General features: G+C 71.7%; 49 protein-coding genes and 1 pseudogene (1 of these 50 running past the window's edge). 32 read left to right on the top strand and 18 right to left on the bottom strand.

All coding sequences use genetic code 11. The features are described 5' to 3' along the window. From GFH48_RS12355 to GFH48_RS12325, 7 genes are all read right to left on the bottom strand, one after another. Positions 1-180, bottom strand: partial view of an LAETG motif-containing sortase-dependent surface protein gene (locus GFH48_RS12355; protein WP_153288318.1) — the beginning only. 504 nt of this gene lie to the left of the window's left edge; the window shows 180 of its 684 coding nt (coding positions 1-180); it begins with the start codon at positions 178-180; the stop codon falls past the left edge of the window. 149 nt (positions 181-329) lie between these two features. Further along, complete coding sequence (locus GFH48_RS12350) at positions 330-1,445, bottom strand: LOG family protein (RefSeq protein WP_153288317.1); 1,116 nt, start codon at positions 1,443-1,445, stop codon at positions 330-332. A gap of 221 nt (positions 1,446-1,666) precedes the next feature. Further along, positions 1,667-2,074 carry a VOC family protein gene (locus GFH48_RS12345; RefSeq protein WP_153288316.1) on the bottom strand — a complete coding sequence of 136 codons (408 nt, stop codon included), beginning with the start codon at positions 2,072-2,074 and terminating at the stop codon, positions 1,667-1,669. 105 nt (positions 2,075-2,179) lie between these two features. After that, a complete protein-coding gene (locus GFH48_RS12340) occupies positions 2,180-3,475 on the bottom strand; it encodes a hypothetical protein (protein ID WP_153288315.1) in 1,296 nt (431 codons plus the stop codon). Beyond that, positions 3,457-4,194 (bottom strand): ABC transporter ATP-binding protein, encoded by a 738-nt coding sequence (locus GFH48_RS12335; protein WP_153288314.1) that lies wholly within the window; start codon positions 4,192-4,194, stop codon positions 3,457-3,459. The genes GFH48_RS12340 and GFH48_RS12335 overlap by 19 nt, the downstream gene beginning before the upstream one ends. A 186-nt stretch (positions 4,195-4,380) precedes the next feature. Beyond that, the gene (locus GFH48_RS12330; protein WP_153288313.1) at positions 4,381-5,760 is read right to left on the bottom strand and encodes an aspartate aminotransferase family protein; all 1,380 of its coding nucleotides are present in this window, start codon (positions 5,758-5,760) and stop codon (positions 4,381-4,383) included. After that, positions 5,745-6,263, bottom strand: a complete 519-nt coding sequence (locus GFH48_RS12325; protein WP_148010704.1) for an Lrp/AsnC family transcriptional regulator — start codon at positions 6,261-6,263, stop codon at positions 5,745-5,747. The genes GFH48_RS12330 and GFH48_RS12325 overlap by 16 nt, the downstream gene beginning before the upstream one ends. Positions 6,264-6,428: 165 nt before the next feature. Here GFH48_RS12325 and GFH48_RS12320 point away from each other — a divergent pair, with 165 nt between their 5' ends. From GFH48_RS12320 to sigJ, 9 genes are all read left to right on the top strand, one after another. Then, positions 6,429-7,868 carry a gamma-aminobutyraldehyde dehydrogenase gene (locus tag GFH48_RS12320; protein WP_153288312.1) on the top strand — a complete coding sequence of 480 codons (1,440 nt, stop codon included), beginning with the start codon at positions 6,429-6,431 and terminating at the stop codon, positions 7,866-7,868. A 422-nt stretch (positions 7,869-8,290) separates the two neighbouring features. Further along, the gene (locus GFH48_RS12315; protein WP_153292877.1) at positions 8,291-9,472 is read left to right on the top strand and encodes a polyamine ABC transporter substrate-binding protein; all 1,182 of its coding nucleotides are present in this window, start codon (positions 8,291-8,293) and stop codon (positions 9,470-9,472) included. A gap of 189 nt (positions 9,473-9,661) precedes the next feature. Further along, positions 9,662-10,030, top strand: a complete 369-nt coding sequence (locus GFH48_RS12310) for an LPXTG cell wall anchor domain-containing protein (protein WP_153288311.1) — start codon at positions 9,662-9,664, stop codon at positions 10,028-10,030. Beyond that, entirely contained in the window at positions 10,027-10,653 is a 627-nt protein-coding gene (locus GFH48_RS12305) for a class F sortase (protein ID WP_153288310.1), read from the top strand. Before GFH48_RS12310 ends, GFH48_RS12305 begins: the two co-directional genes overlap by 4 nt. A gap of 243 nt (positions 10,654-10,896) precedes the next feature. Beyond that, a complete protein-coding gene (locus tag GFH48_RS12300; protein WP_153288309.1) occupies positions 10,897-11,388 on the top strand; it encodes an RNA polymerase sigma factor in 492 nt (163 codons plus the stop codon). Then, positions 11,372-11,875 carry a hypothetical protein gene (locus GFH48_RS12295; protein ID WP_194280566.1) on the top strand — a complete coding sequence of 168 codons (504 nt, stop codon included), beginning with the start codon at positions 11,372-11,374 and terminating at the stop codon, positions 11,873-11,875. Before GFH48_RS12300 ends, GFH48_RS12295 begins: the two co-directional genes overlap by 17 nt. Before the next feature lie 112 nt (positions 11,876-11,987). Next, a complete protein-coding gene (locus GFH48_RS12290; protein ID WP_153288308.1) occupies positions 11,988-12,461 on the top strand; it encodes a hypothetical protein in 474 nt (157 codons plus the stop codon). 55 nt (positions 12,462-12,516) lie between these two features. After that, positions 12,517-13,281, top strand: a complete 765-nt coding sequence (locus GFH48_RS12285; protein ID WP_153288307.1) for an SDR family oxidoreductase — start codon at positions 12,517-12,519, stop codon at positions 13,279-13,281. Further along, the gene (gene sigJ / locus GFH48_RS12280; RefSeq protein ID WP_153288306.1) at positions 13,262-14,287 is read left to right on the top strand and encodes an RNA polymerase sigma factor SigJ; all 1,026 of its coding nucleotides are present in this window, start codon (positions 13,262-13,264) and stop codon (positions 14,285-14,287) included. The genes GFH48_RS12285 and sigJ overlap by 20 nt, the downstream gene beginning before the upstream one ends. Positions 14,288-14,366: 79 nt before the next feature. Here the strand turns inward: sigJ and GFH48_RS12275 are convergent, their stop codons facing one another. Both GFH48_RS12275 and GFH48_RS12270 read right to left on the bottom strand, forming a co-directional pair. Next, complete coding sequence (locus GFH48_RS12275) at positions 14,367-15,065, bottom strand: glycerophosphodiester phosphodiesterase (protein WP_153288305.1); 699 nt, start codon at positions 15,063-15,065, stop codon at positions 14,367-14,369. Between the two features lie 128 nt (positions 15,066-15,193). Then, positions 15,194-16,367, bottom strand: a pseudogene (locus GFH48_RS12270) (adenosine deaminase). A 26-nt stretch (positions 16,368-16,393) separates the two neighbouring features. On the opposite strand from GFH48_RS12270, the gene GFH48_RS39095 reads away from it, so the two are divergent. Then, complete coding sequence (locus GFH48_RS39095; RefSeq protein ID WP_228120537.1) at positions 16,394-17,443, top strand: DUF4190 domain-containing protein; 1,050 nt, start codon at positions 16,394-16,396, stop codon at positions 17,441-17,443. 232 nt (positions 17,444-17,675) lie between these two features. Here GFH48_RS39095 and GFH48_RS12260 read toward each other — a convergent pair whose 3' ends face one another. Continuing rightward, a complete protein-coding gene (locus GFH48_RS12260; RefSeq protein ID WP_194280565.1) occupies positions 17,676-18,233 on the bottom strand; it encodes an NADAR family protein in 558 nt (185 codons plus the stop codon). A gap of 208 nt (positions 18,234-18,441) precedes the next feature. Between GFH48_RS12260 and GFH48_RS12255 the strand changes: the two genes are divergently transcribed. The 8 genes from GFH48_RS12255 (at position 18,442) to GFH48_RS12220 (ending at position 28,216) form a co-directional block, all read left to right on the top strand. Beyond that, on the top strand, positions 18,442-19,962 hold the full coding sequence (locus tag GFH48_RS12255; protein ID WP_153288302.1) for a gamma-aminobutyraldehyde dehydrogenase: 1,521 nt from the start codon (positions 18,442-18,444) through the stop codon (positions 19,960-19,962). Positions 19,963-20,015: 53 nt separating this feature from the next. Next, entirely contained in the window at positions 20,016-21,263 is a 1,248-nt protein-coding gene (locus tag GFH48_RS12250; RefSeq protein ID WP_153288301.1) for an ABC transporter substrate-binding protein, read from the top strand. Further along, positions 21,260-22,423, top strand: a complete 1,164-nt coding sequence (locus GFH48_RS12245; RefSeq protein WP_153288300.1) for an ABC transporter ATP-binding protein — start codon at positions 21,260-21,262, stop codon at positions 22,421-22,423. Before GFH48_RS12250 ends, GFH48_RS12245 begins: the two co-directional genes overlap by 4 nt. After that, positions 22,423-23,346: an ABC transporter permease gene (locus tag GFH48_RS12240; protein ID WP_153288299.1), complete on the top strand. Its 924-nt coding sequence runs from the start codon at positions 22,423-22,425 to the stop codon at positions 23,344-23,346. Before GFH48_RS12245 ends, GFH48_RS12240 begins: the two co-directional genes overlap by 1 nt. Beyond that, positions 23,347-24,147, top strand: a complete 801-nt coding sequence (locus GFH48_RS12235) for an ABC transporter permease (protein WP_153288298.1) — start codon at positions 23,347-23,349, stop codon at positions 24,145-24,147. Between the two features lie 29 nt (positions 24,148-24,176). Beyond that, positions 24,177-25,595 carry an NAD(P)/FAD-dependent oxidoreductase gene (locus tag GFH48_RS12230; RefSeq protein WP_153288297.1) on the top strand — a complete coding sequence of 473 codons (1,419 nt, stop codon included), beginning with the start codon at positions 24,177-24,179 and terminating at the stop codon, positions 25,593-25,595. Between the two features lie 199 nt (positions 25,596-25,794). Next, a complete protein-coding gene (locus GFH48_RS12225) occupies positions 25,795-26,247 on the top strand; it encodes a hypothetical protein (protein ID WP_153288296.1) in 453 nt (150 codons plus the stop codon). Positions 26,248-26,386: 139 nt separating this feature from the next. Further along, positions 26,387-28,216, top strand: coding sequence for a chitinase (locus GFH48_RS12220; RefSeq protein ID WP_153288295.1), 1,830 nt, complete (start codon positions 26,387-26,389; stop codon positions 28,214-28,216). Here GFH48_RS12220 and GFH48_RS12215 read toward each other — a convergent pair. Together GFH48_RS12215 and gabT are read right to left on the bottom strand one after the other, a co-directional pair. Beyond that, the gene (locus GFH48_RS12215) at positions 28,155-29,027 is read right to left on the bottom strand and encodes a phosphatase PAP2 family protein (protein ID WP_228120536.1); all 873 of its coding nucleotides are present in this window, start codon (positions 29,025-29,027) and stop codon (positions 28,155-28,157) included. The two genes, GFH48_RS12220 and GFH48_RS12215, sit on opposite strands and share 62 nt — an antisense overlap. Before the next feature lie 200 nt (positions 29,028-29,227). Beyond that, positions 29,228-30,562, bottom strand: coding sequence for a 4-aminobutyrate--2-oxoglutarate transaminase (gene gabT, locus GFH48_RS12210; protein ID WP_153288293.1), 1,335 nt, complete (start codon positions 30,560-30,562; stop codon positions 29,228-29,230). A 415-nt stretch (positions 30,563-30,977) separates the two neighbouring features. Here gabT and GFH48_RS12205 point away from each other — a divergent pair, with 415 nt between their 5' ends. The 3 genes from GFH48_RS12205 to GFH48_RS12195 all read left to right on the top strand — a co-directional run bounded on the left by GFH48_RS12205 (position 30,978) and on the right by GFH48_RS12195 (position 36,760). After that, positions 30,978-33,104 carry an ATP-binding protein gene (locus tag GFH48_RS12205; RefSeq protein ID WP_153288292.1) on the top strand — a complete coding sequence of 709 codons (2,127 nt, stop codon included), beginning with the start codon at positions 30,978-30,980 and terminating at the stop codon, positions 33,102-33,104. A gap of 142 nt (positions 33,105-33,246) precedes the next feature. After that, positions 33,247-34,905: a PucR family transcriptional regulator gene (locus tag GFH48_RS12200; protein ID WP_153288291.1), complete on the top strand. Its 1,659-nt coding sequence runs from the start codon at positions 33,247-33,249 to the stop codon at positions 34,903-34,905. Positions 34,906-35,314: 409 nt separating this feature from the next. After that, positions 35,315-36,760 (top strand): aldehyde dehydrogenase family protein, encoded by a 1,446-nt coding sequence (locus tag GFH48_RS12195; protein WP_153288290.1) that lies wholly within the window; start codon positions 35,315-35,317, stop codon positions 36,758-36,760. Between the two features lie 79 nt (positions 36,761-36,839). Here the strand turns inward: GFH48_RS12195 and GFH48_RS12190 are convergent, their stop codons facing one another. Together GFH48_RS12190 and GFH48_RS12185 are read right to left on the bottom strand one after the other, a co-directional pair. Continuing rightward, positions 36,840-37,322: a hypothetical protein gene (locus GFH48_RS12190; protein ID WP_153288289.1), complete on the bottom strand. Its 483-nt coding sequence runs from the start codon at positions 37,320-37,322 to the stop codon at positions 36,840-36,842. Positions 37,323-37,562: 240 nt separating this feature from the next. Next, positions 37,563-38,576, bottom strand: a complete 1,014-nt coding sequence (locus GFH48_RS12185; RefSeq protein ID WP_153288288.1) for a LacI family DNA-binding transcriptional regulator — start codon at positions 38,574-38,576, stop codon at positions 37,563-37,565. A gap of 554 nt (positions 38,577-39,130) precedes the next feature. On the opposite strand from GFH48_RS12185, the gene GFH48_RS12180 reads away from it, so the two are divergent. Continuing rightward, entirely contained in the window at positions 39,131-41,071 is a 1,941-nt protein-coding gene (locus GFH48_RS12180) for an acyl-CoA dehydrogenase family protein (protein ID WP_381920067.1), read from the top strand. Between the two features lie 100 nt (positions 41,072-41,171). Here the strand turns inward: GFH48_RS12180 and GFH48_RS12175 are convergent, their stop codons facing one another. After that, positions 41,172-41,624 carry a lamin tail domain-containing protein gene (locus tag GFH48_RS12175; protein WP_153288286.1) on the bottom strand — a complete coding sequence of 151 codons (453 nt, stop codon included), beginning with the start codon at positions 41,622-41,624 and terminating at the stop codon, positions 41,172-41,174. A 191-nt stretch (positions 41,625-41,815) separates the two neighbouring features. On the opposite strand from GFH48_RS12175, the gene dxr reads away from it, so the two are divergent. The 6 genes from dxr (at position 41,816) to GFH48_RS12145 (ending at position 49,463) form a co-directional block, all read left to right on the top strand. Further along, positions 41,816-43,072, top strand: coding sequence for a 1-deoxy-D-xylulose-5-phosphate reductoisomerase (gene dxr, locus GFH48_RS12170; protein WP_153288285.1), 1,257 nt, complete (start codon positions 41,816-41,818; stop codon positions 43,070-43,072). Then, positions 43,069-44,373, top strand: a complete 1,305-nt coding sequence (locus GFH48_RS12165; protein WP_153288284.1) for a M50 family metallopeptidase — start codon at positions 43,069-43,071, stop codon at positions 44,371-44,373. Before dxr ends, GFH48_RS12165 begins: the two co-directional genes overlap by 4 nt. Positions 44,374-44,536: 163 nt before the next feature. Then, complete coding sequence (ispG, locus tag GFH48_RS12160) at positions 44,537-45,694, top strand: flavodoxin-dependent (E)-4-hydroxy-3-methylbut-2-enyl-diphosphate synthase (protein WP_153288283.1); 1,158 nt, start codon at positions 44,537-44,539, stop codon at positions 45,692-45,694. 487 nt (positions 45,695-46,181) lie between these two features. Then, the gene (locus GFH48_RS12155; RefSeq protein ID WP_153288282.1) at positions 46,182-47,030 is read left to right on the top strand and encodes a GNAT family N-acetyltransferase; all 849 of its coding nucleotides are present in this window, start codon (positions 46,182-46,184) and stop codon (positions 47,028-47,030) included. A gap of 79 nt (positions 47,031-47,109) precedes the next feature. Beyond that, complete coding sequence (locus GFH48_RS12150) at positions 47,110-47,679, top strand: GNAT family N-acetyltransferase (protein ID WP_153288281.1); 570 nt, start codon at positions 47,110-47,112, stop codon at positions 47,677-47,679. Between the two features lie 92 nt (positions 47,680-47,771). Further along, a complete protein-coding gene (locus GFH48_RS12145) occupies positions 47,772-49,463 on the top strand; it encodes a proline--tRNA ligase (RefSeq protein WP_153288280.1) in 1,692 nt (563 codons plus the stop codon). A 281-nt stretch (positions 49,464-49,744) separates the two neighbouring features. Here GFH48_RS12145 and GFH48_RS12140 read toward each other — a convergent pair whose 3' ends face one another. The 3 genes from GFH48_RS12140 to GFH48_RS12130 all read right to left on the bottom strand — a co-directional run bounded on the left by GFH48_RS12140 (position 49,745) and on the right by GFH48_RS12130 (position 51,916). Beyond that, on the bottom strand, positions 49,745-50,692 hold the full coding sequence (locus GFH48_RS12140) for an aminoglycoside phosphotransferase family protein (RefSeq protein ID WP_153288279.1): 948 nt from the start codon (positions 50,690-50,692) through the stop codon (positions 49,745-49,747). A 40-nt stretch (positions 50,693-50,732) separates the two neighbouring features. Then, the gene (locus tag GFH48_RS12135; RefSeq protein ID WP_228121317.1) at positions 50,733-51,173 is read right to left on the bottom strand and encodes a ferritin-like domain-containing protein; all 441 of its coding nucleotides are present in this window, start codon (positions 51,171-51,173) and stop codon (positions 50,733-50,735) included. A 104-nt stretch (positions 51,174-51,277) separates the two neighbouring features. Continuing rightward, positions 51,278-51,916 carry a hypothetical protein gene (locus GFH48_RS12130; RefSeq protein ID WP_153288278.1) on the bottom strand — a complete coding sequence of 213 codons (639 nt, stop codon included), beginning with the start codon at positions 51,914-51,916 and terminating at the stop codon, positions 51,278-51,280. Positions 51,917-52,158: 242 nt separating this feature from the next. Between GFH48_RS12130 and rimP the strand changes: the two genes are divergently transcribed. From rimP to infB, 4 genes are all read left to right on the top strand, one after another. Next, positions 52,159-52,692 carry a ribosome maturation factor RimP gene (gene rimP, locus GFH48_RS12125; protein WP_153288277.1) on the top strand — a complete coding sequence of 178 codons (534 nt, stop codon included), beginning with the start codon at positions 52,159-52,161 and terminating at the stop codon, positions 52,690-52,692. A gap of 2 nt (positions 52,693-52,694) precedes the next feature. Then, the gene (gene nusA / locus GFH48_RS12120; RefSeq protein WP_153288276.1) at positions 52,695-53,741 is read left to right on the top strand and encodes a transcription termination factor NusA; all 1,047 of its coding nucleotides are present in this window, start codon (positions 52,695-52,697) and stop codon (positions 53,739-53,741) included. Between the two features lie 102 nt (positions 53,742-53,843). Then, positions 53,844-54,122, top strand: coding sequence for a YlxR family protein (locus GFH48_RS12115; protein WP_153288275.1), 279 nt, complete (start codon positions 53,844-53,846; stop codon positions 54,120-54,122). 147 nt (positions 54,123-54,269) lie between these two features. Continuing rightward, on the top strand, positions 54,270-57,416 hold the full coding sequence (infB, locus tag GFH48_RS12110) for a translation initiation factor IF-2 (RefSeq protein ID WP_153288274.1): 3,147 nt from the start codon (positions 54,270-54,272) through the stop codon (positions 57,414-57,416). The last annotated feature ends 255 nt before the right edge of the window (positions 57,417-57,671 follow it).

The raw sequence follows: 57,671 nt of genomic DNA, 5'->3' as shown, positions 1-57,671 counted from the left end.
GGCGTCGGTGTCGGTCACGGTGATGATGCCCTTCCCGTTGTCGTCGCACGAGGCGACGGCCGAGAAGTCACGGATATTGCAAGCAAGTGCGTTGCCGGCGACACCGAGCGCGAGCGCGGCCGTGGCGGAGGCAACACCGAGGATGCGCACAGAACGTGCGGTACGGCGAGATATGGACACGATTGCCCTTCACAGATTGCGCAACTGCGGGGGGTTTGGGGGGTGTTCTGCTATGGCAACAGGACTCCCTTAGGCCACACAGGTTTATAAGTGCCGGGTAAGTGCTGTCAATGCATATGCCCTGCCGTGCCACCGGCTTTGCCTTGTTGTTAACCACCGAGGCGTTTGAGAGCCTCCGGAGCGTCCTCGATCCGGTCCACCAGAGTGATCCGGGACTCCATCGACCGCTCCCGCGCGAGGGATTGGAGGAGCGGCCAGGCGGGGTACCTCTCGGTCCAGTGCGCGCGGTCCACGAGGACCATCGCGGTGGGCTCCCCGCGCGACTCGTAGTAGTTCGGGGTCGCGTTGTCGAAGATCTCCTGTACGGTCCCGGCGGCGCCCGGCAGGAAGACGACGCCCGCGTTCGAACGGGCCAACAACCCGTCCTCACGGGTCGAGTTGGCGAAGTACTTGGCTATGTGCGCGGCGAACGGGTTCGGCGGCTCGTGACCGTAGAACCAGGTGGGGATGCCGACCGAGGGGCCACCGGCGGGCCAGCGCTCCCGCACGGTGAACGCGGCGCGCGCCCAGTCGGTGATGGAGGGCTCGAACGACGGTGACCCGGAGAGCAGCCGGAGCGCCTCGGCCAGCATCGCGTCGTCGAACGGGGCGGCGTACGCACCGAGGTTCGCGGCCTCCATTGCGCCCGGCCCACCGCCGGTGGCGACCATCAGTCCGGAGCGCGCCAGTTCGCGGCCCAGGAGCGCCGCACCCTCGTACGCCCGGGTGCCGCGCGCCATCGCGTGGCCGCCCATCACGCCCACCACCCTTGTGCCGACGAGGAGTTCGTCGAGGGCGTCCGACACCGCGTCGTCGTGGATCGAGCGCAGCATCGACGCGAAGATGTCGCCGTCGGTCTTGGTCTGCTGGAACCAGGTGTACGTACGGGCGTCCGGTGTCGCCTCGTACCCGGCGTCGAGGGAGGCGAAGAGCTCGTCGGGGGAGTGGAGCAGGCCCCGGTACGGGTCGAAGGGCAGTCCCGGGACGGGCGGGAAGACCAGCGCCCCCGCGGCTCTCACCCGCGCGGCCGCCCCGGCATCCATCGGGCAGCCGAGGAAGACGGCGCCCGAGGCGTCCACGGAGAGCAGTGTGTCCGTACGGTCCGTCAGATCTATGGACTGGACACGGAACCGGGCGAGCGAGCCGCGCTCGGAGACGACCTCGTCGAACTCGGCGAGGGACTCGATCTCACGGTCGTGACCGGCGCGGAGAGAAGTTGGCTGCACGCGGCCATGCTAGGGGGTGGGGCAAAAGGGGGTCCGGAGCGGGGCGTTGGCGGCCGCGGGTCCCGGACCGCCGTCGGTCCCGGCCCACGGTCTGCCCCGGGCCAAGCCGGTCCGGTGCACGTCGGTCCCGGGCCACGTCGGTCCCGGGCCGAAGCGGTCCCGGCCGCGACGGCCGCCGGCCGGTGACGGACCGGGCCGGCGGCTCCGGGCGCCCGGGACACTCAGCCCTGGACGGCCGCCGGGTCCATCCACATGACCTCCCAGGTGTGACCGTCCGGGTCGTCGAAGGCGCGGCCGTACATGTAGCCGTGGTCCTGGGCCTCCCGGGTGCCGGAGCCGCCCGCGGAGAGGGCCTTGTCGCACAGCTCGTCCACCTTCTCCCGGCTCTCGGCGCTCAGGCAGAGCAGCACCTCGCTGGTCCGGGCCGGGTCCGCGATCTCCTTCTTCGTGAAGTCCGCGTAACGCTGCTTGCTCAGCAGCATCGCGACGATCGTGTCGCTGATGACGACGCAGGCGCAGTCGTCCGTCGAGAACTGCGGGTTGATCGTGTAGCCGAGCTCGGTGAAGAACTTCTTCGAGGCGTCGACGTCGTTCACGGCGAGGTTCACGAAGATCATCTGCTGGTACATGAGCGGTCTCTCCCGGTGGAGGTGGAGTCGTGTGCCGTACGGAGAGGCAGACCGACCGTCCTCGCGGAACTCATCGGCCGTGGCGGAGGCGGTTCGTACCGTTGTTCAGCGGGCCAGCGGCATCGCCGCGAGTTCCGCGACCAGCCAGGTCAGCGGGCCGAACACGGCGAGCAGCACGCCCGCGCGCAGCAGCGCCGCGTGGCGCAGCACCGAGGCGGGCGCCCCCAGCCGCAACAGCGCCGCCGTGGTGTCGGCACGTGCCTGCTTGGTCTCCAGCGCCGCCGTGAACAGCGTCGCGACGGCGCAGCCGGCCACGAGCAGCGCGCCGAGCGTGCTGAGCGGCCCGATCGAGGGCCGCGCTCCCGCGTACACGGTCGCCATGGCGTACGCGCCCGACGCGACCGCGCACACCACTCCGAGGGGGCGCCCGATGCGCCGGGCCTCCCCCTGGAGACCGCGCCCGGCGAGCAGGCGCAGCGCGCCGGGGCGCACGGCCTGGAGCAGCCATCCGCACACATGGGTGATGGCCGGTCCGGCCAGGGCCAGCCCGATCGCGGTGAGGGCCCAGCCGCCCAGCACCCCGGCCGGGCTGCCCGCGAACCGGCTCGTCAGGTCGGAGCCGGGTGCCGCTCCGGAGCGGCTCGCGTACGACTCCACGGCCAGCCCCGCCGCGACGACGGCGGTGCCCCAGGGCAGTCCGCCGGGTGCGGGCAGGGGTGGAGGGAGCGGCAGCGGGTCCGGGGCGAGTTCCGGGTGGTCGGCGTCTGGGCCGGTTCCGGCGGTCACGGGCGTGCCGTCCCCGGGCGTGCCGGGGGCGGTGGAAACGCCCGTGGCGGTGGCGGTGGCGGTGGCGGTGGCGGTGCCCGGCCGGGCCGATCGGCCGCGGACGACGGTCCGCGGCCGCAGTGCGAGCGCGCTGGCGAGGGACGCGGCGAGCGGCACCAGGAGCAGCAGGGTCAGGGCCGCGGGCAGCGGCAGCGGCTGGTCCGCTGCGAGGAAGGCCGTCGCGGCGCCGTCGAAGGGCATGCCCGTCAGGTCGCCGCGCAGGTGCAGGAAGACCAGCAGCGCGAGCGTCGAGCCCAGGGTGGTCGACAGCGCGGTGGTGACCGCCGAGACGGCCATCAGGCGTCCGGGGCCGAGTCCGACCGCCGCGAGTCCGGGGCGGGGCCGGGTTCCCGGGTCCGTACGGGCGACGGCGACCGCGAGGTGGACGCTGGCGGCGACGGGTGCGAGGCACCACAGGAGCCGGAGCACCGAGCCGGTCGGGGCGTCGGGATGCGCCATGGCGTACCCCAGCGCGCTCAGCAGCAGGAAGCCGGTGCCCGCGGAGGCGGCGGCGACCAGCAGCCTGCGCAGCTGGACGAGGGGATGGGCCCCGCGGGCTAGACGGAGAGCGAGCACGCGGCCCGGCCTTCCGTCTCGGTGACCGGGGGCAGGTGGACGGTGTTCACACGCCGTCCGTCGAGCAGGGTGACCGTGCGGTCGGCGAGGCCGGCGGTGTCCGCGTCGTGCGTGGCGAGGACCACCGTGATGCCGTGCGAGCGGGCGGCGGTGGTCAGCGTGCGCAGCACATGGGCGCGGTCGGCGCGGTGCAGCGGGGCGGTCGGCTCATCGGCGAAGAGCACCTGGGGGGCGGGCACGAGCGCGCGGGCGATGGCGACGCGCTGCCGCTCGGCCTGGAGCAGGGCGTGCGGCCGTTTGCGGGCGCAGTCGCCGATGTCCAGGCGTTCGAGCCATTCCAGGGCGGCGGTCTTCGCGGCCCGGCGGCCGGTGCCGCGCAGCATCAGGGGCAGCGCCGCGTTCTCCCAGGAGTTCAGCTCGGGCACGAGGACGGGCACCGGGTCGATCCAGCCGAAGCGGTCGCGGCGCAGGCGTTCGCGGGCGAGCGCGCCCATGGTGTGCACGGGCACGCTGTTGAACCAGACCTCGCCCTGCTGTGGCAGGAGCTGCCCGGACAGGCACTGGAGCAGTGTGGTCTTACCGCTCCCGCGCGGGCCGCCGACGGCGAGGATCTCGCCGTCGCGGACGCCGAGCGAGACACCGCTGAGCGCGGGCGAGCCGTTGTGGTTGACGTGCAGGGCGCGTGCCCAGAGCACGTCGTTGTCCGGCGGGGCCACCATCGCGTACACCTCGTTCAGATCTGATTTGCGCTGCCAATCCCCCGGACGGGGGAACGAAGGCAGGGCCGATCGGTCACTGGGCACGCTAGGGAGTCGGGGGCGGGAGGCCGGACAGCACGCGGCCCCGGGGCACCCATTCTCACTCGAACGGGCGCCCCGGGGCCGTTGTGGATCAGCCGGACGGAATCAGAGCTTCGCCCACGCCTCCGTCAGCACCTGACGGATGATCCCCTCGATCTCGTCGAAGGTCGACTGGTCGGAGATCAGCGGCGGCGACAGCTGGATGACCGGGTCACCGCGGTCGTCGGCGCGGCAGTAGAGGCCGTACTCGAAGAGCTTCTTGGAGACGAAGCCGTAGAGCACGCGCTCCGACTCCTCGTCCGTGAAGGTCTCCTTGGTGGCCTTGTCCTTCACGAGCTCGATGCCGTAGAAGAAGCCGTTGCCGCGGACGTCGCCGACGATCGGCAGGTCGTGCAGCTTCTGGAGCGTCTGGAGGAAGTTCGCCTCGTTGTCCAGCACGTGCTGGTTGAGGCCCTCGCGCTCGAAGATGTCGAGGTTGGTGAGCGCCACGGCCGCGGAGACCGGGTGACCGCCGAAGGTGTAGCCGTGCAGGAAGGTGTTGTCGCCCTTGTAGAACGGCTCGGCGATCCGGTCCGAGATGATGGCGGCACCGATCGGGGAGTAGCCCGAGGTCATGCCCTTGGCGCAGGTGATGATGTCCGGGATGTAGTCGAACTTGTCACAGGCGAACATCGTGCCGAGGCGGCCGAAGGCGCAGATGACCTCGTCGGAGACGAGCAGCACGTCGTACTTGTCGCAGATCTCGCGCACGCGCTGGAAGTAGCCGGGCGGCGGCGGGAAGCAGCCGCCGGCGTTCTGCACCGGCTCGAGGAAGACCGCCGCGACGGTGTCGGCGCCTTCGAAGAGGATCTCCTGCTCGATCTGGTCGGCGGCCCAGCGGCCGAAGGCCTCCGGGTCGTCGCCGTGGATCGAGGCGCGGTAGATGTTCGTGTTGGGCACCTTGTGCGCGCCCGGGACGAGCGGCTCGAAGGGGGCCTTGAGGGCCGGCAGACCGGTGATGGACAGGGCGCCCTGCGGGGTGCCGTGGTAGGCGACCGCGCGCGAGATGACCTTGTACTTCGTGTGGTTGCCGGTGAGCTTGTGGTACTGCTTCGCCAGCTTCCACGCGGTCTCGACGGCCTCGCCGCCGCCGGTGGTGAAGAAGACCTTGTTCAGGTCGCCCGGCGCGTAGTGGGCGAGACGCTCGGCGAGCTCGACGGCCTTGGGGTGGGCGTAGGACCAGACCGGGAAGAAGGCCAGCTCCTGCGCCTGCTTGAACGCCGTCTCCGCGAGCTCGGTGCGGCCGTGGCCCGCCTGGACCACGAACAGCCCCGCGAGACCGTCGAGGTAGCGCTTGCCCTTGTCGTCGTAGATGTAGGTGCCCTCACCACGGACGATGGTGGGAACGGGCGCGTTCTCGTACGAGGACATGCGGGTGAAGTGCATCCACAGGTGGTCGTACGCGGTTCGGCTGAGGTCCTGGCTCACGGCTATCGGGTTCCCCACATGTAGGTCTGTTTCTTGAGCTTCAGATAGACGAAGCTCTCGGTGGAGCGCACGGCGGGCAGCGCCCGGATGCGTTTGTTGATGACGTCCAGCAGGTGGTCGTCGTCCTCGCAGACGACCTCGGCGAGGATGTCGAACGAGCCCGCGGTCATCACCACGTACTCGACCTCCGGCATGGCGGTCAGCGCTTCGGCCACCGGGTCGAGGTCGCCCTCGACGTTGACGCCGACCATCGCCTGCCGCCGGAAGCCCACGGTGAGCGGGTCCGTGACGGCGACGATCTGCATCACGCCCTGGTCGAGCAGCTTCTGCACGCGCTGGCGCACGGCCGCCTCGGACAGGCCCACGGCCTTGCCTATCGCGGCGTACGGACGGCGTCCGTCCTGCTGGAGCTGCTCGATGATGGCGAGGGACACGGAGTCCAGCTGGGGACTGCCGTTCCTGGACTCGCGGGTGGAGTCCCTGGGGTCTGCGCTTCGACTGGCCACGACCTCACTGTGCACGACGTCTCGACGGTTCCGCAAGGTTGTAGCGATGAAATTCGTTGTTTACGGGTACCCAGCGTGCGGATTTCGCAGTCGAGGGGTCGCCGGGGGTGTTGAAAACGTGGAAGCACGGATTAGTGTGGGTGTCTCAGCGATTGGACACCTGAACTTGGAGGGCCGGCAGTGAGCACCGAGCTGCGTCGTCTGCGCAATTACATCGACGGTGAGTTCCGGGACGCCGCCGACGGGCGGACCACCGAGGTCGTCAACCCCGCGACCGGCGAGGCGTACGCGACCGCGCCGCTGTCCGGTCAGGCGGATGTGGACGCCGCGATGGCGGCCGCCGCCGCGGCCTTCCCGGCGTGGCGCGACCAGACCCCCGCCGAGCGCCAGAGGGCCCTCCTGAAGATCGCGGACGCGTTCGAGGAGCGGGCCGAGGAACTCATCGCGGCCGAGGTGGAGAACACCGGCAAGCCGATCGGCCTGACCCGGTCCGAGGAAATCCCGCCCATGGTCGACCAGATCCGCTTCTTCGCGGGCGCGGCGCGGATGCTCGAAGGCCGTTCGGCCGGCGAGTACATGGAGGGCATGACCTCCATCGTCCGCCGTGAGCCGGTCGGCGTCTGCGCGCAGGTCGCGCCGTGGAACTACCCGATGATGATGGCGGTGTGGAAGTTCGCGCCGGCGCTCGCGGCGGGCAACACGGTCGTCCTCAAGCCCTCGGACACCACCCCCGCGTCCACCGTCCTGATCGCCGACATCATCGGCGGCATCCTCCCCGAGGGCGTCTTCAACGTCATCTGCGGCGACCGCGACACCGGCCGCGCGATGGTCGAGCACCCGACCCCGGCGATGGCCTCCATCACCGGCTCGGTGCGCGCGGGCATGTCGGTCGCCGAATCGGCGTCCAGGGACCTCAAGCGGGTCCACCTGGAGCTCGGCGGCAAGGCCCCGGTCGTGGTGTTCGAGGACACCGACATCGCCAAGGCCGTGGAGGACATCTCGGTCGCGGGCTTCTTCAACGCCGGGCAGGACTGTACGGCCGCCACCCGCGTCCTGGTCCAGGAGGGCATCCACGACGAGTTCGTGGCCGCGCTCGCCAAGGCCGCGGCCGAGACCAAGACCGGTCAGCCGGACGACGAGGACGTGCTCTACGGCCCGCTGAACAACCCCAACCAGCTCAAGCAGGTCACCGGGTTCATCGAGCGGCTGCCCGCCCACGCGAAGGTGGAGGCCGGTGGCCACCGGGTCGGCGAGAAGGGCTTCTTCTACGCCCCGACCGTCGTCTCGGGCCTGAAGCAGGACGACGAGATCATCCAGAACGAGGTCTTCGGACCGGTCATCACCGTCCAGTCGTTCACCGACGAGGCCCAGGCCGTCGAGTGGGCGAACGGCGTGGACTACGCCCTCGCTTCCTCCGTCTGGACGAAGGACCACGGCCGGGCGATGCGCCTGTCCAAGGCCCTCGACTTCGGCTGCGTGTGGATCAACACCCACATCCCGCTGGTCGCCGAGATGCCGCACGGCGGCTTCAAGAAGTCCGGCTACGGCAAGGATCTGTCGGGCTACGGCTTCGAGGACTACACGCGGATCAAGCACGTGATGACGTCGCTGGACGCGTGACCCCGAGCGGTGAACGCCGGGGGCAGCACCCCGGGCGGTGAACGCGCGGCCCCGGACGGGAGTGATCCGTCCGGGGCCGCGGCGTTCCTCCCGCGCCCGGGGCGGAGGGCTTACGCGGGTGTGACCGGCCGCGCGGCACACTGGTCGGTATGCGCGTGCTGGTCGTCGCGGACCACGAGGACCCCGACCGCCAGGGTCACGTGCCCGGCCGCGGCCGCCCGTCGGGCGAGCCCGCGGAGGGAGGCTCCACGGCGGACGCCAGACCTGTGCCGGACGGTGACTCGGCGGTGGGTGACGGCCGCGTACGGGGCGGTCGTCCCGTACCCGGTGATCGACAGGGTGTCGGTTCGGCGGGCGAGTGCTCGACGCAGCGTCCATTGTCCGGGCGTCGCACGGAACGGGATGCTGCCCGCGTGCCAGTGATGCGGAAGACCCCGACCCTGTCCCGCCGGTCCCTGCTGCGCGCCCTGGGCGGGGGTGCGGCGCTCGGTGCCCTGGCGGGATGCGGGGTGCCCGCCGCGTACGTGTCGCCCCGAGACCGTGCCGGAGCCGACCTCTCCGCCCGCGACAAACGGCTGACCTGGGCGAACTGGCCGCTCTACATCGACACCGACGACAAGGACCGCACGAAGCGGCCCACGCTGGACGCCTTCGAGAAGCGCACCGGGATCTCCGTCGACTACATCGAGGAGATCAACGACAACGACGAGTTCTTCGGGAAGATCAGCCCGTCCCTGATGAACCACCAGCAGACGGGCCGCGACCTGATCGTCATCAGCGACTGGATGTGCGCGCGCTTCGTGCGGCTCGGCTGGGTCCAGCGGATGGACCGGGCCGCGCAGCCGAACGTCGCCAAGTACCTTGACCCGCTGCTGAGTTCACCGTCCTTCGACCCCGGCCGCCGCTCCACCGTGCCGTGGCAGTCGGGGATCACCGGCATCGCGTACAACCGCCGCAGGGTCGGCCGAGAGATCAAGCACGTCTCCGACCTGTGGGCCGGCGACCTGAAGGGGCGGGTCACCCTCCTGTCCGGTCTGGACGAGGCGTTCGCGCTGCTCATGCAGGGCAACGGCGTCGACATCACCCGGTGGACCGCGGACGACTTCCACCGGATCTGCGACCAGGTCCAGAAGCACGTGCACAGCGGCCAGATCCGGCGCTTCACCGGCAACGACTACACCAAGGACCTGGTCAGTGGGGACGTACTGGCCTGCCAGGCGTACTCGGGCGACGTGATCCAACTCCAGGCCGACGACCCGGACATCCGCTTCGTCGTCCCCGAGGAGGGCGCCGAACTGTGGTCCGACTCGCTGATGATCCCCAACCTGGCGCGGCACAAGGCCAACGCGGAGAAGCTCGTCGACTACTACTACCAGCCGGAGGTGGCCGCGGAACTGGCCTCCTGGGTCAACTACGTGTGCCCGGTCCCCGCCGCCCAGGACGTCCTCGCCTCCTCCACGGACGAGGACACCGCCGCCCTCGCCGAGAACCCGCTGATCTTCCCCGACGCGGGCGTGCGCAAGCGGCTCGCGATCGCCCGCGACATCACGTCCACCGAGCGCACGGAGTTCGCGAAGCGCTGGAACGCGATCGCGGGGCTGTGACCCGGCGCATCCGGGACGGTGACGGCGCCCCGGGGCCCGACGGCCGGCTTCGGGACCACCCCGAGGCCGGCCGTCGGCGGCTTTGCCCGTTCTTTACAACCCCCTCCGTCGCTGTCTCGTCTCTCCGCTCGATCCACCACGCAGCCCCCCGGGTGACCGGGCGGGCGGTCCGAGGAAAGAGAGCGATTCATGCGCCGAACACTCCTGAGCGCCGTGGCCCTCGCATGCCTGGCCGTGCCGGTCGGCACGGTGTCCGCGTTCGCCGCCGGGACGAGCCCCAGCGCCCGCCCCAGCGCCAGCACCGCCCCGGCTCCCAGCGCCGAACCCAGCCGGGCGCCGGGCGTCCAAACCCGGACTCCGAGTCCCGTACCGAGCCGTTCCTCGACCCGGGGCCAGGTCGCCGTCGTTCCGAACGGCGCGCCCGACACCGGTGTGGCGCCGGCGTCCACGGGGTCCGGATCGCAGAGCACCCTGATCGGCGGGGGCGCCGCCGCGGTGCTCGTCGGCGGGGGCGCGGCGGTCCTTCTCGTACGCCGCCGCCGGGCGACCGGGGTATGACCCCACCCTCCAGGCGCGCCTTCGCCACCGCGGCGCTGGCCTCGCTGCTCGTGAGCTGCGGCGGCCACCCCGCGGACCGGACCGAGACGACCCCGGGCCGGGGAACCACGCCACCGTCCGTGCCGACGCCCGCGCGGCAGTCCGCGAACGCGGCGCGTGCCCTGCGGCGTTCGGTCCCGGTCCGGTTGCGGGTCCCGGCCATCGGGGTCGACACCCCGCTCATCCGGCTGGGGCTGACCCCGGGCGGCGGAGTGGAGGTGCCCCCGGTCACCGCACACGACCGGGCGGGCTGGTACCAGTTCTCGCCGACGCCGGGTCAGACCGGTCCGTCGGTGATCCTCGGTCATGTCACGGTCGGTGCCTACGGGGACGGGGTCTTCCGTCACCTGGCCCGGCTGCGCCGGGGCGACCGGATCGAAGCGCGCCTGGAGAACCGTACGACGGCGGTGTTCACGGTCGACTCCGTACGCACCGTCGCCAAGGCGGAGTTCCCCGCGGACGCGGTCTACGGGGACGTGGACCGGCCGGAGCTGCGGCTCATCACCTGTGGTGGCCCGCGGACCGGTGACGGATACCTCGACAACGTGATCGTCTTCGCGACGCTGAGCTCCGCGAGCCCCTGATCCGACGGCAGGCGCCTGTCGTCCGCCGCCTGTCATGTGCCCGCTGTCGTCCGTCGGGTGTCGTCCGCCGCGCGTCGTCCGTGTGTCGTCCGTCGGGTTCACCCGGCGGGCGGTACCAGCCAACGCCGTCCGCGGCACCGGGACCCCGCCGTCCCGCTCCTTCTCCACCCCCAGGATCCTGGGCCGATGGAACGTACGCCGTCGGCCCGGGATCCTTCCCCACGAGTACGACCATGGAGAACGTTGAAACGGTCCCGCGAGAAGGCCGCGTCCGAGCTGTTCGCCGCCCTCTACCCGCGCCTCGCCGGCTGGTGCCGCCGTCTGGTCGACGACGACGAGACCGCCCACGAGATCGCCTCGGAGGCGTTCACCCGGCTCTGGGCCCGCTGGACGTCCGTGGCGGAACCCCGCGGATTCCTCTACGTCACCGCGGCCAACCTCGTCCGGGACCACTGGCGCAAGCTCGAACGCGAACGCCGGGCCGTGCGCCGCGCCACCGTGGAGGCCGCGGTCCGCCCGCCGGCCGAACAGGCCGATCCCTCGGTGCGGCTGCTCGTGCAGTCGCTGCCCGAACGGCTGCGCGTCCCGATCCTGCTGCACTACTACGCTGACATGCCGATCCGGGAGGTGTCCGTGCTGACCGGGCGCAAGGAAGGAACCATCAAGGCCGATCTCCACGCGGCCCGAGAACTGCTCCGCGCCCATCTGAGGAGAAGCCTTGATCACACGCCCTGATGACGGTCCGGACCCCGAAGCCGACGACCCTCTCGCGGTCATCCTGAGGCCCTCGTCCGACTATCTGGGGCCGCCCACCGGCCGGTACGAGGCGATCCGCCGCGGCGCGGCCCGCCGCAGACTGCTGCGCGCCGCGGCCGGAGTCGGCCTGACCTGCGCCGTCGCCGCCCTCGTCGCGCTGCCCCTGCGCATGGCGGCACCCGACGCGCCCGTCTCCCCGACCGTCCCGCTCGCTCCGCCGCCCGCGAGCGGTCCGACGGCCCGGAGCACTCCGTCGCCCGCGCCGGACCCGTCGGCGTCGCCGCGATCCGTCACGCCCCGACCCCTCGATCGGAGCCGGACCCACATCCCGAGCACCCAGTCCGGCCGGGTCACCACCGGCCGCGAGCCGTCCATGACACCGCGCCCGACGCTCTCCTCGCCCTCCGCCGTGCCGACGCCCGACCCCGGCCGGACCATCGGCACGAGGCGCGGCACGCGGCCGTAGCCACCGATCGACCGCCCGTCCGTCCGCCCGATCGACCGCCGGTCCGCCCGTCCGGCTGACCGTGCTTGGTCTGCCCGCCTCACATCGGCGGGTGCTGTCTCGTCATAGGGGCATGAACACGAGAATCCGGTACGCCGGTCTCGGCCTCCTGGCCCTGACCGGGCTGTACACAGGCGGCTGGGCCTACTTCTCACCGAAGGGCTGGTACGCGAACTTCCCCGGCTTCGGCCTGAGCTGGCTGCCTCCGCTGGGCCCCTACAACGAACACCTCGCCAAGGACACCGGGGCCATGTTCCTCGCGCTGGCCGTGCTGACGGCCGTCACCCTGCGCCAGGTACGCAACGAACGGCTCGTGCGGACGACGGGCGCCGTGTGGCTGGTCTTCGACGTCCTGCACCTCGGCTACCACGTCCAGCATCTCGACATGTACGGGACGCGCGACCAGGTGCTCAACGTCGTGACCCTCGCGGCGCTGCTGCTGGTGTCGGCCCTGCTGGTGATGCCGGTCCCGCCCGTACGACGAGACGCCATACGGCCCGTACGAGGGGGCGGCGCAGGGCTCGTACGAGGGGGCGGCGCACGGTGACCCGGCGCGGCGCACGAGGACGTGGGGGACCATGGGAGCAGGCGGGAGGCACGGCATGCGCGTAGCGGTGGCGGGCGGGACGGGGCTGGTCGGACGGTACGTGGTCGAGGAACTGGCCGCGGCGGGGCAGGAGCCGCTGGTGCTGGCCAGATCGCGGGGCGTGGACCTCGTGACGGGCGCCGGACTCGACGTTGCCCTCGCGGGCGCGGAGGCGGTCGTCGACGTGAGCAATGTGACCACCATGAGCGGCAGGAAGGCCGTCGCGTTCTTCGACAGCGCGGGGCGCAACCTCCTGGAGGCCGGCGAGCGGGCCGGTGTACGGCACCACGTCGCGTTGTCGATCGTCGGCGTCGACCGGGTCGGCCTCGGCTACTACCAGGGCAAACTGCGGCAGGAGGACGTGGTGAGGAACGGGCGGACGCCGTGGACGGTGCTGCGCGCCACCCAGTTCCACGAGTTCGCGGAGCAGACCCTCGACCGCGTTCCGAAGCCGCTCGGGGTGGTGCCCCGGATGCGGACGCAGCCGGTCGCCGCCCGTGAGGTGGCCCAGCACCTGGTGCGGCTCGTCCTGGCACCGGCGCAGGGGACGGCCCCCGAGCTCGCCGGGCCGCGGGCCGAGCAACTCGTCGACATGGTGGGCCGGCTGCTGCGGGCCCGGCGCGAGCGCAGACTGCTGATGCCGGTGAGGATGCCCGGTGCCACCGGCGCCGCCATGACGGGCGACGGTCTGCTCCCGGCCGGGCCCGGACCCCGGGGCACCCAGACCTTCGACGCGTGGCTCGCCCGGTACGCCGCCCGAGATGCCGCCCAGGGAGGATGACGACGCCGTGTCCACACCACCCGGACCCGCGCGGGACCCCGACCCCACCCTCGGCTCCCTGCTGGCCGAACGCCGGCGGCTGCTCAACCTCGGCTATCGCATGCTCGGTTCCGTCCAGGACGCCGAGGACGTCGTGCAGGAGACGTACGCCCGCTGGTACGCCCAGCCCGAGGAGGCGCAGCGGGAGATCGGGACACCGCTGGCGTGGCTGACCCGGGTCGCCTCCCGGATCTGCCTCGACCATCTCGCGTCGGCGCGGGTCCGCCGTGAGCGCTACACCGGGGAGTGGCTGCCCGAGCCCCTCCGGGACGGCACCGTGTGGACGAGCGCGGGCCGCGGCGGCGAGGACGATCCGGCCGACCGGATCACCCTCGACGAATCGGTCGGCATGGGGATGCTCGTGGTCCTGGAGTCGGTCACTCCCGCGGAACGCGTCGTCTTCGTCCTGCACGACGTCTTCGGGCTGCCGTTCACCGAGATCGCCGAGACGGTGGGGCGCACCCCCGCGGCCTGCCGCCAGTTGGCGGCCTCGGCGCGCAGACGCCTCGCCCACCGGCGGTCCGGCAGCCGGCCGGCGCACGAACACCGGCGGATCGTCTCCGCGTTCCGTGAGGCGTGCGAGACCGGTGACCTCGACGCCCTCGTCGTCCTCCTCGACCCCGGGGTCGAGTCGCGCAGCGACGGAGGCGGCAAGGTGCGCGCGGCCCTGCGTCCGGTCGTCGGCCGGGACAAGGTGGCCCGCCTCTTCGTCGGGCTCATGCGGAAGGAGCCCGGGGTCGAGCTCGTCGAGGAGGACGTGAACGGCCTTCCCGGTGTGACGGTGCGCATCGGCGGCGGCACCGTCGCCGTCCTCGCCACCGACGTGCGCGACGGTCTGGTCACCGATCTGTGGCTGGTGATCAACCCGGACAAGCTCCACGCCTGGACCGATGCCGATGCCGATGGCAGTACCGGTACCGCTGCCGGTACCGCTGCCGGTACGGGTGCTGACGGGGTATCACGCTGAGTCGGTGCGCTGAGTCGGTGCGCTGAGCCGGTGCGCCGAGCCGGTGCGCCGAGCCGGTTCGGTCGCGGTCGTCGGCGGCTCAGCCCTTGCCGGCCCGGCCCTCGCGCAGCGCGCACAGGGTGTCGACGCGGTTCGTGGTGACCGAGTCGACACCGAGGTCGAGCAGCCGGCGCATGGAGCGCCGGGTGTCCGGGGTCCACACGGACAGCAGATGTCCGCCGCGGTGCACCCGGGCGGCGAGGTCCCGGTCGACCAGCGTGAAGCGGTAGTTGAGCCAGCGCGGCCGCACGGCGTCGATCAGGGCCGGGCGCGGCGGCGCGAGCGTCGTCCAGGTCAGCGCGATCTCCGCGGCGGGGTCGGCGGCGCGCACCGCCAGCATGGCCGGGGCGCCGGCGCAGTAGTACACCCGCTCCCCGGCCCCGCACGATCGGACGACGTCGACGATCCGGCGGACGGCCCCGACGCCGGGGCCGCCCGGCAGGTCGACCATGATCCGGCTGTCCCCGGTCGCCGCGAGGGCCGCTTCGAGCGTCGGTACTCCACCGCCGGTGAGGCCGCGCGCCTCGTCCGCGGAGAGCGTCCGCAGCGGCCGCTCCACCTCCCACAGCCGCTTCAGGGTCTCGTCGTGCAGCAGCACGGGGACGCCGTCGCGGGTGAGCCGTACGTCGACCTCCACCGCGTCCGCGCCCCGGCGGAGCGCGGAACGCAGTGAGTCGATCGTGTTCTCACGGACGCGATAGGGGTCGCCGCGATGAGCGACGGCGGTCACGGTGCGCATGGGCCCATTGTGCAATGAGCCCGTGACGCGGTGGGCCCGATCGCGCGGTGGGCGTCATCGTGCGACGGGTCCGGTCGTGCGACGGCTCCGGTCGTGGGGTGGGCCCGCGGCGGTCCGTGGTGCGAGGGTCAGGGCGCGAGCCACGTCGTGGCGTAGGTGTCGATCTCCTCGGCGAGCCTGGTCTTCCCGGCCGGGTCCAGGAAGGACGCCTCGACGGCGTTCTTGGCGAGCGCGGCGAGACCGAGTTCGTCGAGGTCGAGAAGGCGGGCGGCGACCGCGTACTCGTTGTTGAGGTCGGTGCCGAACATCGGCGGGTCGTCCGAGTTGATGGTGACGAGGACCCCGGCCCGGACGAACTCCTTGATCGGGTGCTCGTCGAGCGTGCGGACCGCGCGGGTGGCGATGTTGGAGGTCGGGCAGACCTCCAGGGCGATCCGGTGCTCGGCGAGGTGCGCGAGCAGCTTCGGGTCCCGCGCCGAGCTCGTGCCGTGACCGATGCGGTCGGCCCGCAGGTCGTTGAGCGCGTCCCACACGGTCTCCGGCCCGGTCGTCTCACCGGCGTGCGGAACCGACCGCAGTCCGGCGGCGATCGCCCGGTCGAAGTACGGCTTGAACTGCGGTCGCGGTACGCCGATCTCGGGGCCGCCGAGCCCGAACGAGACGAGTCCCTCGGGCCGTACCCGGTCCTCGGTCGCGAGCCGCACCGTTTCCTCGGCCGCCTCCAGGCCCGCTTCGCCGGGAATGTCGAAGCACCAGCGCAGTACGACCCCGAACTCGGCCTCGGCGGCCTTGCGGGCGTCCTCGATCGCCTCCATGAAGGCGAGTTCGTCGATGCCGCGGCGGGTGGAGGAGTAAGGGGTGATGGTCAGTTCGGCGTAGCGGACCTGCTGACGGGCCATGTCCCGCGCGACCTCGTAGGTCAGCAGGCGGACGTCCTCGGGCGTGCGGACGAGGTCGACGACGGACAGGTACACGTCGATGAAGTGCGCGAAGTCCGTGAACGTGAAGTAGTCCGCGAGCGCCTCCGGGTCGGTCGGCACCCGGGAGTCGGGGTGACGGGCGGCGAGGGCGGAGACGATGCGCGGCGAGGCGGATCCGACGTGGTGCACATGCAGTTCGGCCTTGGGCAGTCCGGCGATGAAGGCGTGCAGATCGCGGGCGTCGCGGTGATCGGTCAAGGGGTCCCTCCCCGGGAACGGCGTCCCCGGAACGCGGTCGGGGGACGCGGGTGATCGGCTGATCGATGACTCGGGGATCATCGTAGGCGGCGGCCCGCGTGGTGCGGGTCCGGGCCCGTAGCATGACGGAACGCACACAGAGGGGGACCCATGTCCGACGACGCGCAGGTGCCACAGGCCCCGCGGAACGCCGCCGGGACGCCGTGGGCGTCCCCGGACCAGGGGGCCGCGCCGTCTCGGCCGGCCGACGCGGCACCTGCCGCGGACCCTGAGGACGCGATACCCGCGGCGGGCGACGCGCCCGCCTTCCCCTCCGGGACCCCGACGCCCGCGGCGGCCTTCCCCTCCGGGACCCCGACCCCCGCGTACGACGGCACGACGGCCCCCCGCCCCGGACCCGCGGTTCCGGCCGCCCGGGTTGCGCTGGACAAACCCCCCGCCCCGGCGGACGGGTTCCCCGCGAACCCGGCCTCCGCCGCACCCGTGGAAGAGCCGAACCCCTGGGCCCCGCCCGCGGACCAGGCCCCCTCCCGCTTCGGCGGCGCTCCCGCGCACCCCGCGTCGCCCGCGCCCCACCCCGCGTCGGCCCCGGTGCACGACCAGGCGACGATGGCCTCGTTCCCCGGCGTGGGCAGCCCTTCCGGGCCCGCCTCCCCGTCCTGGGAGAACCCTTTCGCACCCCCCGCGGGCCACACGCCCCCTGCGCGGACGACCGCCGGAGAGCCGGTCCCGCCGCCGCCCATCGCTCCCGAGGGCCCCGGTCAGGTCCCGTACGGCTACGGCTACGCATACGGCTACCCGCAGTACGGCCCGCCCGGCGCCGGCCACCCGGGCGCACCGGGTTACCCCGGTGGCACCGGCTACGGCTGGCCCGCGCTGCCCCTCCCGCCCAGCAACGGCATGGGCACCGCCGGGTTGGTGCTCGGCATCATCTCGGCCGTGGTCTTCTGCCTCTGGCCGGTGGCCTTCGTGGTGGGCGTCCTGGGTGTGATCTTCGGAGCGGTGGGCCGTCGCAGGGTCCGCCGGGGCGAGGCCACGAACCCGGGGCAGGCCCTGGCCGGGATCATCTGCGGAGCGGTCGGCGTCGCCCTGAGCATCGGGATGGTCGTGGTCTTCTTCGTCCTCCCGGACGACGGCGGCGGCGACTCCCCGTTCACCGGCGACGACGGGTACTCCACCTCATTGGTCGTGCCGCGCTGAGGGGTGTCCCGCTGATCCCCGGCGGGCGCACGACGACGGTCACGGCACCTCGCCGCGTCGTCGGGGTCGCCCGGACACACCCGGTACGAGGACGACCCTCCGCCTTGCGACGCACCGCGTCCGACGCCGCCCGCTGATCCACCGGGGACACGGGACAGCCCCCAGCCGGCCGGCGCGGACAGCTTCCACCCCTTCCACCAGGCCGGCTTCCCGTCGGGCCGACGGGTGTCCGTCAGTCCTCGGCGAGCCGCTCGCGCGCCGCCATCAGGGCGAACCCCAGCAGGTTCGGGCCCCGCCACCGCCGTGGATCCGACGCCCGTTCGTCGTCCGCCGCGAGCCCGATGCCCCATACGCGGTCCACCGGACTGGCCTCGACCAGCACCCGCTCACCGGTACCCAGCAGGAACGCGCGCAGATCGGGATGCGCGGCGAACTTGTGCGCGCTGCCCTCGGCCACTATGGCGAACCGCTCCCGCTCCCACACGGAGTCGTCGAAGTCCCGTACGAGCCGGCCCGCCTTCTTGGCGAGAGCGGGGTTCGGCGCCTCCAGCGCGCGGCGTTCGGCCTCCGCGTCGCCGAACAGCCGTGCCTTGGCGGCCATCATCCAGTGCTCGGCGGTCGCGTAGGAGACACCGCCGACCACGAACGGTGAGGGCCACCACTGGCTCAGGCAGCTCGCGTCCACCCGGCCGTCCGGCCGCGGCCGGTGCCCCCAGAAGTGCAGGTACTCGACGCGCGTCCCCGAGTCGACCGTGCTGACCAGCACTTCCCAAGAATCGATCTTCCCCATGCACGCGAGTCTGGAATCCACCACTGACACTCCGTCCCCCCTTTTTCCGTGGGGACTCGACACCTGGTCGACAGATTCCGTCGCGTAACCAAAAGGCAACAACGGAATCACTTGTTGGAGTCCCTTTGCTCTGTCAGGATCGGCACTCAAATCGAGCTGGAGCTACGCCGACCTCGCGGCAACGGGGCGGACGGCGGAGGAGAGCGACATGCACAATCCGGGCCATCGCTTCCAGGCGCAGGACCGTTTCGCCGACGGCGCGCAGTACATCGCGGGCAGGCCGGCCAAGGGCACCTCGGGCCGCACCCACACGGTCGTCGACCCCGCCACCGGCGACGAGGTCTACACGTACGAGCTGGCCGGCACCGCCGACGTGGACGCGGCCGTGGCCGCCGCCCGCGCGGCGTTCCCCGGCTGGGCGGGCGCCACCCCCGGCGAGCGTTCCGACTCCCTGCACCGCTTCGCCACCGTACTGGCCGACCGTGCCGACGAGTTCGCGCGCGCGGAGTCCCTCCAGTGCGGCAAACCGCTGAAACTCACCCGGGAGTTCGACGTTCCGGGAACCATCGACAACACCGCGTTCTTCGCGGGCGCGGCCCGGCATCTGCAGGGCCAGTCGGCGGGCGAGTACTCCGGTGACCACACCTCCTACGTACGCCGTGAACCCATCGGCGTCGTGGGCTCCATCGCGCCCTGGAACTACCCCCTCCAGATGGCCGCCTGGAAGATCCTCCCGGCCGTCGCCGCCGGCAACACGATCGTCCTCAAGCCGGCCGAACTCACCCCGCTGACCTCGCTCCTGTTCGCCGAGGCGGCCACGGAGGCCGGCATCCCGGACGGCGTGATCAACATCGTCACGGGAGCCGGCCGGGACGCGGGTGAACACCTCGTCGGCCACCCCGACGTCGCCATGACCTCCTTCACCGGATCCACCGCCGTCGGCAGGCGGGTCGCCGAGATCGCCACCGCGACCGTCAAGCGGCTCCACCTCGAACTGGGCGGCAAGGCCCCCTTCGTGGTCTTCGACGACGCGGACCTGGAGGCGGCCGTGCACGGCGCGGTCGCCGGATCGCTCATCAACACCGGGCAGGACTGCACGGCCGCCACCCGCGCGTACGTGCAAAGGCCCCTCTACGAGGAGTTCGTCCGCCAGGCGGCCGACCTCATGGCGACCGTCCGCCTCGGCGACCCGTTCGCCCCCGGCACCGACCTCGGCCCGCTCATCTCGCACGCGCAGCGCGACCGGGTGGCCGGATTCGTCGACCGGGCCCGTGGTTACGCGCGCGTGGTCACCGGCGGCGAGATCCCGCGGGAGCTCAAGGCCGGCGCGTACTACCGCCCCACCCTCGTCGCCGACGCCCCCCAGGACAGCGAGATCGTGCAGTCCGAGATCTTCGGTCCCGTCCTGGTGGTGCTCCCCTTCGACAGCGACGACGAGGGGATCCGGCTCGCCAACGACACCCCGTACGGTCTCGCCGCCTCCGCGTGGAGCCGGGACGTGTACCGGGCGGGCCGCGCGACCCGCGAGATCAAGGCGGGCTGCGTCTGGGTCAACGACCACATTCCGATCATCAGCGAGATGCCGCACGGCGGGTACAAGGCATCCGGCTTCGGCAAAGACATGTCGGTGTACTCGTTCGAGGAGTACACCCAGATCAAGCACGTCATGTTCGACAACACCGCGGTGGCCAGGAAGGACTGGCACCGCACGATCTTCGGGGACCGCTAGCAGCACGGTCCGTACCGTCCGTGGCCCAGACCTCCCGAAAGGGCAGCACGCGCATGAAGCAGTACGAGCCCGACCGCCTGACACCGGCCGAAGCGGCCGCCGTGCGGCGCAGCTTCCGCAACGGACGGGCCGCCATGACCCGCCGTTCCCTGCTGCGCGCCTCCGCGGGCGGCGCGCTCGCGGTGGGGGGACTCGGGGCGCTGAGCGCCTGCGGGATCCCCGCGGCCGGCAAGACACAGGGCGGGGTGTCCGCCGACGACCACTCGGCGAAGGAGAAGGTCGTCGACTTCTCCAACTGGCCCGAATACATCGACACGGACGACAGTGGCAAGCACCGTCCGACGCTCGACGCCTTCGGCAAACGGACCGGAATCCAGGTCAAGTACACCGAGGACATCAACGACAACGACGAGTTCTTCGGCAAGATCCAGCCGCAGCTCGCCGCCGGCCAGGCCACCGGCCGGGACCTCGTCGTGCTCACCGACTGGCTCGCCGCCCGCATGATCCGGCTCGGCTACGTCCAGAAGCTGGACGCCTCCCACCTGCCGCACGCCTTCGCCAACCTGTCGGACCAGTTCCGCGCCCCCGACTGGGACCCGGGGCGCGCCTACTCGTACCCGTGGCAGGGCATCTCGACCGTCATCGCGTACAACAAGAAGGCGCTCGACGGCATCGAGGTGAAGTCGGTCTCCGACCTGCTCGACAACCCGAAGCTCAAGGGCCGGGTCGGCTTCCTGACGGAGATGCGCGACAGCGTCGGCATGACCATGCTCGACATGGGCAAGGACCCGGCGAAGTTCACGGACGACGACTACGACGCGGTGATCGCCCGCCTCCAGAAGGCCGTCGACAACGGGCAGATCCGCCGCTTCACCGGCAACGACTACACGTCCGACCTCAGCAAGGGCGACTTCGCCGCGTGCGTCGCCTGGGCGGGCGACATCGTGCAGCTCCAGGCGGACAGCCCCGACGTCGGCTACGTGATCCCCGACAGCGGATACATGACGTCGACCGACAACATGCTCATCCCGAACAAGGCGCGTCACAAGACGAACGCGGAGCGGCTCATCGACTACTACTACGAGCTGGAGCCGGCAGCCGAACTCGCCGCCTACATCAACTACGTGAGCCCGGTCGCGGGAGTGAAGCCCTATCTCGCCAAGATCGACAAGTCGGCGGCGGACAACCCGCTGATCGTTCCCGACAAGGCCATGCAGGCCAAGTCCCACGCCTTCCGCTCACTGAGCTCGAAGGAAGAGACGGCCTATCAGCAGAAGTTCGCGAAGCTCACAGGGGCGTGACGACGATGAACACCACGGACAACAGCGGCGACGTCCGCCTCTCCGGAATCAGCAAGACCTACGGCTCCTTCACCGCCGTGCAACCGCTCGACCTGACCGTGCCGCAGGGCTCGTTCTTCGCCCTGCTCGGCGCTTCCGGCTGCGGCAAGACCACCACCCTGCGCATGATCGCGGGCCTGGAGGAACCCTCCTCCGGAACCGTGTTCCTCGGCGACCAGGAGGTCACCCGTCTGCCGCCCTACAAGCGGCCGGTGAACACCGTCTTCCAGTCCTACGCCCTCTTCCCGCACCTCGACATCTTCGAGAACGTCGCCTTCGGTCTGCGCCGACGCGGCGTCAAGTCGGTGAAGAAGCAGGTCGGGGACATGCTCGACCTCGTACAGCTCGGCGAGCAGGCGCGCAAGAAGCCGCACCAGCTCTCCGGCGGCCAGCAGCAGCGCGTCGCGGTGGCCCGCGCACTGATCAACCACCCCAAGGTGCTCCTCCTCGACGAGCCCCTCGGCGCCCTCGACCTCAAGCTGCGCCGTCAGATGCAACTGGAGCTCAAGCGCATCCAGACGGAGGTCGGCATCACCTTCGTCCACGTCACGCACGACCAGGAGGAGGCCATGACCATGGCCGACACCGTCGCCGTGATGAACGCGGGCCGCGTCGAGCAACTCGGCGCCCCCGCCGACCTCTACGAGAACCCGAACACCACCTTCGTCGCGAACTTCCTCGGCACCTCGAACCTCATCGAGGCCGAGGTCGACTCCCGCGACGGCGAGGAGATCGTGCTGAAGGCGGGTGGCGGGAAGCTCGTGCTGCCGAAGGCCCGCTGCGCGGCGCCCACGACGACCGGCGGCAAGGTGCTGGTCGGCGTCCGCCCCGAGAAGATCTCGCTCACCCACGCCGACGACGCCGGCGAGATCCCGGCCGGCCGCAACCGCATCACCGGCAAGATCGCCGACTCCAGCTTCATCGGCGTCTCCACGCAGTACGTCATCGACAGCGCCGTCTGTCCCGAGTTCGAGGTCTACGCCCAGAACATCGACCGCGACCCCCGGCTCACCCCCGGCGCCGACGTCGTCCTGCACTGGAGTCCGGCCCACACCTTCGGGCTCGACGCGGCACAGGACATCGACGCGGGCGTGGAGAGCGTCGAGGAAGAGGCCGCGTGATGGCCACCGTCACCGAGGCGCCGCCCCGCGAGCCGCAGCCGGACAGCAAGCCACCCCGCAAGCGCGGCCGTCTCGTCCCGTACTGGCTGCTCCTGCCCGGCATCCTGTGGCTGCTGGTCTTCTTCGCGCTGCCGATGGTCTACCAGGCCTCCACGTCCGTGCAGACGGGCTCCCTGGAGGAGGGCTTCAAGGTCACCTGGCACTTTCAGACGTACTGGAACGCGCTGTCCGACTACTGGCCGCAGTTCCTGCGCTCGGTGCTCTACGCCGGTGCCGCCACGATCCTGTGCCTGCTGCTCGGCTACCCGCTGGCGTACCTGATCGCCTTCCGGGCCGGCCGCTGGCGCAACGTCGTGCTGATCCTGGTCATCGCGCCGTTCTTCACCAGCTTCCTGATCCGCACGCTCGCGTGGAAGACCATCCTCGCGGACGGCGGCCCGGTCGTCGGCGCCCTCAACACGCTGCACGTCCTCGACGTCACCAACTGGCTCGGCTTCACCGCGGGCGACCGGGTACTGGCCACCCCGCTCGCGGTGGTCTGCGGTCTGACGTACAACTTCCTGCCGTTCATGATCCTGCCGCTCTACACCTCGCTGGAGCGCATCGACGGCCGGCTGCACGAGGCGGCCGGCGACCTCTACGCGAAGCCGTTCACCACCTTCCGCAAGGTCACCTTCCCGCTGTCGATGCCCGGAGTCGTCTCCGGCACCCTGCTCACCTTCATCCCGGCCAGCGGCGACTACGTCAACGCGGACCTGCTCGGCTCCACGGACACCCGCATGGTCGGCAACGTCATCCAGACGCAGTTCCTGCGCATCCTCGACTATCCGACGGCCGCGGCGCTCTCCTTCATCCTCATGGCCGCGATCCTCATCATGGTCACGCTCTACATCCGCAAGTCCGGGACGGAGGATCTGGTCTAAATGGCCTTCGTACGCTGGTTCAAGAGGAATCTCGTCGTCATCGCGGGGCTGGTCACCCTCGGATATCTGCTGCTGCCGAACGTGATCGTCACGGTGTTCTCCTTCAACAAACCGAAGGGGCGCTTCAACTACGAGTGGCAGCAGTTCTCCACGGACGCCTGGCGCGATCCGTGCGGTGTCGCCGACATGTGCGGCTCGCTGTCCCTCAGCCTCCAGATCGCCGTCTGGGCGACCCTCGGGGCCACCGTCCTCGGCACGATGATCGCCTTCGCGCTGGTCCGCTACCGCTTCCGGGCACGCGGCGCGGTCAACTCGCTGATCTTCCTGCCGATGGCGATGCCCGAGGTCGTGATGGCCGCTTCGCTGCTGACGCTCTTCCTCAACCTGGGCGCCCAGCTGGGCTTCTGGACGATCCTGATCGCCCACATCATGTTCTGCCTCAGCTTCGTCGTGACCGCCGTCAAGGCGCGTGTGATGTCGATGGACCCGCGCCTGGAGCAGGCGGCCCAGGACCTGTACGCGGGTCCGGTGCAGACCTTCCTGCGGGTCACGCTGCCCATCGCCGCCCCCGGGATCGCCGCGGGCGCGCTGCTCGCCTTCGCGCTCTCCTTCGACGATTTCATCATCACCAATTTCAACGCGGGCTCGACCGTCACCTTCCCCATGTTCGTGTGGGGTTCGGCGCAGCGTGGAACACCCGTTCAGATCAACGTCATCGGGACGGCCATGTTCATCGTCGCCGTACTGTTCGTCCTGGTCGGAATGGTCATAGGAAATCGCCGCAACAGGCAAAAGGCGTAATCGAAAACAATCCGTGGGGAGTTGAAATCATGGCCCCGAGCGCCATGACCCGTTGGACCGCGTCCCTTTCCGAAGCACGGCCCGTCTCGTACTGGCTGGACGACCCCGGCAAGCCCCGCCCCGAGCCCGCCCTCACCGGCGCCGAGACCTGCGACCTGCTCGTCGTCGGCGGCGGCTACAGCGGACTGTGGACCGCGCTGCTCGCCAAGGAGCGCGACCCGCGGCGCGAGGTGGTGCTCCTGGAGGGCCGCGAGGCGGGCTGGGCCGCCTCGGGCCGCAACGGCGGATTCTGCGCCGCGTCGCTGACCCACGGCCTGGCCAACGGACTCACCCGCTGGCCGGACGAGATCGGGAAGCTGGAGGAACTGGGCGCCCGCAATCTCGACGCGATCGAGGAGGCCGTCGCCCGCTACGGTCTCGACTGCGACTTCGAGCGCACCGGCGAGATCGACGTCGCCACCGAGCCGCACCAGGCCGACGAACTCCGCGCCTGGTACGAGGAACTGCGCGGCCGGGGCCTCACGGACGACGTGGAGTTCCTGGACGCGGCGGCGGTCCGGGACCAGGTCGACTCGCCGACCTTCCTGGCCGGCCTGTACGACCGCCGCGGCGTCGCCATGCTGCACCCCGCGAAGCTCGCCTGGGGCCTGAAGCGCGCCTGCCTGCGGCTCGGGGTGCGGGTGTACGAGCACACCCCCGCGCTCGCCCTGAAGGCGCACGGCGCCGGCATGGCCGTACGGACCCCCTACGGTTCCGTCCGCGCCCGCCGGGTGGCCCTCGCCACCAACATCTTCCCGAACCTGGTCAGAAGGGTGCGGTCGTACACCGTCCCGGTCTATGACTACGCGCTGATGACCGAGCCGCTGAGCGCCGGGCAGCTGGCCTCCGTCGGCTGGAAGAATCGCCAGGGTCTCGGGGACTCGGCCAACCAGTTCCACTACTTCCGGCTCTCGTCCGACAACCGGATCCTGTGGGGCGGCTACGACGCGATCTACCCGTACGGCGGCCGGGTGCGCGCCGAGTACGACGACCGCCCGGAGACCTACGCGAAGCTCGCAGGGCACTTCTTCACCTGCTTCCCGCAGCTGGAGGGCGTCCGCTTCACCCACGCGTGGGGCGGCGCCATCGACACCTGCTCGCGGTTCTCGGCCTTCTTCGGCACCGCGCACCGGGGCCGGGTCGCGTACGCGGCTGGCTACACGGGGCTCGGGGTCGGCGCGACCCGGTTCGGCGCGGACGTGATGCTCGACCTGCTGGCGGGGGAGCGTACGGAACGCACCGAGCTGGAGATGGTCCGCAGGAAGCCGCTGCCGTTCCCGCCGGAGCCGTTCGCCTGGACGGGCATCGCGCTCACCAAGTGGTCCCTGGCGCGGGCGGACGCGCACGGCGGGCGGCGCAACCTGTGGCTCAGGGCCATGGACCGGGTGGGCCTGGGCTTCGACAGCTGAGGCCCGGACCGGCGCCCTCCGGCCTGTCGATCACCGGGGCGCTTCGGAGCGCCGTTGATCCACAGGCGTACGCCCAGCTCACCCACTGTGATCCGGTTCACCACCACCGGATGGCCGAACCCGCGTAATGCCCGGCCCGAACCTCCCTCTCCCCTCAGACGCGACCAGCGTCGACACGAGGAGAGAGGGAGGTTCCGCCATGACAGGGGCCAAGACGGCGGTCGAATGGCTGGCATCCGTGGCGCCGGATCCGGGGGCCTGCCGCTGGGAATGGGAGCGCAATCCGGCGGGGGTCGCGCTGCTGCCGGCCGGCCGGCTCTGGGACGTGCTGATCCTGCCGGGCCGGCTCGGCTACCCCACGCTCGACGTGCTCACCCGGGTGATCGACCAGCCGGGCCCGGTGCTCGTGGACTTCGGCGACGCCCGGATGGGCTTCTTCGTGCCCCCGGGCACCGCGGCGCGCTGGCTCGGCACGGGGGTGCGCACGGCGGGGCACGGCACCTGGATCGTGGTCCCGTACCCGGGACGGCTGACCGGCGGTGTCCGCTGGCTGGTCCCGCCGGACGGCACCGGAACGCTCACCGACCCGGCACTGCTGGAGCTGGCCATGCACGAGGCGGCCGCGGGTCTCGCCGGGAGCGAGGACCGGTAGCCCCGACCAGCCCCGACGGGAACGGACCCGGCCGCCCGCGGAAGCCGCACCGATCGGCAGAGGTCTTGACAACCGGATTGGTCTGGACCAGGTTGGGCGCGCTCCACCCTCCTGAATTCCCCCATGCCTGGAGGCAGTTGTGGAACGCACCGAACACAGGGGCCCCACCGGATCGCTCCCGTTCCGTCGCAGGCTGCTCGCCGTCTGCACGGCGACCGTCCTGGCTCTGCCCGGCCTCGCGGCACTCGCGCCGACCGCCCGCGCGGCCGACGCGGACCTGGTCAGGAACGGCGGCTTCGAGACGGGACTCGACGGCTGGACCTGTACGGCGGGCGCCGTCGTGAAATCACCCGTCAGGAGCGGCGGTTCGGCGCTGCAGGCGACCCCGGCCGGCAGCGACAACGCACAGTGCTCGCAGACGGTGACCGTGAAGTCCGACTCCTCGTACACCCTCGCCGGGTACGTCCGGGGCAGTTACGTCTACCTCGGAGCGAGCGGCACCGGAACCACCGACGTCTCCACCTGGACCCAGTCCGCGCCCGACTGGCAGCGCCTGACCACCACCTTCCGCACCGGCCCGGCCACCACCAGGGTCACGATCTACACCCACGGCTGGTACGGCACCGGCGCGTACTACGCCGACGACCTCTCCCTCGTCGGTCCGGCAGGCGACGCCGGGCAGCCCCCGGCCGCGCCCACCGGCCTGACGGCCGGCACCGTCTCGTCCTCGACGGTCGCCCTGTCCTGGTCCCCGGTGACCGGCGCGACGGGCTACGCCCTCTACCGGGACGGGGCCAGGGTCCAGACGGCCACCGGGACGTCGGCCACCGTGGGCGGGCTCACGCCCTCGACGGCGTACGCCTTCCAGGTCGCCGCGACGAACGACGCGGGCGAGTCCGCGAAGTCGGCCACGGTGACGGCGACGACCTCCGCGGGCTCCGGCCCTTCGACCGGTCTGCCCCCGCACGCCCTCGTCGGCTACCTCCACGCGAGCTTCGCCAACGGCTCCGGCTACACCCGCGTGGCCGACGTGCCCGACAGCTGGGACGTCATCGACCTGGCCTTCGGGGAGCCGACCTCCACCACCTCCGGCGACATCCGCTTCAACCGCTGCCCGGTCACCGAGTGCCCCACGGTCGAGAGCGACGCGGACTTCAAGGCGGCGATCAGGGCCAAGCAGGCCGCGGGCAAGAAGGTGCTGATATCGATCGGCGGCCAGAACGGCCAGGTCCAGCTGACCACCGCCGCCGCCCGCGACACCTTCGTCTCCTCGGTCTCGAAGATCATCGACACCTACGGTCTCGACGGCCTGGACGTCGACTTCGAGGGCCACTCGCTCTCGCTGGACGCGAGCGACACGAACTTCAGGAACCCGACGACGCCGGTGATCGTGAACCTGATCTCCGCGCTGAAGACCCTGAAGGCCAAGTACGGCTCCCGGTTCGTCCTCACGATGGCCCCCGAGACCTTCTTCGTGCAGCTCGGCTACCAGTACTACGGCACGGGCAAGTGGGGCGGCCAGGACCCGCGGGCCGGCGCGTACCTCCCGGTGATCCACGCCCTGCGCGACGACCTCACGCTCCTGCACGTCCAGGACTACAACTCCGGCCCGGTCATGGGCCTCGACAACCAGTACCACTCCATGGGCGGCGCCGACTTCCACATCGCGATGACCGACATGCTGCTCACCGGCTTCCCGGTCGCGGGGGACACCGGCAACGTCTTCCCGCCGCTGCGCCCCGACCAGGTCGCCATCGGCATGCCGGCCTCGGTGAACGCGGGCAACGGCTATGTGTCCCCGGCGGAGGCGGACAAGGCGCTGGACTGCCTGACGAAGCGGACGAACTGCGGCTCGTACGCGACCCACGGCACCTGGCCCGGACTGCGCGGCCTGATGACGTGGTCGGTCAACTGGGACCGGTTCGCGGGCTGGGAGTTCCAGCGGAACTTCGACGGCTACTTCGGCTGACGCCCCGGTCGAGGATCACGACCGCCACCGTGAGCGGCAGCGCGCCCAGGCACCAGCTCGCCACCACGTCCAGCGGCCAGTGGTACCCGCGGCGGACCAGGCCGAAGGCGACCGCGAGGTTCACGGCGAGGCAGAGTCCCAGCAGGCCGCGTCGGGCGCGGGCGGTACGGAGCCGGGGGAGGAGGAGCAGGGTCGCGCAACCGTAGGCGACGACGGCGGTCGCGGTGTGACCCGAGGGGTAGAAGCCCGTTCCCGGGCCCATGACCGGTGGGCCCGGGCGGGCGACCAGTTCCTTCAGCGGCACGATGACCGCCGGTACGACCGCCATCAGCACCGCCGCGACGGCCGGCGCCCGCCACCAGCCTTCCCGCCCGGCCGCGCGGGCGGACAGCGCCACGTACCCGAGGACGACGGCCAGCACCGGTACCGCGACGGGGACGCCGCCCAGGTCGGCGAGGAGCTCGGAGACGCGGTCCGGGTGGACGAGGGAGCGGCTGAGGCGTTCGTCCGCGCGGGCGAGGGGGCCGTGGGCCACGACCTGCCAGGTGATCAGCGCGAAGAGGGCGGCCGGAAGGCCGAGACACCCGAGAACTCCGAGCAGGCCGACGGGGCCGGGGAGAGAGGTCGGCCGCCCGGGAACAGGGGGGGTGGTTCCGGGGCGGCCGTCCGGACCGGATCGTCGCGCGCCCCGGGGGGTTTGGGGCGGGCGACTGTCCGATCGGTGAGGAGATCCGGAGCTGGAAGCTCCGGGTGTGTGCGCGAGGGCACGACCAGGGTGAAGCTGGGGAGGCCTCGACCCTGTGTCGCCCACAGTCCCCTGTGGGCGGGGTGTTTCTCTCATCTGGGTAGAACCTACGGCAGGGGATGCGGCACCGACAGTCGCAAACGCCTCCTGTCATCCACCTCGCACACGTTCTTCACACGCTCTGCCCCGGGCCGCACCCGCGGTGGAACGAAGCGGAATCCGCCGTCGGCGGCGCTCCGGATTCCGGTGCGGGTGCGGCGGTGGCGTCAGACGCGGGAGAAGGCCTGCTCGATGATGTCGAGGCCCTCGTTGAGGAGGTCCTCGCCGATGACCAGCGGGGGCAGGAAGCGGAGGACGTTGCCGTAGGTGCCACAGGTCAGGACCAGCAGGCCCTCCTGGTGGCAGGCCCTGGCGAGCGCGGAGGTCGCCTCCGGGTTCGGCTCCTTGGACGCGCGGTCCTTCACCAGCTCGATGGCGATCATGGCGCCGCGGCCACGGACGTCGCCGATGATGTCGAACTTCTCGGCCATGGCACCCAGCCGGGCCTTCATGACCGCCTCGATGTTCTTCGCCTTGGCGTTGAGGTCGAGCTCCTTCATGGTCTCGATCGCGCCGAGCGCGCCCGCGCAGGCCACCGGGTTGCCGCCGTAGGTGCCGCCCAGGCCGCCCGAGTGCGCGGCGTCCATGATCTCGGCGCGGCCGGTCACGGCGGCGAGCGGCAGGCCGCCGGCGATGCCCTTGGCGGTGGTGATCAGGTCGGGGACGATGCCCTCGTCCTCGCACGCGAACCACTGGCCGGTGCGGCAGAAGCCGGACTGGATCTCGTCCGCGACGAAGACGATGCCGTTGTCCTTGGCGAACTGGCTGATGGCCGGCAGGAAGCCCTTCGCGGGCTCGATGAAGCCGCCCTCGCCAAGCACCGGCTCGATGATGATCGCGGCCACGTTGTCGGCCCCGATCTGCTTGTTGATCATGTCGATGGCCTGCGCGGACGCCTCGGCGCCGGCGTTCTGCGGGCCGGTCAGCCAGCGGTAGCCGTAGGCCACCGGCACCCGGTAGACCTCGGGCGCGAACGGGCCGAAGCCGTGCTTGTAGGGCATGTTCTTGGCCGTCAGCGCCATCGTGAGGTTCGTCCGGCCGTGGTAGCCGTGGTCGAAGACGACGACCGCCTGGCGCTTGGTGTACGCGCGGGCGATCTTGACGGCGTTCTCGACCGCCTCGGCGCCCGAGTTGAACAGGGCGGACTTCTTGGCGTGGTCACCCGGGGTCAGCTCGGCGAGCGCCTCGGCGACGGCGACGTACCCCTCGTACGGCGTGACCATGAAACAGGTGTGGGTGAAGTCCTGGAGCTGCGCGGAGGCCCTGCGTACGACGGCCTCGGCGCTCGCGCCGACCGACGTCACGGCGATACCGGAGCCGAAGTCGATCAGGCGGTTGCCGTCGACGTCCTCGATGATGCCGCCGCCGGCGCGCGTGGTGAAGACCGGGAGCACCGAGCCCACGCCGGCCGCGACCGCGGCGGTACGGCGGGCCTGCAGCTCCTGCGACTTCGGGCCGGGGATGGCGGTGACGACGCGGCGCTCCTGCGGAAGTGCGGTCATGAGGGGCTCCCTGATGATCTTGCGAACCGGACGGTCCCCGGCGGACGGGGCGCCGGGCGGGTGTTTTCGGACGCTTGACTTCTTTCTTCGCAGGCTAGGGCCGGCCCCGGAGGGTGGGCATGCTCCATGTGGGCGTTGTCGGAAGGTCCGCTTGTCCGTGGTGGACATAGAGGGAGGGCAGCCGGGTGAGGACCTGTACACCGTGGACAGGGGACTCCGTGGACAGACGCACCGGCCGGACGGCCCCGCACGCGGGCCGCGCGGAGTGGCCGGTGGTCCGAGCCGCTGCGCCCCCGTGCCCGGGAACCGCGAACTCGCCCGGCGGGGGCAGCGCCGTAAACGGTGAACTCGCCCCGCGGGGGCACTAGATTGACTCGCGGACGAAGCAGGGAGCGGCTGGTCAGGGGGCAGGGCGATGGACAGCGACGGGACCCAGGACGCGCGGGGCACGCATGCCCGGCCGGTGCCGCGTCCGGCGGGACCGGCGGACGCGGCGGCTGCCCCACCACGGCCGACACGGGCACCGGGCGTACCACCGTTGCCGGACGGATCCGCCTTCCTGACCTGGCTGCGCGCGCCGCGGCCCGAGGCCGCCCCCGGGGTGTGGCGGTTCGGCTACCTGCCCCGGCCCGAGCAGGAGCCGGAACGGATCCCGGCCCGGCAGCTGCTGAGCGGCGCGGTGATCGCCTTCCTGGTGGGCTGGCTGGTCTGGTCGCTGCTGTGGAACGGCTACCTCGGCGGCTGGTGGGTCCTGCCGCTCGAACTGTTCACCCCCGACTCCTGGCGCCACAGCGACGACCCGGTCGGCAACGCGTTCCTCTGGTACGGCTACTACACCCTGATCGCCCTCGCCATCATGATCGTCGTCGGCCGCCTCGGCCGCTGGGGTGAGGTCTGGCGGCGCTACGGACTGCCCGCGTGGCACCGCGCCGCCCCCGTCCACGAGCGCCCGCCCGCGCCCGAGGAGGACCCCGCGCAGTGGAACCACCTGCGCGCCGCCGGAGCCGCCGACGCAGCCGACCGGCTCGCCGCCGAGGCGGGCCGCGGACTGATGCGCGACGTCGACCACGCCCGGATCGCCCGCGCCTGGCAGGGAGTGCGCAGCGGACGGCACAGCCTCGCCACGTTCACCGCCGCCGTGCTCGAGGACGGCGCCGCCGCCTGCCTGCACCCCTCCGGCGAGCGCGACCTGCCCGGACGCCTGGCCCGCCACGACCTGGTGACCGGACAGGTACGGCTCGGCGAGACCGCCGACGACCCGCGCAACCCCTACGCCTACCGCCGGACCGGACTGGCCCTCGGCCCCGATCTGCTGGGGACCTCCCTGCTCGCCGTCGGCCCGGCCGGGTCCGGCAAGACCGGCTCCGTCGTCTGGCCCCTCGCCGAGTCCCTGTGCCTGCACGCCCTCGCCGGGCGCGCCGCCGTCGTGGTGGTGGGCGCCGCGGGCGCGGGACTCGGCCCCGTCGACGCGTACGACGTCGTCGTCCGGATCGGCAACCCCGAGTCCGTGTACGACCTCGACCTGTACGGCGGGACCACCGACCCCGACGAGGCCGCCGCGGTGCTCGCCGAGGCACTGGCCGGTGATCTCGCCGACCCGCACCCCGGGGGCGACAGCCGCCGCTCGACCACCGTGCTCGCCCAGCTGCTCGGCCCCTACCGCGCCGTCCACGGACGCTTCCCCTCCGTGCCCGAGCTGCGACAGCTCCTCGACGGGACGCCAGGGCCGCTCGGCGCGCTGCGCAAGGCGCTGCAGGACGCCGGACAGGAGTCCCTGCTGCGGGAACTCGACGCCCGGGAGCGCCAGATGGGGCACCCCGGTGACGTCGGCAGCGTGCTCGCGGACCGTGTCGCGCTGCTCGACCGGCCCGCCTTCGCCGGGTTCTTCGACACCTCGGGACAGTCGCGGCCCTTCTCCCTGAGGGCACTCGACCACCCGGTGCGGGTACGCGTCGACCTGCCCGCGCGCGGGCACGCCGACGCCTCGCGGATCCTCGCGCGGCTCGTGCTCGCACAGTTCACGGCGAGCGTCGCGGTACGGGAGGACCGCTCGCTCTTCGCCTGCCTCGTACTGGACGACGCGACCGGGCTGATCACGCCCGAGGCCGTACGGGGCGTCCAGCGGCTGCGGTCGGGCAACGCCGGGGCCGTGCTGACGCTTCGCACCCTCGACGACGTACCGCGTCCGCTGCGCGGCCCGCTGCTCGGTTCCGTGGGATGCCGGATGGCGCTGTCCGGACTCACCCCCTGGGACGGCCAGGACTTCGCCGAGGTCTGGGGGAAGGAGTGGATCGAGGCGCGGGACGTCACCGACCGGCAGATCATCGCGGAGACCCCGGCGGGGAAGGCCGTCCACATGCTGCGGAGGGTGATCACCGGGCACGCCCCGACGGCACGGGCCGTGACCGTCCGGCAGGTCGAACGCGAGCGGTGGTCCGCCTCCGAGCTGGCGCACGGGGTACCGCCGGGGCACGCGGTGCTGTCGCTCACCAACGTGCGCGGGGAACACGCGCCGCCCCTGCTGGTGGATCTGCGCGGCTGACCGGGACGTCCGGACGTCAGGTCACCGGCCGACCGTACGGTGAGGCAGAATCGACACAGGTCGTTCATACGTTGCGGCCAAAAGATCCAAAAGATCAGACCACCCGTGGCCGTCGAAGATCCTGTGAAGACCTGAAGGTCCCATGCCCCCCACGCTCGCCTCGCTCGTCCACCACTCCGCGCTCAAGCTGACCGTGCGGGCCGGCGAGGACCGACTGGACGTGCCGGTCCGCTGGGCCCATGTCAGTGAGCTCGCCGACCCCGTGCCGTACATGGAGGGCGGGGAACTGCTGCTCATCACCGCGCTCACCCTGGACGCGGAGGACCCGGACGCCATGCGGCGCTACGTGAAGCGGCTCGCCGGGGCGGGGGTCGTGGGCCTGGGGTTCGCCGTCGGCGTCAACTACGAGGAGACCCCGAAGGCACTCGTCGACGCGGCCGTGGAAGAAGGGCTCCCGCTGCTGGAGGTGCCCCGGCGCACGCCGTTCCTGGCGATCAGCAAGGCGGTGTCGGCCGCGATCGCCGCGGACCAGTACCGGGCCGTGACCGCGGGTTTCGCCGCGCAGCGCGAACTGACCAAGCAGGCGCTGAGCGACGGCCCCCAGGGACTGCTCGCCGCGCTCGCCGGACAGGTGGACGGCTGGGCCGCGCTCTACGACGCCTCGGGCGCCGTAGTCGCCGCCGCGCCCGAGTGGGCCGGACGGCGGGCCGGACGACTCACCCCGGACGTGGAGCGGCTGCGCGAGCGGCCCGCGCCCGCGAGTTCGGTGGTGGGCGGCGAGGACCGCGTCGAACTGCACTCCCTCGGGACCGGACGCAGGCCCCGTGCCGCGCTCGCCGTCGGCACGGCCGCCGCCCTCGGCACCGCCGAGCGGTACGCCGTGCACTCGGCGATCGCCCTGCTCACCCTCACCACCGAGCGCTCGCGCCCGCTGCACGCGGCCGAGCAGCGGATCGGCGCGGCCGTACTGCGCATGCTGCTCGCCGGGCAGCCGGAGCACGCCCGGACCGTGGCGGGGGACCTGTACGGGGACCTGCTCGACGCGCCGTTCCGTCTCATCCTCGCCGAGTCGGCGTCCGCCTCGGCGGCCCGGGCGCACGCCGACGGGCACGCCCGGGTCGCCGCGGCGAAGCCGTCCAAGGCCAAGGTCGCGGTGCCCGACACGAACGGCGACCCGCTCGGGGGGCTCGCCGAGATCGTGGAGTCGGCCGCCGCCCGCTCCGGCGAGTCCGTGCTCGTCGTGCCCGACGGCGAGCGGCTGGTCGTGCTCGCCGTGGACGGAGGCGCGGCGGTGGCCGCGTGCGGGGAGTACGCCCTCGCGCTGGACGCCGCGCGGACCGTGGCCCGGGAGCAGCCGGCCGTCGAGGAGGACGAACTGGTCGTCGGCCTGTCCGCCCCCGCCGGGCCGATCGCCGCGGCCGCCGCCTACAAACAGGCCGAACAGGCGCTGTCCGTCGCCCGGCGCCGGGGGCGGTCGCTGGTCGAGCACGAGGAACTGGCCGCGGGGTCGGTCCTTCCGCTGCTCGCGGACGACGCGGTGCGGGCGTTCGCCGACGGGTTGCTGCGGGCGCTGTACGAGCACGACGCGACCGGGCGGGGGGATCTGGTGGCCTCGCTGCGGGCGTGGCTGTCCCGGCACGGGCAGTGGGACGCGGCGGCCGCGGACCTTGGTGTGCACCGGCATACGCTGCGTTACCGGATGCGGCGGGTCGGGGAGATCCTCGGGAGATCTCTCGACGATCCGGATGTGCGGATGGAACTCTGGCTGGCGCTGAAGACGACGGCTGCCGCCGTGGAATAGGGGGTTTCGCCACCCGGCCGCCCCTGCCCGAGGGCTCCGCACCCAGACCCCCGCAGGCCTTGAGTGCCTTGTCCCCAAGCGCCGGACGGGCTGAAAGACCTGGCCTGGGCCGGAGCCTTCCGGTGCGGGCCCGCACCCTCAGCCCGTCCGGCGTTCGAGGACGAGCCCTTCGGGCGACGGGGGGCCAGGGGGCGGAGCCCCTTGGCGGGGGGCTGGGGGCGGAGGCCTCAGGTACGGGATGGGCCGGGTAGGGGCGGCGGGGGCGAAACACCTCTCGGCGACCGGGACAAAGCGGCGTACCCCGCCGGGCGACTGCTACGCCCCGGACAAACGCCTCTGCGCCGCCCCGGCCCTACCGTGGACCACGAAACCCAAGGACTCCTCAACCTCGGAAGGGCCGGGACCCGACATGACCTCCACCCACGCCTTCTGGCTCGCCGGCCGCCAGGCCACCGGCGAGACCGCCTTCGACGTGACCTCGCCCTGGGACGGCCGGCTCGTCGCCCAGGTCAGCGTCCCGACCGAGGCCCAGGTCGAGGAGGCCGTGGCCGCCGCGTACGCCGTACGCGACGAGTTCGCCGCGACCCCCGCCCACGTCCGCGCCGCCGCCCTCGACCACGTGAGCCGCCGCCTCGTCGAGCGCACCGAGGAGATCGCGCAGCTCATCTCCGCCGAGAACGGCAAGCCGATCAAGTGGGCCCGCGGCGAGGTCGGCCGCGCGGTCTCCGTGTTCCGTTTCGCCGCGGAGGAGGCCCGCAGGTTCAACGGCGGTGAGGGCCAGCGCCTCGACACCGACCTCGGTGGCCAGGGCCGCCTCGCCCTCACCCGCCGCTTCCCGAAGGGCGTCGTCCTCGGCATCGCGCCGTTCAACTTCCCCCTCAACCTGTGCGCCCACAAGATCGCCCCGGCCATCGCCGCCGGCGCGCCGATCATCCTGAAGCCGGCCCCCGCGACGCCGCTGTCGGGCCTGATCATCGGTGACCTGCTCGCCGAGACGGACCTGCCCGCCGGCTCGTGGAGCATCCTGCCGGTCTCCAACGACCGCATGCCCGCCCTCGTCCAGGACGAGCGCCTGCCCGTGATCTCCTTCACCGGTTCGGAGAAGGTCGGCTACGCGATCATGGACTCGGTGCCCCGCAAGCACTGCACCCTGGAGCTGGGCGGCAACGGCGCGGCCGTCGTGCTCGCCGACTGGGCGAGCGACGAGGACCTGGACTGGGCCGCGACCCGGATCGCCACCTTCTCGAACTACCAGGGCGGCCAGTCCTGCATCTCGGTGCAGCGGGTGATCGCGGAGGCGTCCGTGTACGACCGGCTGCTGCCGCGCATCGTCGCCGCCGTCGAGGCCCAGGTGACCGGTGACCCGTCGGACGACAAGACCGACGTCGGCCCGCTGGTCAGCGAGGACGCGGCCGAGCGTGTCGAGTCGTGGGTCGACGAGGCGGTCCGGGCCGGTGCCTCGCTGCTCACCGGCGGCAAGCGCGACGGCGCGTCCTACGCGCCGACGGTCCTCGCCGACGTGCCGGACGACGTCACCGTCTCCTGCGAGGAGGTCTTCGGACCCGTCCTCACCGTACGGAAGGTGGACGGCGAGGCCGCGGCCTTCGCCGCCGTCAACGACTCCAAGTACGGCCTCCAGGCGGGCGTGTTCACCCATGACCTGCAGAGTGCCTTCCGTGCGCACCGGGCGCTGGAGGTCGGCGGTGTCGTGGTCGGCGACGTGCCGTCCTACCGCGCCGACCAGATGCCGTACGGCGGTGTGAAGCAGTCCGGCGTCGGACGCGAGGGCGTCAAGTTCGCGATGGACGACTACACCTACGAGCGCGTCCTCGTGCTGACGGGTCTCGCGCTCTGAGCGCTGCCCGCAACGATCGACGACGGCCGGAACCCACTGTGCGGGGGCTCCGGCCGTCGTCGTGTCCGGCGGCCGTACGTCACACGACCGTCCTTCGCCTGGCCCGGCGTTCGGCGTCGAGGGCGGCGGAGCCGGCCGTCGCCACGGCGGCCACCGTGAGGCAGAGGAAGGCCGGGTTGACGTACCGGGGGACGTGCCCGGTGGCGTACCGGCCGCCGTCCCCCGTCTCGCAGACGAACCGCAGGGGCAGGTAGCTCACGGTGTAGCCGGTGATGCCGGGGTCCCGCGCCCACTCCTGCCAGCCGGGCGTACGGCAGGGCCGGACCGGCGCCGAGTCGGTGCCGCCGTCCTCCGCCGCCAGGACCGCTCCCGCGACATGGAGCAGGCCCCACACGTACACGGCGACCGCGGCGGCACCCAGCAGCGCGGCCGTCCCGCGCAGGCGGCCTCCGCCGTCGGCGGGCCCCGCGCCCGGGTGACCGAGCCTGCCGAAGCCGTACCTGGCGAGGGCGACGCAGGCGACCGGTCCGCCCGGAAGCAACAGCAGGAGCAGAAGAACCATTCGCCGACTTCAGCAGGCAGGGATCGGCCCCGCTGTGGTGGAGGCCACAGTTCCGGGCAACGGAACCGTCACATGCCGTGCGTCACCACTCCACCGCGGGCGGCCGTGCCCCGTCCCGCGGGAAGGATCGACGATCGGCGGGAGCGGGAAGGCCGGGGGCGGGCGGCAAGTGGCGAGCGGCGGGCGGCAGGCGGTAAGGAGGAGGCGGCAACGAGGAGGCGACAGGCGGCGGTTGGGGTGTCAGTCGGCCGCGGGCGCCGGGCCCGTGCTCGCGCGGACCGTCAACTCGGGTGCGATGAGGGTGACTTCGCCGTCGCCACGCCCCTCCAGTTTGGCGATCACCTGCTCGACGGCGCGCCGGCCCATCTCCTGCGCGGGGATGGCGACCGAGGTCAGCCGTACCGAGGCCTGCGTGGCGACCTGGTCCGGGCAGATCGCGATCACCGACACGTCCTCGGGAACGGCAAGCCGCCGCCGGCGCAGCAGGGCCAGCAGCGGCTCGACCGCGGACTCGTTCTGCACGATGAAGCCCGTGGTGCCGGGGCGCTCGTCGAAGACCCGGGCCAGCGTCAGGGACATCGCGTCGAAGCCGCCCTCGCAGGGGCGGTGCAGTACCCGCAGCCCCAACTCGCGCGCCCGGGACCGCAGTCCGTCGAGCGTGCGCTCGGCGAAGCCCGTGTGCCGTTCGTAGACGGCGGGCGCCTCGCCGATGACCGCGACGTCCCGGTGGCCCAGCACCGCGAGGTGCTCGGCGCACAGCGCGCCCGTCGCCCCGAAATCGAGATCGACGCAGGTCAGTCCCGAGGTGTCGGCGGGCAGCCCGATCAGCACCGACGGCTGGTCCGTCCGGCGCAGCAACGGCAGCCGCTCGTCGTCGAGTTCGACGTCCATCAGGATCATCGCGTCGGCGAGGCCGCTGCCGGTGACCCGGCGCACGGCGTCGGGCCCCTCCTCGCCGGTGAGCAGCAGCACGTCGTACCCGAAGGTGCGGGCGTGGGTCGCCACCGCGATGGCGATCTCCATCATCACGGGTACGTACATGTCGGTACGGAGCGGAACCATCAGCGCGATGATGTTGGACCGGCTGCTCGCCAGGGCCCGGGCGCCCGCGTTCGGGTGGTAGCCGAGCTCCTGGATGCTCCGTTCGACCCGCTGCCGGGTGTCCGCGGAGATGGACCGCTTGCCGCTGAGGACATAGCTCACCGTGCTCGCCGAGACTCCGGCGTGCTGGGCGACCTCGGCGAGGGTGACCATCCGGCTCTCCAAGCTTCGTGAAGCGCTTCGACAGTGCGCGCGCCACGGGATAGGGGCGGGTGAGGGCGGATCGAGAGTAGTCCTGTGAAGAGCGTGTGTCCAGAGGCGTTCTCGTGGCGTCGAAGCGCTTCGACACCCGATTTTCCGGCCCGCTCTCGGCTCGTCGCGAGACGCCCGCCCCTGCCGCGGCGCCCTGCCGGAGGGGACGGGGGGCGGGCGGGGCGGAGCGGACACGGGGGGACGGAGTGGACGCGGGGGACGGGGGAACCCGGAGCGGGGGACCGGTCGACGGGTGTCACGCGGAAGGTCCCCCGAACGGCCCCCTGATGTGACGCCCGGTGCGGCGCCGCGGGCCGTGATGGAGCAATGTGGAACATGTCAGGCGACACCGGCCGGAAGGCCGCGTACGTGGTGGACGCCGGTCGATCCCCGGACGGTCCGGGGGCGGCCCGAACGCCGCGCGAGGACTGGTGGGGTCGCCCGCAATCGGGTACATACGATCGAGTAGCACCGGTCAGTAACGAAGACTCCCAGTGATCCCTATTCGCGGCGAGGTGAGCTTCTTGTCCGCAACACCCCACCGGCCCACAGTCACCGAACGTGAGGCCCGTCAGGTCGCCGAGGCGGCGCGGGAACAGGACTGGCGCAAGCCCAGCTTCGCCAAGGAACTGTTCCTCGGGCGCTTCCGGCTCGACCTGATCCACCCGCACCCCCTGCCGCCCGACGAGGCGGTCCAGCGTGGCGAGGAGTTCCTCGCCAAGTTGCGCGACTTCTGCGAGACGAAGATCGACTCCGCCCGGATCGAGCGCGAGGCGCGGATCCCCGACGAGGTCGTCGACGGGCTCAAGGAACTCGGCGCTCTCGGCATGAAGATCGACACCAAGTACGGCGGCCTCGGCCTCACCCAGGTGTACTACAACAAGGCGCTCGCGCTGGTCGGCTCCGCGAGCCCGGCGATCGGCGCGCTGCTCTCCGCGCATCAGTCGATCGGCGTACCGCAGCCGCTGAAGATCTTCGGCACCAAGGAGCAGAAGGACACCTTCCTGCCCCGCTGTGCCCGCACCGACATCTCGGCCTTCCTGCTCACCGAACCGGACGTCGGTTCCGACCCGGCGCGGCTGGCCACGAGTGCCGTGCCGGACGGCGACGACTACGTCCTCGACGGGGTGAAACTCTGGACGACCAACGGTGTCGTCGCCGATCTCCTCGTCGTCATGGCGCGGGTGCCGAAGTCCGAGGGTCACAAGGGCGGCATCACGGCGTTCGTGGTGGAGGCCGGTTCCGACGGCATCACCGTCGAGCACCGCAACGCCTTCATGGGTCTGCGCGGCCTGGAGAACGGTGTCACCCGCTTCCATCAGGTGCGCGTCCCCGCCGCGAACCGGATCGGTCCGGAGGGCGCGGGTCTGAAGATCGCGCTGACCACCCTCAACACGGGCCGGCTCTCGCTCCCCGCCATGTGCGTGGGCGCGGGGAAGTGGTGTCTGAAGATCGCCCGCGAGTGGTCCGCCGCGCGCGAGCAGTGGGGCAAGCCGGTGGCCTTCCACGAGGCGGTCGGAGCGAAGATCTCCTTCATCGCGGCGACGACGTTCGCCCTGGAGGCGGTCGTCGACCTGTCCTCGCAGATGGCCGACGAGGACCGCAACGACATCCGTATCGAGGCCGCCCTCGCCAAGCTGTACGGCTCCGAGATGGCCTGCCTGATGGCCGACGAACTGGTCCAGATCCGCGGTGGCCGCGGCTTCGAGACCGCCGCGTCGCTCAAGGCCCGCGGCGAACGGGCGGTCCCGGCCGAGCAGATCCTGCGGGACCTGCGCATCAACCGCATCTTCGAGGGCTCGACGGAGATCATGCACCTGCTGATCGCCCGCGAGGCCGTGGACGCCCACCTCTCGGTGGCCGGTGACCTCATCGACCCCGACAAGTCCCTCTCGGACAAGGCGAAGGCGGGCGCCAACGCCGGTGTCTTCTACGCCAAGTGGCTTCCGAAGCTGGTCGCGGGCCCCGGCCAGCTCCCGCGCTCGTACAGCGAGTTCCAGCACGGCGTCGACCTCTCGCCGCACCTGCGCTACGTCGAACGCAGCGCCCGCAAGCTGGCCCGCTCCACCTTCTACGCCATGTCCCGCTGGCAGGGACGGATGGAGACCAAGCAGGGTTTCCTGGGCCGGATCGTCGACATCGGCGCCGAGCTCTTCGCGATGAGCGCGGCCTGTGTGCGCGCCGAACTCATGCGCACCGAGGGCGAGCACGGCCGTGAGGCCTACCAGCTCGCCGACGCCTTCTGCAGGCAGTCCCGTGTCCGCGTCGACGAACTCTTCGGGCGGCTGTGGACCAACACCGACGAGCTCGACCGCAGGGTCGTGAAGAACGTGATGTCGGGCACGTACACCTGGTTGGAGGAGGGGGTCGTCGACCCGTCGGGCGACGGCCCGTGGATCGCCGACGCGACGCCCGGTCCCGCCCAGCGGGAGAACGTGCGTCGGCCCATCCGCTGACCGCGGTCCCGGCCCGCGGGGGCCGACGCCGTCGAGCGCGTCGGCCCCCGCCCCGGCGTCCGGACGCCCCGGCCGCGGGCGGGTGGCGGCCCGCCCGGGATCAGCAGTACTTGTCGCTGGGGTCCCGGGTCGTCCACGAACACGAGTCGACCTTGCTGCCGCTCGCCTTCGTCAGCGTGGCGGTGTCGCTGGTGTTGTTCCACACGTACGCGCGGCGGTTCTGGAACTTGTCCGCCGTGGTGTCCCTACCGCTTCCGGTGTGCACCTTCATGGTCTTGCCCGCCCCGATCCTCACGTCGGGGAAGGTGTACCGGTGGTTCGACACGTCCTTCAGGATCCAGCCCTTGAGCGAGACCGACGTCGAACTGGTGTTCTTGATCTGCACCCACTCGCCGTTGAGGCTCGTGTTGGAGCGGTTGTCGGAGCCCGGACTGTCGAACCAGACGTGATGGATGGTCACACCGCCGGCGGCCTGCGCCGGAGTGCTGAGAAGAAACGTGCCCGTCAGTGCCACGGCGCCGGCGAGCGCGGGCAGGGCAGCGCGAATCCGCATGGGAACCCCCCAGGGTGTCGTCCCCCGGCCGGTCGTCCACCGGCCAGTGGTGAAGTGTTATCACGTGATCTTCACGTGAGATTCACAAGGGGTGATTTCACCCCCTCCGTAGCACCGGGGTGCTAAGGGGGGCTGAAACGGAAGCGGGGAGCCCTGTCCTGAGCGGCCCGCGTTGCGGCCACAATGGGGGGATGAGCGACAGTCCAGCCCCCCTCGCTGATCCGCATCTCGTCTTCGACCCCGTGGACGGAGTCAGGGATGTCGTGATCCTCGGCTCCACCGGGTCGATCGGGACCCAGGCCATCGACCTCGTGCTGCGCAACCCCGACCGCTTCCGCGTCACCGGGCTCTCCGCCGCCGGCGGCAGGGTCGCACTGCTCGCCGAGCAGGCCCACCGACTGCGGGTGCGTACGGTCGCGGTCGCGCGCGAGGACGTCGTACCCGCGCTGCGGGAGGCGCTGGCCGCCCGGTACACGGCCGGTGAACCGCTCCCCGAGATCCTCGCGGGAGCCGACGCCGCCACCCACCTCGCCGGATCCGACGGTCACACCGTCCTCAACGGCATCACCGGCTCCATCGGCCTCGCCCCCACCCTCGCCGCCCTGGAGGCGGGCCGCACCCTCGCGCTCGCCAACAAGGAGTCGCTCATCGTCGGCGGCCCGCTGGTGAAGGCGCTGGCCAAGCCGGGGCAGATCATTCCGGTCGACTCCGAGCACGCGGCCCTGTTCCAGGCACTGGCGGCCGGCACCCGCGCGGACGTCCGCAAGCTGGTCGTGACCGCCTCCGGTGGACCCTTCCGGGGCCGTACCAAGGCTGAACTGGCGAACGTCACCCCGGCCGACGCCCTGGCCCACCCCACCTGGGCCATGGGACCGGTCATCACCATCAACTCCGCGACCCTGGTCAACAAGGGGCTGGAAGTCATCGAGGCGCACCTCCTCTACGACATTCCCTTCGATCGCATTGAGGTGGTCGTGCACCCGCAGTCGTATGTCCACTCGATGGTTGAGTACACGGACGGATCGACACTGGCCCAGGCGACGCCCCCCGACATGCGGGGACCGATCGCCATCGGCCTCGGCTGGCCGGAGCGCGTCCCCGACGCGGCCCCGGCCTGCGACTGGACCAAGGCGTCGAGCTGGGAGTTCTTCCCGCTCGACAACGAGGCGTTCCCCTCGGTCGGACTCGCCCGGCACGTGGGCCGGCTCGCGGGCACGGCCCCGGCGGTGTTCAATGCGGCGAACGAGGAGTGCGTCGACGCGTTCCTGAACGGCACGCTGCCGTTCAATGGGATCATGGAGACCGTCACACGGGTGGTCGAGGAACACGGAACACCCCGATCGGGAACTTCCCTGACCGTCGCGGACGTCCTCGAAGCGGAGACCTGGGCGCGTGCCCGGGCCCGTGCACTGACGGCACAGACGACAACCGCGGAGGCTCGTGCATGACGACCCTGATGATGATCCTCGGCATAGTCGTCTTCGTGGTCGGCCTGCTCATCTCGATCGCCTGGCACGAGCTGGGACATCTGTCGACGGCCAAACTCTTCGGCATCCGTGTGCCGCAGTACATGGTCGGCTTCGGACCGACCATCTGGTCGCGGAGGAAGGGTGACACGGAGTACGGGGTGAAGGCGGTCCCGCTCGGTGGCTACATCCGCATGATCGGGATGTTCCCGCCGGGCCCCGACGGCCGGATCGAGGCACGCTCGACCTCCCCCTTCCGGGGCATGATCGAGGACGCCAGGTCCGCCGCCTTCGAAGAGCTCCAACCCGGTGACGAGACCCGCCTCTTCTACACGCGCAAGCCGTGGAAGCGCGTGATCGTGATGTTCGCGGGCCCGTTCATGAACCTGATCCTGGCCGTCGCGATCTTCCTCGGCGTGATGATGACGTTCGGCGTGCAGACCCAGACCACCACGGTCGGCAAGGTCTCGGACTGTGTCATCCAGCAGAGCGAGAACCGCTCGAAGTGCGCGGCGAGCGATGAGGCCGCGCCCGCCAAGGCCGCCGGGCTCAAGGGCGGCGACAAGATCGTCGCGTTCGACGGCAGGGCGGTCGACGACTGGTCGGCCCTGCAGTCCGACATCCGTTCCAACCCCGGCAAGGACGTCACCATCACGGTCGACCGCGACGGCCGGCGGATCGACCTCAAGACCCACCTGATCAAGAACCAGGTCAGCAAGACCGACGGAAACGGCGGCTACGTCGAGGGCAAGTACGTGTACGCCGGCTTCCTCGGCTTCACCCCCGCCTCCGGCATCGTCCAGCAGTCGTTCGGACAGTCCGTGGACCGCATGGGCGACATGATGCAGAACGGCGTCGAGTCGCTGGTCTCGCTGCCCGGCAAGATCCCCGACCTGTGGAACGCGGCCTTCGGCGACGGCCCGCGCAAGGCGGACTCCCCGATGGGCGTGGTCGGCGCGGCCCGGATCGGCGGGGACGTCTTCACCCTCGACATCCCGGCCTCCCAGCAGGTCGCGATGATGCTGTTGCTGGTCGCGGGCTTCAACCTGTCCCTCTTCCTGTTCAACATGCTCCCGCTGCTCCCGCTCGACGGCGGGCACATCGCGGGCGCGCTGTGGGAGTCGCTGCGGCGCAACGCGGCGAAGGTGCTCAAGCGGCCCGACCCGGGTCCGTTCGACGTCGCGAAGCTGATGCCGGTGGCCTACGTGGTGGCCGGGATCTTCGTCTGCTTCACGCTCCTCGTGCTGATCGCGGACGTGGTCAACCCGGTGAAAATCTCCTAGTAGGGCGCCGTTCACGGTGGCCGGGCACCCTGGGGTGTCCGGCCACCATCCGTTGGGTGGGTTTAGGGGCGTGATGTGCTCGCGCGCGCGCCGGTGCCGTAATCTCGGAGCCTGGAGCCCACGATTCCGGGACCTTGATCCACAACTTGGGGTTGCACAGCAGATGACTGCGATTTCTCTCGGCATGCCGTCCGTTCCGACCAAGCTCGCCGAGCGCCGCAAGAGCCGGCAGATCCAGGTCGGAACCGTGGCCGTGGGTGGAGACGCACCCGTCTCGGTGCAGTCGATGACGACCACGCGCACGTCGGACATCGGCGCCACGCTCCAGCAGATCGCCGAGCTGACCGCGTCCGGCTGCCAGATCGTCCGGGTCGCCTGTCCGACCCAGGACGACGCGGACGCCCTCGCGACGATCGCCCGCAAGTCGCAGATCCCGGTGATCGCGGACATCCACTTCCAGCCGAAGTACGTCTTCGCGGCGATCGACGCGGGCTGCGCGGCGGTGCGCGTCAACCCCGGCAACATCAAGCAGTTCGACGACCAGGTCAAGGAGATCGCCCGGGCCGCGAAGGACGCCGGCACCCCGATCCGGATCGGCGTCAACGCGGGCTCGCTCGACCGGCGCCTGCTCCAGAAGTACGGCAAGGCGACGCCGGAAGCCCTCGTCGAGTCGGCGCTGTGGGAGGCGTCCCTCTTCGAGGAGCACGACTTCCGGGACATCAAGATCTCGGTCAAGCACAACGACCCGGTCGTCATGGTCAACGCCTACCGGCAGCTGGCCGCCGCCTGCGACTACCCCCTCCACCTGGGCGTGACGGAGGCGGGCCCGGCCTTCCAGGGCACGATCAAGTCGGCGGTCGCCTTCGGCGCGCTCCTGTCCGAGGGCATCGGCGACACGATCCGCGTCTCCCTCTCCGCTCCGCCCGTCGAGGAGATCAAGGTCGGCCTCCAGATCCTGGAGTCCCTCAACCTCAAGCAGCGCGGCCTGGAGATCGTCTCCTGCCCGTCGTGCGGCCGTGCCCAGGTCGACGTCTACAAGCTGGCCGAAGAGGTCACCGCCGGTCTGACCGGCATGGAGGTCCCGCTCCGGGTCGCCGTCATGGGCTGCGTCGTGAACGGACCGGGCGAGGCCCGCGAGGCCGACCTCGGCGTCGCCTCCGGCAACGGCAAGGGCCAGATCTTCGTCAAGGGTGAGGTCATCAAGACCGTGCCCGAGTCGAAGATCGTCGAGACCCTCATCGAGGAAGCGATGAAGCTCGCCGAGCAGATGGAGGCCGACGGGGTCGCCTCCGGCGAGCCCTCGGTGGCCGTGGCGGGCTGACCCCCGCCGGGCGCTGCCGCGCCCCTCGCCCGAAGGACCCGCCCTCGAACGCGGACGACCCGAAGACGCACCCCGAAGCCGGCACGCACCGAATCCGCGTGCGACGACCGCTCCCGGGCCGCAGCCCCGCCTGAGGGGCGCGGGGGAGCTGCGCGCTCGGCCCCCGAGTACCCGCGCTCGACGGCGTCGGGGCGCGACGGCTGATCCAGGGGCGCGGCCCCGCCTGAGGGGCGCGGGGGAGCTGCGCGCCCAGCCCCCACGCACCCGCGCTCGACGGCGTCGAGATGCTGACGGGTGCTCCCGGGGCGCGGCCCCGCCCGAGGCGCGCGGGGAACCGTGCGCCCACCCCCACGCACCCGCGACCGACCGCCCCCGGACGAAGCGTGGCGCCCCCGGTCGCACGTCCGCCCCGTACAAGGGGCGGCGGCCCGCAACCTCGCCAGGTACAGTGCGGAGATCAGTAGACCCCAGGGTGAGGCCCCCGTACGTGTTGACCCAGACCACCACCAGGGTCCTCGAACCGAGTGACCTGGACGCCGCGCTCGCCGTGCTCAACCGTGAGCCGGTCGCCAACGCCTTCGTCGCGTCCCGGGTGCAGATCGCCGGCCTCGACCCCTGGCGGCTCGGCGGTGAGATGTGGGGCTGGTACGAGGACGGCATGCTGCGGTCCCTCTGCTACGCCGGCGCCAACCTGGTCCCGATCTGTGCCACCCCCCGAGCCGTCCGCGGCTTCGCCGACCGCGCCCGCCGGGCCGGCCGCCGCTGCTCCTCGATCGTCGGCCCCGTCGAGGCCACCGCCCAGCTGTGGCGGCTGCTCGAACCGAGCTGGGGCCCCGCCCGTGAGATCCGCGCCCACCAGCCCCTGATGGTCACCGACCGACTCCCCGCCGACATCGCCCCGGACCCCTACCTCCGCCGCATCCGCAAGGACGAGATGGAGACGATCATGCCGGCGTGCGTGGCGATGTTCACCGAGGAGGTCGGCGTCTCGCCGCTCGCCGGTGACGGCGGCCTCCTCTACCAGGCGCGCGTGGCCGAACTCGTCGGCACCGGACGCTCGTTCGCCCGCGTCGACCAGAACGGCAAGGTCGTCTTCAAGGCCGAGATCGGCGCCGCCACCTCCCAGGCCTGCCAGATCCAGGGTGTCTGGGTCGCCCCCGAGTACCGAGGCCAGGGACTCGCGGCTCCCGGCATGGCGGCCGTCCTGCGCTACGCCCTCGCGGACGTCGCCCCCCTCGCCAGCCTCTACGTCAACGACTTCAACACGGCCGCCCGCGCGACCTACCGACGCGTGGGCTTCCAGGAGGTCGGGGCGTTCATGAGCGTCCTGTTCTAGCCACGCCGCCGGCCGCACCCGCGGACACCGCCCCGCGCAGCCGCTCTGAGCCTCGTACCTGACCTGTAGTCTCCCCGGCATGCTGCGCTTTCCCGGTCAGGGGCCCCGCACCCCCGAAGACGTGGTCATCGGCCCGCTGGATCTCGCCGCGCGCGTCGACGAGGCGCTCGCGGTCCAGGCGCTCGCCTTCGGGCTGGGCGCCGACGAGATCGCCGTCCGCCGGCAGATCGTGCTGCGCCACCTCACCAGTCCGGGAGCGCGCGCCCTCGGGGCCACCACCGCCGACGGACGGCTCGTGGGCTTCGTGTACGGCATGCCCAACGACCGCGGGCACTGGTGGTCCACCGTCGTCGAGCCCTATCTGCGCGCGCAGGGCAACGACGCCTGGCTCGACGGCTCCTTCGTGATCACCGAACTGCACGTCCACCCGCGCTACCAGAACCGCGGCGCGGGCCGTGCCCTGATCACCGGCATCACGGACAGCGCGACCGAACCCCGTTCGATCCTCTCGGCCATCGACAGGGACAGCCCCGCCCGCGGCCTGTACCACTCGCTGGGCTACGAGGACCTGGCACGGCAGGTCCTCTTCCCGAGCGCGCCGAAGCCGTACGCCGTGATGGGCGCGCCGCTGCCGTTGCGGCGCCCCTGACGGGCGTCCCCGGGGCGAAACGGATTTCCGGGGACGGCGGACCCCCGGCTAACCTCCTTGCCATCACCCTTACGCAGCAGGAGTCGAGAACCATGGCCCAGGTCCAGCGCATGTCCCGTTCGATGGTCAAGACACTGCGTGACGACCCGGCGGACGCCGAGACGCTCAGCCACAAGCTGCTCGTCCGCGCCGGCTACGTGCGCCGCAACTCCGCGGGCATCTGGACCTGGCTGCCCCTCGGCAAGAAGGTCCTCGACAACATCTCCCGGGTCGTGCGCGAGGAGATGGACGCCATCGGCGCCCAGGAGGTCCTGCTGCCGGCCCTCCTCCCCAAGGAGCCCTACGAGGCCTCGGGCCGCTGGGAGGAGTACGGCGACCTGCTGTTCCGCCTCAAGGACCGCAAGGGCGGCGAGTACCTGCTCGGCCCGACGCACGAGGAGATCTTCACCCTCCTCGTCAAGGACCAGGCGTCCTCGTACAAGGACCTGCCGGTCATGCTCTACCAGATCCAGACCAAGTACCGGGACGAGGCCCGCCCGCGCTCCGGCGTGCTGCGCGGCCGCGAGTTCCAGATGAAGGACTCGTACTCCTTCGACACCACGGACGAGGGCCTGGCCGAGTCCTACGCGCTGCACCGCGCCGCCTACCAGAAGATCTTCGCCCGGCTGGGCCTCGACTACCGCATCGTGTCGGCGGTCTCGGGCGCCATGGGCGGCTCCGCCTCCGAGGAGTTCCTCGCCCCGGCCGTCGCCGGTGAGGACACCTTCGCGGACTGCCCCGCCTGCGACTACGCCGCCAACACGGAGGCCGTGACCTTCGCGCTCGCGCCCGTCACCGCGGAGCACGGCCCGGTCGAGGAGCTGGACACCCCCGACACCCCGACCATCGAGACGCTCGCCCGCCACCTCGGCGTCCCGGCCTCCGCCACCCTCAAGAACCTGCTGGTCAAGGTCGACGGCGAGATCGTCGCCGTCGGCGTCCCGGGCGACCGTGAGGTCGACCTCGGCAAGCTGGGCGAGCACCTCGCGCCCGCCGTCGTGGAACTGGTGACAGCCGAGGACTTCGAGGGCCGCGACGACCTCGTACGCGGTTACGTGGGCCCGCAGGGTCTGGAGAAGGTCCGCTACATCGCCGACCCGCGGGTCGCGCCGGGCACGGCGTGGGTCACGGGCGCCAACAAGGCCGACACGCACGCGAAGAACGTCGTCGCGGGCCGTGACTTCGAGGTCGACGACTACCTCGACGTCGTCGTGGTCGAGGAGGGCGACCCCTGCCCGTCCTGCGGCGCCGGCCTCAAGCTGGACCGCGCCATCGAGATCGGCCACATCTTCCAGCTCGGCCGCAAGTACGCCGACACCTTCCAGCTCGACGTGCTCGGCCAGCAGGGCAAGCCGGTCCGCGTGACCATGGGCTCCTACGGCATCGGCGTCTCGCGCGCGGTGGCGGCGCTCGCCGAGCAGACGGCGGACGAGCAGGGCCTGTGCTGGCCCAAGGAGATCGCCCCCGCCGACGTCCACGTCGTCGCCGCGGGCAAGGCGCTGCAGACCGAGCTGGCCCTCGACGTCTCCGAGAAGCTGGGCGCCGCGGGCGTGCGGGTCCTCGTGGACGACCGCGCCGGTGTCTCCCCGGGCGTGAAGTTCACGGACGCCGAACTCATCGGCGTACCGAAGATCCTGGTCGCCGGGCGCCGTTCGGCCGAGGGCGTCCTGGAGCTCAAGGACCGCCGCACCGGCGAGCGCGAGGAACTGACCGTCGACGAGGCGATCGCGCGGCTGACGGCCTGACCGAGGCCGGCGGGTGAGCGGGCAGGCGGGCAGGACGGCCGGGGTGGCACGCCCCGGCCGTGGCCGGACGTCCGCCTCGGAAGCCTCCTCCCGGGGCGGTCCTCCCGGGCGCGGGCACCACGGATGCCGGCCCGCCTCCCCCGGCCGCTCACCCAACCTAACCGCGGGACCCCAGGACAGCGCTCGTCCGGCGGGGGAGCGGCCACGACGGGCGGCCACGACAGGCGGCCGGGACAGGCGGCCACGACAGGCGGTCGGGACAGGCCGCGACGCCCGTCCGCTCAGAGCCAGCCGGCGAACTCCAGCAGCAGTTCGGCGTCCTGCCGGCGCCCCACCCGCCGCGCCCGCACACCGGACTCGACCGCCCGGAACAGGGTCCAGCCGCGCAGCCGCTCCTGGTCCACCTCCAGCGACTCGGCGAGCCGCTTCACCCGCCGCCGGGTGATCGAGGCCCCCGAGGGCGAGGCGATCAGGTCCTCCACCCGGTCACGGACCAGCCGGGCCAGATCGAAGGCACACTCGCCGATCACCGGGTCCGGGCCCACGGCCAGCCACGGCACACGCTCACCGGCGAGGACCTTGCTCTGCCGGAAGGTCCCGTGCAGCAGCCGCTCCTCGGGCGGGCCGACGACCAGCTCGTCGCGGGCCGCGAGCGCCGCGTCGACCAGCTCCACGACCTCGGCATCGGTGTCCGCCGCGGCCCGCATCGACTCGGCCTGCCGCCCGGTCCGCTCGGCCACCGTCTCGAAGGCGTGCACCCGCGCGGCGGGCGGTTCGACCCACAGCCGCCGCAGCGTACCGGCCGCCTCCAGCAACGCCTTCGCCTCCGGCAGCGAACGCACCGACAGATCGGGCCGCAACCGCTCCAGCAGCAGCACTCCGTGGACGTCGCCCGCCGCGTCACCGGAAGGCAGGAGCCGCACCGCGCCCCGGCCGCCCCAGTGGGCGAGCGCGGCCCGCTCGCTCTCCGGACGGGCCCGCTCCGGCGCCAGCTTCAGTACCGCGGGTGTCCCGTCGGCCTGCCGCACCAGCACGACCAGACTGCTGCGGCCGCCGGGCGCCTGCACCCGTTCCACGGTCAACTCGCGTAGACCGGCCGCATGTTGAACCGCCCCGGCCAGCTCGGCCAGCCACTTGCCCGACCCGTCGTCCCCCTTGGTCCCGTCGGACCCGCCCCGCTGCGCCTCGCCGAGCGCCCGCACCAGGCGCTGCGGCGGTTCGAAAGCCATGCGGGAGTCCATGCGGGAGGGGTTCCTTCCGAGAGTCGCGTCAGGTGTGCGAGGGCGCCGCCGCGAACGAGGCGGCCGTCCGCTCGGCGAGACCAGGGAAGGCTACGCTCTCGCCGCGCCAGCGCACTCCCCGCACCGCCGCCTCCCGCAGCGCCTCGGCCGCCGAGCGCCGCCGGTCGCCCGAGGAGGCGCGCACCAGGTCGGAGTAGCTCCCGGCGACGCGTTCCTCCAGCTCGGCGGCGAGCCGCACGGCCGTACCGGAGTCCTTGACGGCGAAGGGCAGCGCGTACGCCGCCGCCGCGGGCGCGGGCTGCCCGCCCAGGTCCCTTATGGCGCGCGCCAGTTCGTCCCGGCGCGCACGGTGCGCGTCGTACGCCGCGCGGGCCTCGCCCCGGCGGGACCCGCCGATCCTGCCGCCGACGACTCCGTACCCGTACACCACGGCGTGTTCGGCGGCCAGCGCGGCCTGCAGTGCCGTCAGCTCCGCCGCCCCCGTCCTCTGCCCGGCCTTCCCGGTGCTCCCGGGATTCCCGGACTTCCGGGTCTCCTCGGATGTCACGTCCCGTTCCGTCGCGCCCGTCGAGCTCACTTCGCCTCCTCGGTCAGCAAAAACGCGTGGGCCGCCCCGGCCGCCGCCACCGAGGCCAGCAGCCTGGCCAACTCGCCCGGTACGTCCAGCAGGGCTGTCGTACGCCGGTCCACCAGGGCGAGTTCGACGGTCGCGAGTCCGGCGAGGGCGTCCTTCGCACGGACCGGCACGGCGGGCGAGACGGTCGCGGAAGCCGGAGCGGAGGAGGCGGCGGAAAGGGAGGCCGAGGGAGACGCGGAAGCGGAGGACGCGGACGACGCGGAGGGAGAGCCGGCCGAGGAAGCGGCCGGAGAAGCCGATGGAGAGGCCGACGGTGAGTCCCCGGGGCGGCTCCCGGTGGCGCCGAACGCCTGCGCGTGCCGTACGACCTCGGTCCGCAGCGGGTCCAGCAGCTTCGCCAGCGGCGGATGGGCGGCGATCACGTCGGCGTAGCGTGCCGCGAGCGTCTCGCTCTCGCGGGCCGCACGCGCGCGTGCGGCGTCCGCGGCCGAGGGGCTGCGGCCGGCGGTGCCGGCGGGGGACGACGACTCGGGAGCGGAACAGCCCACGAGCACGGCGGCGCCCGCGGCAGACGTGAGCAGGCTCCTTCGGCGCGGACCCGACGGGGTGCGGGACGGCGGGGTGAACGACGACACGGCAGACGTCCTCGGAAGGCTCGTTCGAACGGGAGGGCGGCGCGCCCGTGATCACGGTACCCGCGCCGGGACCCGGTGCCCGCTAGCGGCTCTCCCGGGCACCGGCGGTGGCCGGTTCCCGCGCCGCCGCCGGCCCTTGCCGTACCCGCCCCCGTGGACGGCAACACCCCTTGCGACCGGATACCCTTTGACCAGACACGCGACCAACCCACAACAGCACACGCGGCCGAGGAGTCACCCGGATGAGCACGACCCAGAGCGAGAGGCTGCGAGAACTTCTGGAACCGCTCGTCAGCTCCCAGGGACTCGACCTGGAGGAGATCGAGGTCGACTCGGTCGGACGCAAGCGCGTGCTGCGTGTGGTCGTCGACTCGGACGCCGGTGCGGACCTCGATCAGATCGCCGATGTGAGCCGCGCGCTCTCGGCGAAGCTCGACGAGAGCGACGCGATGGGCGAGGGCGAGTACACCCTCGAGGTCGGAACTCCCGGTGCCGAGCGCGAGCTCAAGGAGCACCGTCACTACGTACGCGCCACGGACCGGCTGGTGAAGTTCCAGCTGGGAGACGGCGGCGAGCTGGTCGCCCGCATCCTGAGCGCCGACGACGACGGCCTGGACGTGGAAGTGCCGGGTGTGAAGGGGCGCAGGCCCACCACCAGGCGGCTCGCCCTCGCGGACATCGCCAAGGCCCGTGTCCAGGTCGAGTTCAACCGCAAGAACAAGGCCGAAGAGACCCAAGAGACCCAAGAGACCGAAGAGAACGCAGAGGAGGCGTAGCCGTGGACATCGACATGAGTGCCCTGCGGGGTTTGGTACGGGAGAAGGAGATCTCCTTCGACCTGCTGGTCGAGGCGATCGAGTCGGCCCTCCTCATCGCCTACCACCGCACCGAGGGAAGCCGCCGTCACGCGCGCGTGAAGCTCGACCGGGAGACCGGTCATGTGACCGTGTGGGCGAAGGAGGACCCCGAGGACCTGGAGGAGGGGCAGGAGGTACGCGAGTTCGACGACACCCCGTCGGGGTTCGGCCGGATCGCCGCGACCACCGCCAAACAGGTGATCCTGCAGCGTCTGCGGGACGCGGAGGACGACGCGACGCTCGGCGAGTACGCCGGACGTGAGGGCGACATCGTGACGGGCGTGGTCCAGCAGGGACGCGACCCGAAGAACGTGCTCGTCGACATCGGCAAGCTGGAGGCCATCCTGCCCGTGCAGGAGCAGGTCCCCGGCGAGACGTACCAGCACGGTCTGCGACTGCGCTCGTACGTCGTGCGGGTGGCGAAGGGCGTGCGCGGTCCGTCCGTGACGCTGTCGCGCACGCACCCCAGCCTGGTGAAGAAGCTCTTCGCGCTGGAGGTGCCGGAGATCGCCGACGGATCCGTCGAGATCTCAGCCATCGCCCGCGAGGCCGGTCACCGCACGAAGATCGCCGTCCGCTCCACCCGGTCGGGCCTGAACGCCAAGGGCGCCTGCATCGGTCCCATGGGCGGCCGGGTGCGCAACGTCATGGCCGAGCTGAACGGCGAGAAGATCGACATCGTCGACTGGTCGGACGACCCGGCGGAGATGGTGGCGAACGCGCTGTCCCCGGCCCGTGTCTCCAAGGTCGAGGTCGTCGACCTCGCGGCCCGCTCCGCGCGGGTGACGGTCCCCGACTACCAGCTGTCACTGGCGATCGGCAAGGAGGGCCAGAACGCCCGCCTCGCGGCCCGCCTCACCGGCTGGCGGATCGACATCCGTCCGGACACCGAGCAGCCCTCCGAGGAGCCCGCCGAGCGGCGTGGGGACCGGAGCGGCGACCGGGGCGGCGACCGGGGCGGGGAATAGATCCAAGCCGCGAGTGGCTTGGATCACGACAGTTATCTGCGCAGCAACTGTTCGATTCTTGCCCCAAAGGGGTGAGGTCGGTGCGGAGAGGTAGACTTAAGAGTGTCTGGCCGGACGCGAGCCCGCGCATGCCCTGAACGCACCTGTGTGGGGTGCCGGGAGCGAGCGGCCAGGACTGATCTGCTGCGGGTCGTGGCGATCGAGGGTGAATGTGTCCCCGATCATCGCGGTACGCTGCCCGGCCGGGGTGCGTACGTACACCCCGCCCTGGTCTGTCTGGACCTGGCGGTACGCCGCCGGGCGTTCCCACGGGCGCTGCGTGCCCCGGGAATGCTCGATACAGCGGCGTTGCGCCTCTGCGTCGAGCAGGCAACACCGTGAGACGTGTCGTGCGGAACCTCCGTACGGCCCTGGTACCCCGCGAGTTGGAAGTAGGTCGAGATTGCGATGAGCACTCGATGAGCACGCGATGAGTACGCCCATGAAGTAGCGACGGTCCGGACGCAACCCGGACCTAAAAGGAGCGAAGTGGCTAAGGTCCGGGTATACGAACTCGCCAAGGAGTTCGGGGTTGAGAGCAAGGTCGTCATGGCCAAGCTCCAGGAGCTCGGTGAATTCGTCCGTTCGGCGTCGTCGACGATCGAGGCGCCCGTAGTACGCAAGCTGACCGACGCCCTCCAGCAGGGCAACGGTGGCGGCAAGCCCGCCGCACGCAAGGCTGCCCCGGCGAGGCCGGCAGCCCCCTCTCCCGCGCAGGCCGCCCGTCCGGCTGCCCCGCGCCCGCCGGCCCCGAAGCCGGCTGTTTCCGAGCGGCCCGCCGGCGGTCCGGTCACCCCGGCCGCGCCGGGTCCGCGTCCGACCCCGGGTCCCAAGCCCGCTCCGAAGCCCGCTCCCGCGGCTCCGGCGCCGGCCGTGCCCGAGTTCACCGCGCCTCCGTCGGCCCCGTCGGCTCCCTCGGCTCCGGCCGCGGGTCCCCGTCCGGGTTCCGCGCCGCGTCCCGGTGGCCAGGCTCCGCGTCCCGGTGCCCGTCCCGCCGGTGGTCCCGGCCAGGGCGGCCAGGGCCGTGGTGACCGTCCCGAGCGCCCCGAGCGCGGCGACCGTCAGGGCGCCCCGCGTCCCGGCGGCCAGTCCGCGCGTCCCGGTGCCCGTCCGGCCGGTCCCCGTCCGGGCAACAACCCCTTCACCTCGGGTGGCTCCACCGGTATGGCGCGCCCGCAGGCGCCCCGTCCGGGTGGCGCCCCGCGTCCCGGTGGTGCCGGAGCTCCCGGTGGTCCGCGTCCCCAGGGTGCGGGCGGCCAGGACCGTGGTCCCCGTCCCCAGGGCGGTCCCGGCGGCGCTCCGCGTCCGCAGGGCGGTCCGGGCGGTGCCCGTCCGACCCCGGGCGGTATGCCTCGTCCGCAGGGTGGCGCTCCGCGTCCCGGCGGTGGCCCCGGTGGCAACCGTCCGAACCCGGGCATGATGCCGCAGCGTCCCGCCGCGGGCAGCCCGCGTCCCGGCGGCGGTCCCGGTGGCCGTGGTCCCGGTGGCGGCGGCGGTCGTCCCGGTGGTCCCGGTGGCGGCGGCGGTCGTCCGGGTGGCGGCGGCTTCGCCGGTCGTCCCGGTGGCGGCGGTGGCGGTTTCGCCGGTCGTCCGGCCGGTCCCGGTGGCGGTGGCGGCGGTTTCGCCGGTCGTCCCGGTGGTCCCGGTGGTGGCGGCGGCGGTCGTCCCGGCTTCGGCGGTCGTCCCGGTGGTCCCGGTGGCCGTGGTGGCACACAGGGCGCGTTCGGCCGTCCCGGCGGTCCCGCGCGTCGTGGTCGCAAGTCGAAGCGGCAGAGGCGCCAGGAGTACGAGGCCATGCAGGCCCCGTCGGTCGGCGGCGTGATGCTGCCTCGCGGCAACGGACAGTCCGTCCGCCTGTCGCGCGGTGCGTCCCTCACCGACTTCGCGGAGAAGATCGGCGCGAACCCGGCGTCGCTCGTCGGCGTGATGATGAACCTCGGCGAGATGGTCACTGCCACGCAGTCCGTCTCCGACGAGACGCTGAAGCTCCTCGCGGACGAGATGAACTTCGTCCTCGAGATCGTCAGCCCCGAGGAGGAGGACCGCGAGCTGCTCGAGTCCTTCGACATCGAGTTCGGCGAGGACGAGGGCGACGAGGACGACCTGGTGGTCCGTCCGCCGGTCGTGACCGTCATGGGTCACGTCGACCACGGTAAGACCCGCCTTCTCGACACCATCCGCAAGACGAATGTCGTCGCGGGCGAGGCCGGCGGTATCACGCAGCACATCGGTGCGTACCAGGTCGCCACCGAGGTCAACGGTGAAGAGCGCAGGATCACCTTCATCGACACCCCCGGTCACGAGGCGTTCACCGCCATGCGTGCCCGTGGTGCCAAGTCGACCGACATCGCGATCCTCGTGGTGGCGGCCAACGACGGCGTGATGCCCCAGACGATCGAGGCGCTGAACCACGCCAAGGCGGCCGACGTGCCGATCGTGGTCGCGGTCAACAAGATCGACGTCGAGGGTGCCGACCCGACCAAGGTGCGCGGTCAGCTCACCGAGTTCGGTCTGGTGGCCGAGGAGTACGGCGGCGACACGATGTTCGTCGACATCTCCGCCAAGCAGGGTCTGAACATCGACGCCCTGCTGGAGGCCGTGGTCCTCACCGCGGACGCCTCGCTCGACCTGCGGGCCAACCCGGAGCAGGACGCGCAGGGTATTGCGATCGAGTCCCACCTCGACCGCGGGCGCGGTGCCGTTTCGACGGTCCTGGTCCAGCGCGGCACGCTGCGCATCGGCGACACCATGGTGGTCGGCGACGCGTACGGCCGTGTCCGGGCGATGCTCGACGACAACGGCAACAACGTCGAGGAAGCGGGTCCGTCGACCCCCGTCCTGGTCCTGGGTCTCACCAACGTCCCGGGCGCCGGCGACAACTTCCTGGTCGTCGACGAGGACCGCACGGCGCGTCAGATCGCCGAGAAGCGGGCGGCGCGCGAGCGCAACGCCAACTTCGCCCGCCGGGGTGTCCGGTTCTCCCTGGAGAACCTGGACGAGGCCCTCAAGGCCGGTCTGGTGCAGGAACTCAACCTCATCATCAAGGGCGACGCGTCCGGTTCGGTGGAGGCTCTCGAGTCCTCGCTGCTCCAGCTCGACGTCGGCGACGAGGTCGACATCCGTGTCCTGCACCGCGGTGTGGGTGCGGTCACCGAGTCCGACATCAACCTGGCGACCGGCTCCGACGCCATCGTCATCGGCTTCAACGTCCGCGCTGCGGGCCGCGCGGCGCAGATGGCGGAGCGCGAGGGCGTCGACGTCCGGTACTACTCGGTGATCTACCAGGCCATCGAGGAGATCGAGGCGGCCCTGAAGGGCATGCTGAAGCCGGAGTACGAGGAGGTCGAGCTCGGCACGGCGGAGATCCGCGAGGTCTTCAAGTCGTCCAAGCTGGGCAACATCGCCGGTGTCCTGGTCCGCTCGGGCGAGGTCAAGCGCAACACCAAGGCGCGCCTCATCCGCGACGGCAAGGTCATCGCGGAGAGCCTCAACATCTCCGGGCTGCGTCGCTTCAAGGACGACGTCACCGAGATCCGCGAAGGGTTCGAGGGCGGTATCAACCTCGGCAACTTCAACGACATCAAGGTCGACGACGTCATCGCGACGTACGAGATGCGCGAGAAGCCGCGGTCGTAAGACAGTGGCCTGAGCTGGCCGGCGGTGAGAGATCACCGTCGGCCGGCTTGCCGTTTGCGGGATCGCGCAGTTCCCCGCGCCCCTTCCCGGGGCGCGGGGAACTGCGCGACAGGCCCCCGCCGGCCCGCGGTCGAGGCACGACCCGGGCGCGGAGCGGGGCCCAGGGAGGAAGCGGGGGCGAAAAACCCCGGCGAGCATCCCATCCGTTCGTTGTACGGTTCTGATGTCCCTGCCAAGTGCGATTGGCAGGTCGTC

The sequence above is a fragment of the Streptomyces fagopyri genome, assembly GCF_009498275.1.
GTDB lineage: Bacteria > Actinomycetota > Actinomycetes > Streptomycetales > Streptomycetaceae > Streptomyces > Streptomyces fagopyri.
This window is presented reverse-complemented; position numbering and strand designations above follow the sequence as displayed.

Coding starts and splice junctions, on each gene's coding strand:
- GFH48_RS39095 (WP_228120537.1), top strand. CDS start 16,394: ATGTCCGACGACGCGCAGGTGCCACAGGCCCCGCGGAACGCCGCCGGG.
- GFH48_RS12205 (WP_153288292.1), top strand. CDS start 30,978: ATGGACAGCGACGGGACCCAGGACGCGCGGGGCACGCATGCCCGGCCG.
- GFH48_RS12285 (WP_153288307.1), top strand. CDS start 12,517: ATGCGCGTAGCGGTGGCGGGCGGGACGGGGCTGGTCGGACGGTACGTG.
- GFH48_RS12195 (WP_153288290.1), top strand. CDS start 35,315: ATGACCTCCACCCACGCCTTCTGGCTCGCCGGCCGCCAGGCCACCGGC.
- GFH48_RS12185 (WP_153288288.1), bottom strand. CDS start 38,576: ATGGTCACCCTCGCCGAGGTCGCCCAGCACGCCGGAGTCTCGGCGAGC.
- GFH48_RS12310 (WP_153288311.1), top strand. CDS start 9,662: ATGCGCCGAACACTCCTGAGCGCCGTGGCCCTCGCATGCCTGGCCGTG.
- GFH48_RS12275 (WP_153288305.1), bottom strand. CDS start 15,065: ATGCGCACCGTGACCGCCGTCGCTCATCGCGGCGACCCCTATCGCGTC.
- GFH48_RS12175 (WP_153288286.1), bottom strand. CDS start 41,624: ATGCGGATTCGCGCTGCCCTGCCCGCGCTCGCCGGCGCCGTGGCACTG.
- GFH48_RS12145 (WP_153288280.1), top strand. CDS start 47,772: ATGGCCCAGGTCCAGCGCATGTCCCGTTCGATGGTCAAGACACTGCGT.
- GFH48_RS12190 (WP_153288289.1), bottom strand. CDS start 37,322: ATGGTTCTTCTGCTCCTGCTGTTGCTTCCGGGCGGACCGGTCGCCTGC.
- GFH48_RS12150 (WP_153288281.1), top strand. CDS start 47,110: ATGCTGCGCTTTCCCGGTCAGGGGCCCCGCACCCCCGAAGACGTGGTC.
- GFH48_RS12240 (WP_153288299.1), top strand. CDS start 22,423: ATGGCCACCGTCACCGAGGCGCCGCCCCGCGAGCCGCAGCCGGACAGC.
- GFH48_RS12290 (WP_153288308.1), top strand. CDS start 11,988: ATGAACACGAGAATCCGGTACGCCGGTCTCGGCCTCCTGGCCCTGACC.
- rimP (WP_153288277.1), top strand. CDS start 52,159: ATGAGCACGACCCAGAGCGAGAGGCTGCGAGAACTTCTGGAACCGCTC.
- GFH48_RS12225 (WP_153288296.1), top strand. CDS start 25,795: ATGACAGGGGCCAAGACGGCGGTCGAATGGCTGGCATCCGTGGCGCCG.
- gabT (WP_153288293.1), bottom strand. CDS start 30,562: ATGACCGCACTTCCGCAGGAGCGCCGCGTCGTCACCGCCATCCCCGGC.
- dxr (WP_153288285.1), top strand. CDS start 41,816: ATGAGCGACAGTCCAGCCCCCCTCGCTGATCCGCATCTCGTCTTCGAC.
- GFH48_RS12260 (WP_194280565.1), bottom strand. CDS start 18,233: ATGGGGAAGATCGATTCTTGGGAAGTGCTGGTCAGCACGGTCGACTCG.
- GFH48_RS12345 (WP_153288316.1), bottom strand. CDS start 2,074: ATGTACCAGCAGATGATCTTCGTGAACCTCGCCGTGAACGACGTCGAC.
- ispG (WP_153288283.1), top strand. CDS start 44,537: ATGACTGCGATTTCTCTCGGCATGCCGTCCGTTCCGACCAAGCTCGCC.
- GFH48_RS12255 (WP_153288302.1), top strand. CDS start 18,442: ATGCACAATCCGGGCCATCGCTTCCAGGCGCAGGACCGTTTCGCCGAC.
- GFH48_RS12335 (WP_153288314.1), bottom strand. CDS start 4,194: ATGGTGGCCCCGCCGGACAACGACGTGCTCTGGGCACGCGCCCTGCAC.
- GFH48_RS12250 (WP_153288301.1), top strand. CDS start 20,016: ATGAAGCAGTACGAGCCCGACCGCCTGACACCGGCCGAAGCGGCCGCC.
- GFH48_RS12305 (WP_153288310.1), top strand. CDS start 10,027: ATGACCCCACCCTCCAGGCGCGCCTTCGCCACCGCGGCGCTGGCCTCG.
- GFH48_RS12165 (WP_153288284.1), top strand. CDS start 43,069: ATGACGACCCTGATGATGATCCTCGGCATAGTCGTCTTCGTGGTCGGC.
- GFH48_RS12235 (WP_153288298.1), top strand. CDS start 23,347: ATGGCCTTCGTACGCTGGTTCAAGAGGAATCTCGTCGTCATCGCGGGG.
- sigJ (WP_153288306.1), top strand. CDS start 13,262: ATGCCGCCCAGGGAGGATGACGACGCCGTGTCCACACCACCCGGACCC.
- GFH48_RS12140 (WP_153288279.1), bottom strand. CDS start 50,692: ATGGCTTTCGAACCGCCGCAGCGCCTGGTGCGGGCGCTCGGCGAGGCG.
- GFH48_RS12315 (WP_153292877.1), top strand. CDS start 8,291: ATGCGGAAGACCCCGACCCTGTCCCGCCGGTCCCTGCTGCGCGCCCTG.
- GFH48_RS12230 (WP_153288297.1), top strand. CDS start 24,177: ATGGCCCCGAGCGCCATGACCCGTTGGACCGCGTCCCTTTCCGAAGCA.
- GFH48_RS12200 (WP_153288291.1), top strand. CDS start 33,247: ATGCCCCCCACGCTCGCCTCGCTCGTCCACCACTCCGCGCTCAAGCTG.